Here is a 52,741-nt window from a genome sequence, read left to right on the forward strand (position 1 = left end):
TGCCTTGCTCTTGTAACAGCCGTATACAGAAGATTCCTGTGGTACAGCTGCCTAGGTCCCTGCAGAAGTGGTATGACCACCGCAGGATATTCACTCCCCTGTGATTTATGTATGGTAATGGCATATGCCAGTTCCAGCTCATCCAGTAAAGCATAGGGATACTTTACCATTCTTTTTTCATCATATTCCACAATCACCGTCTCTTCATAGGTATTGATCTCCCGGATGATTCCCATATCCCCGTTAAAGATTCCCATGCCTTTGTCAATGGTCATGCCATATTTGGTGGCTACTTCCCATTCCAGCTGGTAATTGTTCTTAATCTGCATGACCTTATCCCCTTCTCTGAACAGGCGGTCTCCATATTCTTTTTCTGTCTTCCCCGCCTCCGCTGGATTGAGATACTCCTGCAGGATACGGTTCATCCGCTCCACTCCCAGCAGGCCTTTGCGCATTGGGGTCAGCACCTGGATATCGTATGGCTGGGCATTGACATACTTGGGCAGTTTCTTCTGAATTAGAGTGATAACCACGCTGATGATGACATTGGCATCCTGCCGCTTCAGGAAAAAGAAATCCCTGCTCTTATTATCCAGCACGACTTCTTCCCCACGGTTGATCTTATGGGCATTCACCACGATGTCGCTTTCTCCTGCCTGGCGAAAGATCTTGGTCAGCATCACCACCGGAAAGCATTGAGAATCAATAATGTCTTTCAGCACGCTTCCCGGCCCCACGCTTGGAAGCTGGTTCCTGTCCCCCACCAGAATCAGCCGCGTTCCCGGGGCGATGGCTCCCAGCAGGGCATGCATAAGCGGAAGATCCACCATGGACATCTCGTCGATAATGATCACATCCGCTTCCAGCGGATTCTCTTCATTGCGCCCGAATCCATTGACCGTCTCATCTTCTGGATTTCCGCTGACTTCCAGAAGACGGTGGATGGTCTGGGACTCATATCCGGTGGCCTCGGTCATCCGCTTGGCTGCCCGGCCCGTGGGAGCCGCAAGACGGATATCCAGCCCCTCGCTCTCAAAAAAATGTATCATGGCATTGATGGTTGTAGTCTTTCCCGTTCCCGGGCCTCCAGTAAGTACCACGATGCCTCTTCTGGCAGCCTCCATTACCGCTGTGCGCTGCATGTCGTCCAGGTATAGGCCGGTGTTCTCTTCAATAGCCTGAAGCCTTTTCATCATGCTGGCCTCCGCCACTTCGCAGGCGACATCCAGATCATGGAGCATCTTCGCCACATTCATTTCCATATAATAATAGTGAGAAGCATAGACTCTCATGCCTTCTTTGGATTCCTGCATCACAATCTTTTTCTCGATGGCCAGATCCATCAGATACTTCTCGATATCCTTTATTTCCACTTCCAGAAGCTGGCTGGCGCGGTAGGTCAGCGCTTCTTTTCTCAGATATACATGACCTTCGTTCACACTCTGTAAAAGGGTATAGAAAATACCGCTGCGGATGCGATAGTCGGAATCGGTATGGATTCCGACCTTGGATGCAATCTCATCAGCGGTTTTAAACCCCACGCCAGGCACATGGTCGGCTATCTGGTAAGGATTCTGTTCTATGACACGGTACACGCTCCGCCCGTAATGCTGGTATATCCTTGCTGCCAGAGTCGTCGATATTCCGTATTTCTGCAAATAGATCATTGCCTGGCGCATGTCCTTCTTTTCTTCTACTTGAGTGGCAATCTCCCGGGCCTTGCGCTCGCTGATTCCTTTGATCTCAGCCAGGCGTTCCGGCTCTTCCTCGATGATGCGGAAAGTATCCTGCTTAAACTTTTTTACAATCCTTCCAGCCAGGGCTGCGCCAATCCCTTTCACCGCTCCGGATCCCAGGTACCGCTCAATGGAAACCAAGTCCTCCGGCTCGCAGACTTCGGATGCCTCTGCCTTAAACTGCAGTCCGTACAGTTTATGGGTCGTATACTCTCCCTGTAATTTTAAGAGTTCGCCTTCCTCAATATAGTGGAAGTTTCCGACGCAGGTCATCTCGCCGTCATCATTATTCAAATTAAATACCGTATACCCATTATCTTCATTACGGTATACGATGTGTTCTACATATCCTTTTATACTATCCATTAAAAATCTTTTCGCCCACCCATGAATTCTACAAACTGGCCGGTTCCGATGGCTACCACCTTCATCGGATCTTCGGCAGTCATTGTATTGATTCCGGTCTTCTCTTCGATTAGTTCTTCCAGACCTCTTAACATCGCTCCTCCGCCGGTCAGCATGATTCCACGGTCAAGGATATCGGCAGACAGTTCCGGCGGCGTCCGCTCCAGCACGCTGATCACAGCTTCCACGATCTGTCCCGTGGTCTCCCTAAGCGCTTCTTCCGTCTCGGATGAAGTAACTGTAACGGTCTTTGGAAGTCCCGTGACCAGATTCCTGCCTCTTACTTCCATGGCTTCATCCTCGATCAGGGGATAGGTCGTGCCGATCTTAATCTTGATATCTTCAGCCGTACGCTCTCCAATCAGAAGATTATGCTTCTTACGCATATAGCGCACGATGGCCTCGTCAAAATCATCCCCCGCCAGCTTGATGGAAGTATTTACCACCGTTCCTCCAAGGGAAATGACTGCGATATCGGAAGTTCCTCCGCCAACGTCAACGATCATATTTCCACAGGGCTTAGAGATGTCGATTCCCGCACCGATCGCGGCAGCCACCGGCTCCTCGATCAGATTGACTTCCCTGGCTCCGGCTGCATAGGTCGCCTCTTCCACCGCTTTCTTCTCCACTTCCGTCACGCCGCTTGGCACACAGATGCTGATCCGCGGCTTCTTGAATGTACGCTTGCCCATGGCTTTCTGCACAAAGTACTTTATCATTTTCTCCGTAACCGTATAATCTGAGATCACGCCCTGGCGCAGCGGCCGGATGGCCACGATGTTGCCCGGCGTCCTTCCAAGCATCAGGCGTGCTTCCTCGCCGATTGCCTTAATTGCATTGGTATCCCTGTCAAATGCTACCACGGACGGCTCTTTTAAGATCACGCCCTTGCCCTTGACATATACCAGAACGCTGGCGGTACCCAAATCAATTCCAATATCTATTGACATCCTTATTCCCCTTTCATTATGCTATCTATTTGATTATCATTTGTTTCTCCAATTAAACGCATCTTATGTGCACGTTTCATTATAATCAAATTTCCGAAAAATGGAAACCCCCTTTTTCCTTAATTCTTTGTGAACCGCCTTTATCGCCGCAGCATAGCGTCGATATATTTTCCTGTATAGGATGCAGGATTTGCAGCCACTTCTTCTGGTGTTCCCTGGGCAATAACGGTGCCTCCCTTATCTCCGCCTTCCGGACCGATGTCGATGATATAGTCCGCGGTCTTAATTACATCCAGATTGTGCTCGATGACGATGACTGTGTTGCCGTCGGAAGACAGCCTGCGCAGAATCTCCGTCAATTTATGCACATCTGCAAAATGCAGTCCTGTCGTAGGTTCATCCAGGATGTATATAGTCTTTCCCGTGCTTCTCTTGCTCAACTCTGTTGCCAGCTTGATCCGCTGCGCCTCCCCTCCCGACAGGGTTGTGGACGGCTGCCCCAGGCGGATGTATGACAGCCCCACATCATTGAGCGTCTCCATCTTCCTGCGAATGCTGGGAACATTCTCAAAGAAATGGAGCGCTTCCTCCACCGTCATATTTAGCACGTCATAGATGCTTTTTCCTTTATACTTGACCTCCAGCGTCTCCCTGTTATAACGCTTGCCTTTGCAGACTTCGCAAGGGACATAGACATCCGGCAGGAAATGCATCTCGATCTTCAGAATCCCGTCTCCGCTGCAGGCTTCGCACCTGCCGCCTTTGACATTAAAGCTGAAGCGTCCCTTCTTATAGCCTCTCGCCTTGGCATCTGCCGTAGCGGCGAACAGGTCCCGAATCAAGTCAAATACCCCGGTATACGTGGCCGGATTCGAGCGGGGCGTGCGCCCGATGGGAGACTGGTCGATGTCAATGACTTTATCCAGCTGCTCGATTCCTTTGATATCCTTGTGCTTGCCAGGAATGGTCCTGGCCCTGTTCAGTTCTTTTGCCAGACGCTTGTACAGGATTTCGTTGACCAGCGAACTTTTCCCGGAGCCGGAAACGCCTGTCACGCAAGTCATCACTCCCAGCGGGAACTGCACATCTATATTCTTCAGATTGTTCTGCCTGGCTCCGATCACCTTCAGCCATCCGGTAGGTTTTGCCCGCTCCTTGGGCACCGGTATCTGAATTCTCCCACTTAGGTATGCGCCAGTTATGGAATTCTTATTCGCCATAATCTCTTCTGCATTCCCTTGGGCGACGACTTCTCCTCCGTGTTCTCCGGCTCCTGGTCCGATATCCACAATATAATCGGCTTCGCGCATAGTGTCCTCGTCGTGTTCCACGACTACCACCGTATTGCCCAGATCCCTCAGATGCTTCAATGTTCCCAGCAGCTTGTCATTATCCCTCTGGTGCAGGCCGATGCTTGGCTCATCCAGAATATATGCCACTCCCACCAGGCCGGAGCCGATCTGGGTAGCGAGACGGATCCTCTGCGCTTCTCCGCCCGACAGGCTTCCGGTTGCCCGTGACAGCGTCAGATAGTTCAGGCCCACATCCATCAGGAATTGGATCCTCGCATTAATCTCCTTCAGTATCTGCCCTCCGATCATCATCTGATGCTTGTTCAGCTTCAGGCGGTTCAGGAACTTCTGGAGACGCTCGATCGAAAGCGCCGTAACCTCCGCAATATTCTTCCCGCCCACCGTAACTGCCAGCGCTCCCGGCTTCAGCCTCTGGCCGCCGCACTCATGGCAGGGCGTGATACGCATGAATTCTTCGTATTCTGTCTTGGACGTCACGGAAGACGTCTCCCGGTATCTGCGCTCCACATTACGGATTAAGCCTTCAAAGGCAACGTCATAGACGCCTTCTCCCCGCTGGCCCCGGTAATGCACCTTCACTTCCTTGCCGCCGGTTCCGTTGATGATAATGTCATGAATTTTCTTCGGATACTTTTTAAAAGGAGTGTCCAGAGAGAACTTATACTCTTTGCTGAGCGCGTCCAGGATTGCATAGGTAAAACTCTTCTTATCCGTGCAGGACTGCCATCCCATGACGGTGATAGCGCCCTCGCTGATGCTCAGATTCTTATCCGGGATGATCAAGTCCTCATCAAACTCCATCTTATAGCCCAGTCCGAAACATTCTGGGCAGGCGCCAAAGGGATTGTTAAAAGAGAAACTTCTCGGCTCGATCTCATCAATGCTGATCCCGCAGTCCGGGCAGGCAAAACTCTGGCTGAAGTTAATCGGCTCCCCGCCAATGACATCCACAATCAATAGCCCTTCTGCCAAGGCCAGCACATCCTCGATGGAATCCGTCAGCCTCTGCTCAATGCCCTCCTTAACCACCAGACGGTCTACGATGATCTCTATGTTATGCTTGATATTTTTATCCAGCGCGATCTCTTCTGATAATTCGTACAAGTTCCCATCCACCCGCACACGGACATAACCGCTCTTTTTAGCCCGTTCAAACAACTTTGCATGGGTTCCCTTCCTTCCCCGCACTACCGGGGCAAGGAGCTGGATCTTCGTCTTCTCTGGAAGTTCCATGATCTGATCCACCATCTGGTCCACCGTCTGTTTCTTGATCTCTTTCCCACACTGCGGACAGTGAGGAATTCCGATTCTTGCATAGAGCAGCCGGAAATAGTCATAGATCTCCGTCACCGTCCCTACCGTGGAGCGGGGATTCCGGTTGGTGGACTTCTGGTCAATAGATATGGCCGGTGAAAGTCCCTCGATGCTCTCCACGTCCGGCTTCTCCATCTGTCCCAGGAACTGTCTTGCATAGGATGACAAGGACTCCATGTACCTTCTCTGCCCCTCCGCATAGATCGTATCAAAGGCCAGGGAGGACTTGCCTGAACCGCTTAGGCCCGTCAATACCACTAATTCATTTCTGGGGATATCCAGATCAATATTCTTCAGGTTGTGTTCGTTGGCTCCCCTGATCTTAATAAACTGTCTATTTGAATTCTTTTCGGTCATTACTTTATCCTTTCAATAGTTTCTTCAATTCTACTAATTTATCACGCAATTCTGCAGCTGCCTCGAAGTTCAATTCCGCGGCTGCCTTCTTCATCTGTTTCGTCAGTTCTTTTGTCAGTTTCTCCAGTTCCTTCTCGCTCATGGATTCCGGATCCTTCTCCAGACGCAGTTCTTCAGCTGCCACCTTCTTAGATACGGCGATCAGGTCACGGACACTCTTTTGTATGGTCTGCGGCGTGATTCCATGGGCTTCATTATATTCCATCTGTACCTTCCTGCGCCGCTCGGTCTCATCTAAAGCAAGCCGCATGGAATCTGTGATCGTGTCTGCATACATGATGACATGGCCCTCGGCATTACGCGCCGCTCGGCCAATCGTCTGTATCAGAGATGTCTCAGAACGCAGGAACCCTTCTTTGTCCGCATCCAGGATTGCTACCAAAGTAATCTCTGGAATATCCAGTCCCTCTCTTAAAAGGTTGATACCTACCAGCACGTCGAACACGTCCAGGCGCATATCCCGTACAATCTCGGTACGTTCAAGGGTATCAATATCCGAGTGAAGGTATCTGACCCGGATGCCCAGTTCCCTCATGTAATCTGTCAGATCTTCCGCCATCCGCTTTGTCAAAGTGGTAATCAATATCTTATTCTTCTTCGCGATTTCCTTATTCACTTCTCCAACAAGGTCATCAATCTGGCCTTCCACCGGACGAACCTCTACTTCCGGATCAAGCAGGCCGGTTGGACGGATGACTTGTTCCGCCCGCAGCAGTTCGTGCTGTTCTTCATAGGGACCCGGAGTCGCGGATACGAACATGACCTGATCAATCTTGCTCTCGAATTCCTCAAAACTTAACGGCCGGTTATCCTTGGCAGATGGCAGACGGAATCCATATTCCACCAGCGTGGACTTTCTGGACTGATCCCCATGATACATGCCGCCAATCTGGGGCACCGTCTTATGGGACTCGTCAATCATCATAATAAAGTCATCCGGGAAATAATCGATCAAAGTATGCGGCGGCTGTCCTGGCTCCAGGCCGGTCAGATGCCGGGAATAGTTTTCGATTCCAGAACAGAAGCCAGTCTCCCGCATCATCTCAATGTCAAAATTGGTACGCTCGGAGATTCTCTGGGCCTCCAGAAGTTTCCCCTCGCTCTTAAAGTAGTGGATCTGATCCTCCAATTCCTCCTCAATACCACGGATCGCCCGCTCCATGCTCTCTTTTGACACCACATAATGGGATGCCGGGAAGATGGCCACATGGTTCAGCTCGTTCTTAATCTCCCCTGTCAGCACGTCCACCTCCGTGATCCGGTCCACCTCGTCCCCAAAGAACTCGATCCGGTAGGCCATCCCTTCTGTAAGCGCAGGGATGATTTCCAACACATCGCCCCGCACCCGGAAGGTTCCTCTTTTAAAGTCCATCTCATTGCGTTCGTACTGAATCTCGATCAATTTATGGATGACCTCGTCCCGGTCCTTTTCCATGCCAGGGCGAAGGGAGATGACCATATTCTGGTAATCGATTGGAGAGCCGAGTCCATAGATGCAGGACACGCTGGCCACGATAATGACATCCCTGCGCTCAGACAGCGCCGCCGTAGCGGAATGGCGGAGCTTGTCTATCTCGTCATTGATGGAAGAATCTTTAGCTATATAGGTATCGGAAGACGGTACATAGGCCTCCGGCTGGTAATAATCATAGTAACTAACGAAATATTCCACTGAATTCGATGGAAAGAACTCCTTAAACTCGCCATAAAGCTGTGCTGCCAAGGTTTTATTGTGTGCGATGATCAGTGTCGGCTTGTTTAATTGTGCGATGATATTCGCCATTGTAAACGTCTTCCCGGAGCCTGTAACCCCTAGTAAAGTCTGGCATTGGTTGCCTTCCCTGAAACCTTTTACGAGCTGTTCGATTGCCTGTGGCTGGTCGCCGGTAGGCTTATAGGGGGACTCTAATTTAAAGATTTTTTCTTCACTCATATCTGCTTCTCCCTTTATTATTTTTGAATACTTGATTAGTGATTACACGAATTTTTCGTGTAATCAGGATATTATTTTTCTTATATAAATCGTAAAACACGAATTTTGTTGTTTTTCGGTATCAATTTTATTACTTTCCAAAGAACAAACGTTCTTATTTCATTCTATATGATGTACTATTTAGTGTCAACTTTTCTTTTTAGTAATTTCTTGTATTGCCTTGTCAGGGTTTTTATTGTACGAAAACAGAAGGCAAAGCAATGGATATTTCAAGAAAATTCTATTATGCTTTTACGTTTTTCATTAACCCCGCGCATAAATATACAAAATGTGTAATATTTACAACATTCCCATGATTGCTTTACCTTTGTCAGTTTCCTATCTATTATATCACTTTTCCATTCACCTTACTAATTTAACGTTTGATTTCCTTTTTTCGTCTGAAACGATTTGTTTAGCATCTTCCCTTTACTCTGTCTTCTGTAGCAGTAAGTCTGAATATCTTTCATAAGTCTCTTCTACAGATCCGTATCCCATAAGTGCTGTCAGCATCGAAAATGAAACCTGCTCTGACTTTAACATCCTTTCCGCATACATATCCCTTAAGTCCTGCGTCGTCACAGTAGAAATGTCTGCTTTTTTGCAGATTCTTTTCAATGCGGCATTCATAGAGGACAAACTTCTGTATCCTCCATTGTTTTGGCAAGATACTAAATCATTGTCTTTATAATCATTCCCAAATAAAACCTTTTCCCCCTCATTCCGAATTTTTCGTTTTTCCAACTCTTCTATGATAATTGACGGAACCTTTAATATCCTTTTTGCACTTTCTGTTTCAACCTCTTTTTCGACCGGAATACAGGTGTACTTTCCATTTTCTTTCTTGACATATTCTGCCACCACCTGCCGGCTAATAGTTACTGTCCGTTCTTCGATATTAAAATCCTTAAATTTTAACGCATAGATTTCTCCCCTTTTCAACCCACAAAACATACTTAAAAGCACTTCTAAATACCACGCACTATACTTTACATATTTTATAAACATCACTTTCTCCTGTTCATTCAAAATATAAAGTTCCACCTTTTTCCTCTTGGGTCTTTTACAATCTTTTAACGGGTTGTATTCTATCAGACTATCTGAAAACGCATCTGCTAATGCCATACTAAATAGTTCATACAATTTCAGCCCATAGGATTCTGTTCTGGCTGATACTTTATGGATAACTGTCTCAAGATAAATCTGTTTTTTGCAAGCACTTTTTGGAGAAAAATGCAAAATATTTTTGGAGAATGTTGCATCTCCAAATTGGAGAAAGTTGCAAGGCCTCGGCTGGCAGCTATTCTGCCAGCTACATAGCCATTGCAGACCATATTTAGTTGTTATAGCGTGAGATATGGAAACGGAAGTTCCGAGTTTTCATCTTCATGTGCATGTTCCCTGAAATAGCGGAACTCCTCATCCAGCTCTTTATAATGGATAAAATCATTTAGATATCTCAGATCTTCTTCTGCGCATCGGTGATCTTCTATGAGATCAAGAAGATAATCATTCATCTCCTCATAGCGTTCCTGAAGGTTTTGATATTTTTTCTGTTCTTTGATAACTTTTTTATTTTTAGCCATTGTTACCTGCCTCCTGACTGCTGATTCTTGAAAGAGTTGCATTGATGCTTGATTCACGTAACCGATTATTGATCCCCGGGAACAGAATCAGTTCCACATGGTGGGTGAGCCTGCCAATCAGTGCTGTTGTCATCCGTTGGTCATAAAGAACGTTCACCCACTGTGAGAATTCAAGATTCGTGTTTAAAATCACCGATTTCTGCTCGTGTATCTCAGAAAGATAATCAAACAGAAGCTGTGAACCGGTGCGGTCATACGGAACATATCCGAATTCATCCAGAATCAGTATCCGGGCACTGTTAAGCTTCTTTTTCAGTGCAGTAAGCTTTCCGCTGCTCTGACTCTCGGAAAAGAGATTGATAAGTCCGGCAGTGCGGTAGAATCTTACCGGAATTTCCTGATTACATGCAGACATTCCAATCAGAATGGAAAGCATTGTTTTACCGGTTCCTGTTCCTCCATACATGATGACATTTTTTCCTGTATGATAAAACTCCAGGTCTAACAGGCTTTGGAAGCTGACGTCTTCCGGGAAATCTATCTCATCTGCCCTGAATTCCTCCACGCGGTATCTACGTGGGAAGCCGGCGGTATTGAGGAACTTGCTCTTCCTTTTTGCTGTACGGTATTCAATTTCGTTTGTCAGGAGGTTTAAAAGGTATTCCTGCGGTGTGTCTCCTTTCTGCTCGAAAGCCTGTCCTGCAAAGTTCGTGGACAGCTTGAGCTGTTTGCAGCATGCTGCAATGGATTTTTCTATATCAGCCATTTGAGACACCTCCCTTCTTAAGGGCGGCATCCAGCATTTTCAGATCATTTCTGAACGGAATGACCTTCTGCTGTGGCAGTAAAACTTTGTTTTCAAGCGGAGGCAGAAGCGGTACATCTGCATAGGTTCGCCTGTAAAGGCTCTGCAGACTGTCCGGATCTGTGGCATTCAGCCGGACTGCTTCGTCAACTGTTCTGACAGCACTAGCAAACCCGGTTCTTTCCGTAAGTTCTGCAAGCACCTTCAGGACACGTCCGCGTTCCTTGCTTTCGCAGTTATCCATGTATATCTGCATGGTTTGTGGCATCATGTCATATATGCCGCTGTTTCGAAGAGAACGGGGTTTCCTGGCGATATATGTAAGGTATGGCAGCCAGTCCATTCTTTCATGTTCATTGCCGTAAAGGCGCTTATGACGCACCACTTCGTGCATATCTTTGTCCATGACAATCACATCAGAGGATGTAATCTTGAGATTTACAATGGACTCACAGAAAGCCGGTGAAGCAGAATAACGGTGCTTTCCTGCGTCAAGAGTAAACTTTCCATATTTATCCGTTGTTGCCGTTGTGTAAAGTGCCGTATCAAACGGAACGGAAGGAAGCGGCAGTAAACGAGCCTTATCTTCTTCAAACAGTTTACTGATAAAGCGGTCATCATCGTCATCATAGTGCTCACGCTGCATATCGATTTCACAACGATCCAGAAGATGCTTGTTTTCTTTCACAAGATCATCAAAGCGGGGTACCGGTACAAGTTCGTTGCGGCGCAGGTAGCCAACCTTGTTTTCCACGTTTCCTTTTTCCCATCCGGATTCAGGATTCATAAAAACCGGCTTAATGCGGTAGTGTTCACAAAAGCGTTGAAACCGCTCTGTTACATTACGCCCGCCACCTTTGATGATTTCGGTAACAATGGTTCTGGTATTGTCAAACCAGATTTCCGTGGGAACACCACCGATGTGCTCAAATATGGCAACCAGTCCTTCCAGAAGACATTCCATGTTTTCGCCATAATTAAGCTGGAGGAAACCTCCGTTACTGTAGGGAAAACTGAGCACAAGGTACTTAGCCTCGTGATGAAGCCTGTCATTTTCATAAAAATCGGCTGTTCCAAAGTCTGACTGGGCTTCGCCGGGATGATGATTAAGAGGGATATAGCCATCGGTTCTTTTTAGCCGTAGTTCCTCTTTCTTCTGTTTGACGTATAAGGCAACAAGCCGATAACTGCAGCCGAAACCATCTGCTTCATCCTTGAGGCGTTTAAATACTCTTTTGGCTGTATGCCGTTGCTTTCTTGGTGCAAGCTTGTCTGCCTGCAGCCATTCATCAATCAAAGGTTTGAATGGGTCAAGCTTGGATTCGTGAACCTCTGATGATGCAGGTTTGGGAGATGGATTGTTAAAGTCCTCCATATCCACATATTTTTTGACCGTTTTCCAGTTAAGGCCGGTCTCAGATGCGATTTCAGAAATGTTCTTATCTTGCCGGTAGAACATATCTCTGATATGATGTATCTGATCCATTGTAGTTGACATTCTCCTTTCCTCCTTGTCTTTATTGTTTGGACTACAATAAAGATAAGGTTAATGGTTTTTGGATATACCTGCAATGGATCTTTTCATGGGAATGCTCATACTTGGTGGCTGCCACTCAAGCGCTACACCGTTCCTGAGCGCTTCTAGCGAATGCCTTGCAACTTTCTCCAATTTGGAGATGCAACATTCTCCAATTCCCGTTTGCAACTTTCGGTAATTCTATTTTACAATAAACAGATAAATCTCGTTGACAGCACACATCTTGATTTTTGGCATATATGGTAAGGCCTGCCCCAATACATATTGATATACCTTTTTGGTATTCGATTGAAAATAGTTTTGCTGCTGAAGCCATTTTTGCAAATAATATGTAAATTCTATACTTGCATCCTTTTTTCTCATCAGATTTCTTTTCTGTTCTTCAAATTCTTCAAGATATTTCATATAGCTTTTTTCAGCTTCCTCTTCTGTTTTAAACCCGCCTTTTTTACCATATCTCACAAGATACTCTTCATCATACCAACGCATTCTGTGATACCATGATCCTCTTTCAAAAAACGCAAATCCATTTTTGCTTTTCTGTGCCATAAGCCTCCTCCTTTTTTATAAAATTTCTTTGTTTTTAGGCATAGAAAAAGGACAGCCTTTTCGACTGTCCTCTATACCTGCATATATTATGTTGAAAGATTTCTTTGTTACACATAAATACTACTCTATCATTTTATAAAGTTTAAAAGCCTATGTCAAGACCAAATCTGGTGCATTTTTGATGCATTTCTGATTCATTTTTGTTTCATTTCTGCTTCATTTCTGATTCATTTCGTAAACGCAAAATAGCGAGTACCTTGACATTTTTAGGCGGCTGCTTTGCAGCCACCAGTATTTAAGCTTTACGGATTTCCGCTGGAAGTTTTTCTGACCATGGAAGAAGCTCTTCCATAAAGAAACAATTCCTGTCATCCATGTATTACCATAATCATAACCAGTGATTTCAGCAGCAACAAGTTTACCTATTTCATTCCAATCATGCATAGAGCGTCCGGCAGGAATATCAGCATTCTTTGAAAATCCTGCTCCTACAAAAGGAATCACTCTATTATTCACAAAATCATTTAACAACGGCTTTGGTATAGATGATAGATATTTATATTCCATAGACAATCCCTCTCTCATTTTCTTCCCTAGAATCCATTCAGTAGAATAAAAAGCAAACTTGTAAAAAGACTAATATTTATCATCAACATTAAAAATATTAACTCAACATACCTATATCTTCAATTTGAATGCAATTTAATATTGCTGGTGCTGCATCCCAACTCCCAGGGTACTTCATTCCACTATCAAATGTACATCTACTGATAACCGTCTTTAAGTCCTCTAAACTGTCCACACCAAACAACACCATCATCTTATCACAGTATCTTCGAGATTTCATTTTTTCCCATTCAATAGGCATGTTCTTAACATAAACATAACAAGTTGGAAACCAATACACTTTATGCCAGCTCTGTTCCTTTTCTGATAATTCATAAGCATTGCATACTTGATAAAGGAATAAATCCGCTTCAGCAATGGCTTCTCCTGTGTAAATTGGAAGTTTTTCTCTCTGATTACAAATAACATCACCCATAAGAGTATATTTATTTTTCATCTCTGTTTTTGGCTTATAATACTCCTCAATGACACAACTATGATGTCTAAAAGCTGTATAATTGTTTGGCTTAATAGATCCTCCAAATATGCTTGTTTCTAAAAAATATGTATATGTAAGCATTTCGTTTATTGCTGCATAATCTTTAATATGACGCATGAATGCAATAACACATATAAATAATTCCCATATATAGATTTTAAATATATCCAAGTCATTTTGAGAAACTGAATTCGCATTTGGCACAAATGCTTTGATACAAGTCAGCTGGTTATACATTGTTTCAAAACCCTCAGCTATTATCTCTGCATAATCTGTTTCTGTCTCTGCAATGGTTTCTACAAACTTTAAATAGAAATCTCTCACTGGCTTGGTATTTAAAAATATTTCGTATACTCGTTCTGGACTAGCATTCTTTTCAATATATCCCTTTAAAACTTCGATGTGTGTTATTTGGAATCGGGATATACAGCTTTTTCTTTTGTTATCTGTATTACTTCCATGGATTTGACGAATTAAATCCTTTAGTTGAAAAAAATCTGTTTTCTCTTCGTCAAGCCATTCAGGCATTTTTCCTAACTTCGGTTTTGTAAATTGCGGTTTTTCATAAATATTACGAAGAAGTTTCTCGTACTCTATCTCATATGTCTCCGGATCAGACAAATCAATATATATTCGTGTTTTTATATATGTAGGAACATATGCTTTCCCATCTTCGCTTTTTTCTGCTATAACAGGAATGAATTTTTCTTGTTTCGTATTTCCATAGATTTCACTGGAAATAATCACAGTTTCATCTCCTACTCCTCCAGTACGATCATTCGCCTTCTGTGCATATACTTTATCACAAACAATTAGAACTTTTGTTATCTCAGTATCATTAACACAACGTTCCATAAACGCATATTTATCCTGACCTTCTTTCAAATCCCACTTATCAAGGACAACATCAACCCCATGCGAAACCAGTCTCTGTGCCAATTCTAGCACTATCGCATCACTACTCCAAGAATATGATATAAATATCTTTGGTATCCTATCTTCTTTCAATGTATAGTTCCTCCTACTTACTTACTATTTTTATTTTATATCCATCCGACAGCACAAATGTCTGCTCATATATAAGAAAACACTATCTCTCTAAAGAATATCGGCTATAACAAGCAGTAGACGTAATATATATCTAGCTAAAACGGACTATTAAATTCCATTTTTCCACATCAAAATTTACTTTTTCAATTCAGCTTATTCTTTAACGGTTGATTTTCGTATTCTATTAAACAGAGCCGTTTGCACTTAAGTTCTCTTAAAAACCAAAATATTTTTTTCTTACTTTTGTATTTGCCATAACGCTCAGATACCTTTTCAACCGTAAACGGGCTATATTCTGTGTCACGTTTTTGCTGACCATATCCCAACTCCCTCTTGCGTATTCGATAATTTTCCCTTCCTCTTTATTTTCCTCGTAAAGCATTTTAAGCAGCACTACAGCAACCCTGTACTCTTTCTTTTCTGAATTTTGATAAAAATCATAAAACATTGTTTTGAAAGGATAAATACGCTTATAATAGCTACATATTTTTTCCAGAAGAATCATAAAATTCTCTATAAAATTACTGCTGTCAAATATATCCCCACAACCTGCATCCGGTAGTTCCATTAGTTTACGATGTCTATCAGCAAGTTCTTTCAACCATGTGATCATCTCTTCTGATATAACAACTTCGTCCGTACCGTCCCACCAGAAAATCCGGTCATCATCCGTCAGATAATAATTACTTTTTCCTTCTAATTCTTCTGGTGTATCATAAAATGTGAACCAATTATCCTGCCGAAGAAATTCAGCTGTTTTTATCTCCGGAATTATCTCTTCTTTCCATTTTCTCCGCTGTTCCTGCAGCTTTCCAGAAGCGTACTGTTTCATCTGCTCGTCATAATATACTTTATCTTTCCATTCTTCCCACAATTTCCAAAATGACTCCTGTTTTATTTCTGCTGCAAGATAAACAAATACTCGTGCCGGAAGGAACAACGATAATTCTGCAAGTGCCTTTAAATTTTCGTTCCTACTTTTCTCTCTCCTCTTCCTGTCCAATTGAAGAAATCGTAAAAGATGGTCATAAAACTTATCTCCATAACACTCCTGTAAATGCAATAAGGCCATTTTGCACCTGTATATATCCTCCGGATAGGATGCTGGTACTATATTATCTAAGTTTAAACTTTCAGTACCATATATGATATATAACAGATCTGATAGTTCTGTTCCTCCAGCAGCTTTAAGTAATTTATCAGGGACCAACTGTCTTAACTCATCTCTCGAAAACGGCTTATCGTAATCACTTCTAAAAGAAGCAATATGTTCTGCTGCTTCCCATAGATTATATCTCTTTTTCATAGAAAATGTTGTTCCGAGAATATGATTGAGCCATCCACCATAAAATTGAGGATCAATTATTTCTCCATTGCAATCTACAAACCCAGGACTTCTATCATACATTTCATATAACACATATGCAGCAAGAATAACGTCACAAAACTCACAGCTTCCTATCTTATTAGAATAGAAAATGGAATCATTCACATAAAATCCTGCATTTTCCCAGCTGCTTTCTTCAAAATAATTATACCAGAAATCCACCTTACCTTCACTCGACAATTCCACTGGGCTTATAAGAAGCAGCTCGTGACCAAACAATGAAACCTTTTCAAACTGCATCATTCCGCCATAGTTCAGAATTTTCATCATTTGCTTGCCAAAGCATTCCCTCTTTTCTTCTGGTATATCCATTTTTCCTGTATATCCTGCAAATGTACCCATACTACACCATCCTAAAATCCAAATATAATATTTCTTTGTTTCTTGTTTGTCATCAAAGACACCAATGCGCTTATCTCAATATAATCAAAGTTATCCCTGGAATCTTTAATGATCCACTCTTCTGCCTGCTCACCCGTCAATTCTGGAAAATACTCCTGCTCCTTGTCCAAAAGCCGCTGAATAAGTATAAGTGCCTTTTGGTAATTTATTTCACTTCCATGCTCCATAAACTCTGCAACAAACTTCTCATCCACATACCTGCAATAACTACGTTCCAATCTAGTTATAATATTTGTCAAAAGATTTTCTACTGAAATAACAGAGGGTACGCAAATATCATTCATTTGCTCTTCCCAATATCGGATACACTCCTTCATATTTTGTGATAAAAGCAGATTACCTCCATCCCAAAACTCTAAAAATTCATCTTCATTTTTTCTCTGTATTGCCTTATAAAAAGGAAACTTCTGGAAATCACTTTCGTCATCTTTTGAATCAGCTTCCCATGTGATATCAGAATATCCTTTTGTCCCCAGAGAGTCCCATGTTTCCCAGAAATCCAAGTCGACATCCTGCGTATAGGCAAACACAAGACGCACAGGCAAAACATATAAGGAGAGTTCTGCAATAATCCCCTTTTCATCCTGACGTGCGGACAGTTCTTTTCTTTTGGCGAAATCAGCATTTAGCAGTTCTGCAAGGAAACTTTTCATTGCTGTTTTTTCAGTCTCTTTTATACCTCGAAAAACTCTGTATGCATATTCTATCCGGCTGCATGAATTTGCAGATTTTATTTCGTTTCTACAAGATATCTTTCCCTCTTCAGGGATAATTATTTTTTTATTTTCGATTTCAAAAACCGCCAGCAACTGCTCTATATCCAATCTGCCATACTTGTCCGAATAATCCTCTAATAAATCTGTATATGTAATATCCTTATATTCTTCAGAATTTCTGAAAAAAAGATACACTTCCGACATTCTAATTCGCCCAGGCAACGTTACCTTCTCTCCTAATACCCCCTGAATCAAAAGCAGGTATATTTCTACATCATACAGCTTGCCAGATTTTATAAAATAGCAGCCGCCATTCGTAAATGCTTCCTGCAAGACCATTATCATATTCATTACAACACCAAATTCATTATAGCCCGGATCTTCCACATACAGTTCGCAAGTATTCAGGTCGTATTGGGAAATTTTTCTCTTTTTCTTTTCAAAAATTGAATAATCAAATAAAACAATCCCATCTGTATTTGGTCGTGCAGGGGCAGCCACAGTCACTTTCTTTCCTGCAACCGTCATTTCTACTGTCTTTCTTATACCACATTTGTCCATGATTTCAAGGACATATTTATTCATCTCATTCCTTTTTTCTACTGGAATACTTACCTTTCCTGCAAGACAAAACATATTATCTTTCATATACAGTCCTCCCGATTCATTTTCATATGCAGTAAGTAAATTATAATTTCTATATAGTCTGTCCATTCCTTTTAGCCGACAGTTGAAACTCCTTAATTGACTTCTCATACTGAATAATATCAAATTCTTCACAATCAACGCTAATAAGATAGTTTACGATAGTCTGTTCTGGCTTCTTCATAGTATAAATTTTTATATATAGATCAAAGCTCTTTTTATTCACTTGCAACTGCGAGAAATGAAGAATAGACAATATAACCCAAGCTTGCATCATTACTCTTTGTCATGATGATTACTTTATCACATACTATCCGTCTCTCGCAAAGTCAGCGTGTTTCCCTCTATCGCATTGGAATTGTAAGTGTATTCAACTACATTTTCCTGTCAATTGCCGCCAGCAAACTCTCTGCTGTTTTATACCTATCGTCTTCCGGTTTCTTCGCATCTACAGAAATTTTCCAACTGCGCCCTTCGTGGGTAACACCCGAAATTTTCCCCTCTGAACATAATATACGAACTCTCCTATCTGAAACGCCCCATTTCTCTGTAGCCTGCTTCACTGTCATGTACATAAATCTACACCTCTCTTCAAACAGTAGTATCCCCTGTTATCGGAACAATACTTTTCACTTATCGGAATAATACAAAAGTCCGAAAGATACCAATCTCCTATCATTTGTCTCTTATCCCCTTTGGAGAATACAAAAAGTGACCTCTATGTACGAATCAGGTTACCTGTCCGTCTATTTTCATCTAGTGATATTCTGCCCGCACAGTCCACAAAAACAGCATAAAATCAATCGTATTTTTTTACAATTGATTTTATGCGTGCTTTTAATCATATAATTTAAAATCCCTGTCATAACAGGTATGTTTCTGCAATGATATACGTCAAATAGCTATATAACAACAGACTATTCTTCAATCATAATTCCTAATTTTTCAAAAAACAAAGACACGTTACAATAGCGCTTTAAAGAATTTCCATTTTCCATGATAAATTTCCATGTCTCCGCATAAGTTCCCGGTACATGAAATGAAATATCATATAATGATTTCAAAAACTCCATAGGTCTATCGCTATATCGGTCCGCTATTTCAAATGCCAAATCTTCTTTTTCATCATCTGACAAATCTTCAGAAATACCATGCAATACATGTTCCATATTCCTGGAGAAAAAATATATTTCATATGGAAATCCGGCTATATTGTCTGCTTTTACTAAGTAATATACAATCTTTCTTTTACTGATATTTCTTCTGATAAGACGATCTTTATTCTTTGCTGCTATATACGTTTCAAAATATTCCGTTTTTCCGGTTTCTGATTGCTGTATCATGGTACTGGGAATAAAAGCTCCGTCTGTATCAATCATTTGAACCACTTTCAAGATATCTTCTCGTTCAATAAATGGATTTTTCTTCAAATAATAATTAATTTCATCTTCAATCCTATTTTCAATATATTTTACCGTCATAGCTTCATCTGCAGTAATGTCTGTATGCAAAACTTCAAACTCAATATCATGGTCATTCACAAGATTAGAAAACACCAGTGCCAATGCGTCCTCATCTGTTGGTCCTTCTACAAGAAGCAGGATAATCTTTTTAGTCATGTAATCCCACCTTCCCCGCGCGCTTCATAGCCAGTTCCATTTTATAAATGTTTGTTTCATTATAAAGTTTTTCTTTCTGTCCGCCCAGCTTAATACTACGCAGATAAGATAACCGTTTATTTTGTGTATTTTTAATATTTACAGATTTGATATAACGGTTCTGAGGATTAACCGTTGTATAAATCAAAGATTCATTTTTTAGGACTTCCAATGGCCGCAGATTATGAGAAGTAAAGATCAACTGTCCTTTTGCTTTTTCCTGCATGACCTCTATACACTCTCCAAGCAGATACTCATAAATTCCGGAATCCAGTTCATCTACTACAAGACAGTAAGATCTCCTGTTATAGCAGGCTACCAAATTACTGCATATGGAAATCAGTTTTTTTATTCCGGCCGACTCATATAGTAAAGGAACACGTGCCCCCGCACGTATGGTTATAATTTCAAATTGAACGCCATCTTTTCCATTTTCCATCAACTTATCAAAAGCGTTATAGATTTCAATCTGAATTTCTGGAATCAATGCTGCCATCACTACATTAATCTGCTGTATCGTACTAGATACATACGGGTAAATTTCTTTTGGAACTACATTAATATCTGTCAAATGCAGCATAACTCCAGGTCCTTTCGCTTTCATAGGATTTGGCCAGTCTATATTAACTGGTATGGTATCCAAATTTAGTGCCAAGAGACCATAATGTGCATTCTCAATAACTGCCAGATCATACAATCCATAATTTTGCAGGATACTGCATAGATTCGCAAGTTTCTCAATCTCTCCTTTTTCCTTACTGAATGTCTCCTGTGCTTTTTTCGAGAACAGGAAAGAACCAACCTGCGGCATCTGCCGTTCCTCATCAAATCCCTCGGTAATCTGTTGAGCCATTCCCAAAGCAACCATACTTTCCAGGTTTTTCCGAAAATGTTCCAGATTTTTTAATGGTCGGAACAGTTCCTGGCTCCCCTTACGATATTCAAAAACAGGTGTCAGCCGTTTCCCTTCTATGCATTCTTTCATACTCAGTTTTTCATAACTGATACAAAAACTGGATCGCCCGTTTTTTAACAGTTCAACTTCGTATTCTGCTTCTACTTTACCCGCATCTGTCTGGACCATAAATCCATATTTCACATGTGCTGTATCTGATAAACAATTGATATAGTAATAAAAATGAGGAGGAATTTCTCTTCCGCTAAACAAGCACTTTAATAATACCATGCAGTCTATTACAACTGTTTTGCCAGATCCATTCTGTCCATAGATTCCAAGGACACCACCTTTATTATCACCTTGTGCAAATTCAAGTTCCCCATGCTGCACATTTTTTATATTATCAATTGTTAATCTTGTCAACCTTACTATCTGCTGCATAATAAACTGCCCTCCTTTTTTATATTATATGTTATGTTTCCCTTTGAGTCAATTCTTATCCAATATTCGTTATTATTTTTAACATTTTTAATTTTTCATGTTCTAAAACCGTCTTTATAACTGTATTCGTCAGTTGGACAATAAACTCTGTCTATTCTCTACCTCATGATAAAATTTATGAATATAGCCCTGATTTACTTTACATACGGACGCTTCTACGTTGTTAATCATATCCCTTAACGTAGTTCCTCACCTTCCACAAACACCATTTTTTTCAATAGTCCGGCTGCAGTTTTCTCCCCTCCTGTGAGGCACTCTTTATCTCCAAAAACTAAAAATGAATCTTTTGCCCGAGACACCGCAACATTCATAAGATTCGGTGCTCTGTTGATAAAATAGCACCCATCTTCGCTTCCATACACACAGGAAAACAAAATGACCTTTCGCTCCGCCCCTTGAAACGTATGTACCGTCCCAACATCAATAAACTTTGAATACTCCGGAAGTCTATGTTTTATAAGATTCTTTATCAAAAAACTTTGGCTCTTAAAAGGTGTGATAATCCCCAATACCCCTCTCTCATCAAATCCATCTTTGTCTCTGTAGCATGACAAAATTGTTTCATATTTTTTCTGCAGCCACATTATAATAGCTTCCGCTTCTTCTATATTTCGTCTGCTTCCTCCGTATTTCTGTGATTTTGCAGTGGTAACCTGTCTGAATCCCATTACCGGAAGAACCCCTCTTACTTCATTGCGCTCAGCTGCATAAAAGGAGCCCCTCTTAGGTTCCAATTTCCCCTCATATACCAGTTTGTTACAATATGCGATTATTTCATTATAACACCGGCGATGTTCACTTAAAAATAACCCTCTTTTATATTTATTAAATGCACAGGATACTGCGGCTAATTTCATAATACTGGATTGAGAACAATTTAAACCATTTTCTTCAAGCATACTGTATTCGCTTTTATTTGCAATTACCTCATTACTAATTGCCATTGCAATATCAAGAGTTCTTGCAGTTCCCCATACGGGCGGTATTTGTTCCTCATCCCCTACAACAATTGCTTTTTTCGCTAAGGAAAACGATGCGGCAGCAATCTCCGGAGATGTCTGTCCTGCTTCATCTACAACCAATACATCTATATAGTTATACATAAAATGATTTTTTTTCTCATTTCCATCATATGCCAAAAACTGTTTCGGAAGCATAAAAAATGTCATAACCATACACGGTGATATCATAGCAATCCGATGATACATATCATCCAGTATATTTTTAAACGTTTTCCCTTTTTGCTTCTCACTAATCGGATTCTCTTTCTTCAGCCATCGGCTCTCATAATAATGTACTGCCAACCAAAATTCCGCATATCTTACCCGATCCAATACATCGTTCAATTTGCATAAGTCGAATTCATTCAACACACTATCTTCCGGAACTGCAACATTATATTTTTCGAAGCTTCGATACCCCTCTTTTAAATGATCCATTCTTATATCTATTTCTTTTTTTTGACTTTTTAATTTTTCTATTTTATCGTCTATACAAAGTTTCTGTTCCTGCAATTGACTCTTTTTCAAATCATTATCACATATTTTCTGCATATAAACTTTTTCTATCTCATCTATTGACATATCACGTCTTAAAAATAATAATTCCGCTTCATTTACAAAGGAAAATGACCATCTTTGTATCCTGCTTTTAAAACAGAAAAGCTTTTTTAATAATCGTACATACCATGGCAATTGCTGATAAGCTGTTCGCCATTCCTGCATTCTATTTAAAAAACATTGTATAGTTTCCTGAATATTTTCTATTTGATTTTGCAAATCATTTCTAATTGCTTCTTCTTCCCATATATTTCGCATTATCCTTTCTACATATTCTCCATACGATTCCTTGCCGAGAACACTTTTCATATTGTCCAACATAGAGAGACAGTTTATTCTATCTTTATTTACTTTCTTCAATTCCTTCCACAATATTTCTTCGCATACTGCAAAATCGATATTTTCTATTTCGCTTCGAAAATATTGATGAAATTCTTGTTTAAATAATCTTCCTGAGGAACGTCTGTTTTCTGCTGACTCAAGTTCCTCTGCAAATCCACCTCCACGTACCGTCGTATATTGATATCGTTTTTTTATAGCTTCCTTTACTTTCCCATTGGAAGGAAAATAAACTGCAAAGCTATTCGTTCCGGTAATCCACTTATGTTCTAAATTAGAAATTCCAATCTCTGAAATCTGTCCAAAAGAATCAATAATATTTGTAACCGCTTGATTATTAGTGGATACTGCAACAATAATTGGCGCCTTTTCCTTCTGCAAAGCAGATTTTACATACATGTCTGCCACTACAGACTGCAAAAAAGTAGTCTTTCCTGTTCCCGGAGGTCCGCTGACTGCCAAAAGATTTCCTTCATTTATTTCTCCAAAATGATTCATCGCCTCACGCTGAGATGGCGACAGTGGATATGCCCCTCCCATTTGTCCAGCGTGAGCTTTCATTTTACTTATATCAGTATTTTTTATCAATGGTTTTGACGGCTCTATCTTTCCATTCGTTATTCTATCGTACAAGGAATTAGCTCTTTCCTTTACCAAAGCATTATACAACTGCAGAATATAAAAAGAAGCATTGACTGTCGAATCCTGAAACAAGTAATATCTGCCATCTAATTTAAATAATTCATTTCCATTTCTAATATAGTTATTTTCGAATGGCGTCTGTGTAACAAATTCATAGAGTTTTATCGCATATGCTAAATAATCCTGCCACGAATTCAATTGATATCTTTCGTTCGTAGTATCCTCCAAAAATTCATCATATTTTTCGACATCTCCTACAGCAAGCAAAGGCTCCTCCATAGGTCTTAAATACTCACGTGGTATCCAAGGTATTTTTCCCTCATTCGGCTTACATAACTCTCCGTCGCGGTTTACACATAACGGCAAAAAGAAAAATGATGTCATCTCTTCTATATTATCTTCAGTCTTTCCACCATCTTGGAATTCCGTTGCTAATGTCTTCAATGCAATAATTACATTTTTTATCTTTAACTTTTCTTCATCAATATTGCCCTCTGAATCATAGTCCATCTTCCATATATTAAAATTATTCTCTTCACTTAACTTTCCAGATAGTAATTCCTCTTCTGCAACTACAAAAAAATGCTCTTTTTTATAGTCTATTGTCCCTTGCATATTTGCTGCCACAGCATTTCTGAAATATCTTGTAACACTTTTCACTTTGAATCTTCTCCTACTATAATAATTGTTTTCATAATTTTAGCAAAACAATTATCTCTTATCATTTGATTACTTGCTTCTGTATCATCTGCAGTTATTCCCTGTTCATAAGCATATTGTATAAATCCTCCACGTTCTTGCTGACCTCCCAATCGCACTCGACTGGTTAAAGCTAGAAAGTCAAAACAGGCGACAAAGCATCGCCCATTCTCAGAAATTCGATTCTACTTTTTACAGTTTTTCTGGATTTTCACGCATAAATACACCACTTAGTATATTCATGTGATTACTTCTCCTTTATCATCATCCTCCAAAATACGATTTACTAACTTTTCCAGTTCTTTCCGATTCGGTAAATACAACTCATATTTAGAAACAAACAAATTACTATCCATTCCATAAGTAGCATATTCAACTAATAATTCATCTTTATTCTTACTCAAAATAATCCCTATTGGAGGGTTATCATCTTCCATATTTTCTTCAGTTGCAAAATATCCCATGTACATATTCATTTGACCAATGTCTTCATGTTGTACGGAGTTTTTCTTCAAATCAATCAGCACAAAACATTTTAAAATCCGATGATAAAAAACTAAATCTACACGGTAATGGACATTATTGATAGTAATACCATACTGTCTTCCTACATAAGTAAAACCCTTTCCTAATTCTAATAAAAATTTCTGAAGGTTATCAATAATTCGCTGTTCAAGATCACTTTCACTATATTGTTCCAACTCTGGTATATTCAAAAATTCCAATGTATAGGTATCTTTTATAACATCTTCTGGCTTGTTGATTTCAACGCCTTTATTTGCCAGCTCCAAAATCCCCTCCTTGTCCCGACTCGCTGCAAGTCTGAGAAACAGAGCTGAATCCATCTGTCTTTTTAAAGTCCGAATCCCCCATCTTTCTTTCACACATTGTTTTTCGTAAAAACTACGCTCTAAATCATCGTCAATCTTAATCAACTCACAAATATGTGACCAGCTCAATTTGTCAGACACTGTCTGACAATTTGGATACTTCAAATAGAACTTCCTCATATTATTCAAATTTGGTCTGCTATAACCTTTCCCTAAACGCAATGTCAATTCTTTCGAAAGTGTTGACAACAAATTTTTTCCATAAATTGCCTTTTCATTTCCAAACTGCTCAAATTCAACAATATATCGTCCTATTCTCCAATATGTTTCTGTCATTGTCTGATTAACAGCACCTGTGAGGTGTTCTTTGGCAACCGCTACCGTTTTTTCAATTTCAGAGATCAAATAATCCATCTTATCATTTCTTGTAATTTCTTGCATATATTTCCTTTCCTGAATTTGTCAGGCAGTGTCTGACAAATTCCAAAATCTTATCTCTTCGTTCTACTTATTTTCTCTAGTCTTTCGCTAATTATATCATTTTTCCCATGACGCTACTACTCTATTCTTGATTCCTTTTTTCTACAATATCTACTCTAATAATCTCTCCATTTCTTCCGTCAAACTCCATTCCCACATAGTTTTCTCCTCATTTCCTGTTGTCATTTCAACAGAAGGCTGAAAATCCCGAATCAGTTCTTTCATATCTACATAATGATCCGCAGTAAATTCTTTTTTTGTATGTCCTAGAGTTTTTGAAACTGCTTTTAAGGAATATCCCGCTTTTAAAATCGTTGTTGCATATGTATATCTTAGGATTCTCCAATTTATATATGGTACATCATGGTTCAAAATAAAATCGTGTAACTGCTTTCCTAAATAATTGCCCGTTCTGGGGCGGCCGTAGGTAGAACAATAAATAAAATCCAAGTCCTGAAATTCTCCTTTTCTTCTATTTTTATGGCGTTCATATCTGGTTCTCTCTTCCATGATCATTTCAAATACCATATCCGGTATCTTTATCTTTCTTCTACTTGCAGGTGTTTTTAAATCAATTTCCTGTTTTGTATAAGTTTTTAATTTCATATTTGTTTCTTTCATATTAGGATTCCTTCCCAATTGTCGCTGAATATAGATGGTTTTCAATTCGTAATTTATATCTGTATATTTTAGTCCTACAATTTCTCCTCTCCTCATTCCCATCAAAACAGCAAACATGATCGGCAGACCAATTGGGGTATCTCTTGATTCACTAAGCAGATGCTGTATTTCCTGTATTGTCAGCGCTTTCTTCTGTCCGCTTTTTGATGATTTCTTTATAACTCTGTTCCATTTTAATCCTGTTACATAATCTTCTTCCACATATCCATAGCGCAATGCATACTTGAAAGAAGTTGTAAGCACAGTCTTCACAATCTTCGCTACTGATGGAGATGTCTCATATGTTTTTTTATAAATTCTCTTTACATGATTTTTCCGCAGTTTCCCCATAGATAAGCGCCCATACAACGGCAAAATATAATTTTGAACCGTTTTTTTAAAAGAATAATATGAATTATAAGAAAGCGACTTCTTTTTGACTTCCTCTAGCCAAAACTCATAAAAGTCCTGAACACTTGTATTTGCATAAACCGCATAATGATTACTATACAAAGCTCCTATTACTCTTTCCCTCTCCTCTTTTGCCTCACTTTCCTTTAAGTAACCACCTTTTTGCTGTTTTATAACAGAATCACACAATTCTATCTCTACAGAAAAGCAGAATTTTCCTCGATTTAATTGGATATCCCCTACACTCCATTCTATAATTCCAAACATCAAAACATACCTTCCTCCCCCAAAATCTGGTTGATATATTTATTTTGATCTTCATTCCGTACTAACAAATCCGAATATCTTTCATATGTTTCTTCTATCGTTCCATATCCCATAAGCGCAGTTAACTTTAAAAAAGAAACATTTTCTGATTTCAACATCATTTCTGCATACATATCTCTCAAATCTTGTGTGGTCATATTGGGAATCCCTGCTTGTTTGCATAATCTCTTCAAAGCCGCATTCATAGATCCCAGGCTCCTGTAATCCCCATTTTTTTGACAAGATATCAGATGATGTTCTTTATATCTATTCCCATATAAAATTCTTTTATCTTCATTCTTCGTTCTTCTTTTTTCTAACTCTTCCATAATAATTTCCGGAACTCTTAATATTCTTCTGGCATTTTCCATCTCAATTTCTTTTTCTGTCGGAACACAAATATAATTTCCATCTTCCTTTTTCACGTATTCCGCACTGACCTGATGGGTTATGGTTACAGTCCGTTCTTCCACATGAAAATCATCAAATCTCAACGCATAGATTTCTCCCCTCTTCATTCCGCAAAACATACACAGGAGAATTTCCAGATACCATGAGCTACATTTTGCTGATCTCATAAAAAGTGATTTCTGCTGCTCATTCAAAATATGAAGTTCTATCTTTTTTCTTTTTGGTCTTTTGCACTCTTGCATGGGATTGTATTCAATCAGGCTCTCTGAAAATGCGTCTGATAAGGCCATACTAAATAATTCATAGAGTTTCAAACCATATGATTCTGTTCTTTCTGAAACCTTTTGAATCGCCGTCTCAAGATATCTTTCATTAACTGCACATAACTTCATTGTATGCATATACGGCAAAGCTTGTCCCAATACATATTGATATACTTTTTTCGTCGTTGATTGAAAACAGGTTTGACATTGCAGCCACTCCTGCAAATACTGCTTAAATTCTAATCTTGTATCTTTTCTTCGCATTAGAGTTCTTTTCTGATCCTCAAATGCTTTAAGATATTTTCTATAACTCTTCTCTGCTTCCTCTTCTGTTTTAAATCCCCCTTTTTTCCCATATCTCACAAGATAATCTTCATCATACCATTTTATCCTATGATACCATGATCCCCTTTCAAAAAATGCATTCCCATTCTTACTCTTCTGCACCATAAGTTCCCTCCTTGGTCGTGAATAGTTACTATTTTGTAAATTTAGGTATAGAAAAAAGACAGCCTTTCTGACTGTCCTGCTATCCCTGTATGCACTATAACGAAAATATCTTACCAACTGCTAATTTCCACAGCATTTTTAAATTCATCAGTCACTTCCTGGTTAGGAATAAAAACTTCTTCTCTTTCTCCATCATAGGCAAGATATCCCAAATGAATTAGTAATGTAAGCACGTCATCTTTACTCTTCATTTCCAGCATATCGTTTTGGAAGGTCTTTATACTGATTTTGCTTCTGTTGCCATTCAGCAGCGAAAGAATTGCTTCTTTAAGCCCCTCTTTATCCATATTGATATAGTATTTTAAACCCTCATAAGTTTCTGTTTCTATCCAATAATCTCCAAATTCTTTATTCCGTATTGCCTGTATAATAGAATTGGGATTGTATATCGAAAAAGTCTTACTAAATGAATATCCGTCATACCTTTTTTTAACTTCCGCATACTCCAAACCATACTCCCGACACAGTTCATGTACTTCTTTATTTGTAAATCCCACATACTCTGCCTGAAACTGTGGCTGTATCATAGTGTACTCACGAAAATCTGGCAATGCAGATGGAGTACCATATTTTTTGATTGGAAGGATTCCTGTGATATATGCCGCTTCTATCATTTTATCTGTACTGTTACTCTCAAACAACGCTTGAAGTAATCTTAAATATTCTTTCTGAATCTTCTTATCTTGTTTTACTTCCCGAAACAAAACGTCCCACTCATCAATAATAATGATAAATTTCTCACCAATTGTGCTGCTGATATCTCGCAAAGCAACTGGAAGATTTTCTTCTTCTATGGTAGCAAATGGATATGTCTCACGTAATTCACGGATTACTTCTCTTTGAAGATACCTGACACACTCTCTTATTTCTTTTACTGTAGATATAAACCATACCATATCCAGATAAATGACAGGATATTTATTTAAGTACATAGAAAAATTTTTTGATTTTGTTATAGAAAGGTTCTCAAACAATAGTCTCGAGTCACAACTTTTATCATAATAAGCACAAAGCATTTGGGCAGCATAAGATTTTCCAAACCGTCTCGGACGAATGACACAAGTAAATTTATCTTTTGTTCCTAATGTATCATTAATGTAACCAATCAGCTTACTCTTATCAACATACAGCCCTTTTCTCATAGATTGAAAACTTGCATTTCCTAGATTTAAATAGCGCCCCATTCTCCTCTTCCTTTCAACCACATTTTCTGCAACCTTCTTTGGAGAATACAAAACAGTGACCTCTATGTACGAATTTGTTCGCCTAAACCACTATTTCCTAATTCACGATACACGTATGACGCGTAATTTTATACTTCAGTATAGCATAAAATATTCCTTTTCAAAACTGTACAAAACCATTCCGCAAATTTATATACTCCTTGGTTTTCTTCTCTAAATTAATATTGTTTCTATTTCATTTATCATAGTTCCATAAAATACTAAGATTTATGTTGATATTTTAATTTTTTTATATATAATAACAGTAAGCAAAATGTTTGCTAGTCATGACAGTTAGAATATCATGAACGTGTATGTTTAGCTTCCGCAAGCGACGGGGTGCTGAAAAGTGTAGAATATCGATTACATGTTTAGGGCTTGCCGCAAGGTGAGCCCTTTTTACGATAGAAAATCGAAATAATATGCGACTTGTTGCAATCAGCACAGCTCTTTTTGATTAATCCACTATGCTGCACTCCCTTCCTCATTCACATTTTTATAAAATGGGATTACCTTTTCCCACTTTCTGAACATTTCATAATCAATGTCAATAACGGAAAGGACTGTATCATATTTTAAATTCAAATCTACTACTAAATCAGATAATCTATCTTCTATTTCTTTGCTCAGACCGCCATTCAAAAGTAAAGCAATATCTGATTCCACCGTATTCGTCCCTCTTGCAACAGAACCATATAAGACAATACGGATAACCTGATATCCAAATATAGATAAAATCCCGCCCACAAGTTCTTTAAATAGCATTTGTTTCATATGATGTACCTCCTTCCCCTTTCATTATATCCATGAATCCCCAAATACAGATAATTATTTTCAATATTTCTAGGAAACTATCTACATACTTTCTTTGATAACCAACACTTCTTCCTCTGTTACACCTGAAATTTTATAAATCTCAGAAAGCAGATATTTATTCTGTAACATTACACGCACAACTTCTCTTCCTTTTAATTCTAAGCACATACAGCATACCATCAATATTCTCTGAATTAAACGTCACCATCTCAAATCTTATATTCCTGTTCCGATTTATTATCCAATTAAATATATACCGATCCCCATTAGTGCCAGTGCATAATCCACCCTCATTTGCTTTTCTCTCTGCTTGATTTCCTTGATTTGTACTGGTGACAAAGAAGAAGTATTAAAATCATATTCCTCCTGAAAATAGTGTTCAAATGATTCTTTATAATCAATGTTTGAAATAGCTACTCCTTTTTTCTAGGTATTCGTATTTTTCTTTAATACGGATACGCTCAGCCATTTCTTCAATTTTAACCTTATCGGCATCTTCAAGACTTCCCTTCAAATACACCAAAGAATCTTCTTCTGTCGTTTCTTTAAAATATTCCTCTGTACTTTTGGGCACTAAATTACACACTTTATTAAAAAGTTCAAGTGCCGGAGTCTGTTTGCCATTTTCCAGCAAAGACAATGTTGATCTGTTAATCCCTAATTTTTCTGCAAATGCAGATTGTGAATCTGTTCCTCTTAATTCAATAAGATCCTTACAAAATTTTTCTCCATTAAATTCTTTCATGTTCTCTCCTAAATTATGTTTATAATTTAACAAACAGCATACCTTTCATCAATAACTCTGTCAAGTAATCTGGATTAGCTACATCTTTTGCTTTTAAAATATTTTTTCTCTTTATCATGAAAATCTATCTTTTTAACTTTGAAAAAAGCTTATTTCAAGAACTATATACTCTAAAAGAATTATATTTTTATACTATCCATGTCAATTTTTCTTTGTATAAATATACTCACTTCTTAAAATCAGCTCTTTTGACTCTAATTTTCAACAACGCATTCATGAAATGCCCCATCATTTATCTCTTATCCCCTCTGGAGAATACAAAAAAAGCAACCTCTATGTACGAATTAGGTCACCTGTCCGTCTATTTTCATCTAGTGATATTCTGTCCGTACAGTCCGCGCAAACAGCATAAAATCGTCCCAAAAAGCGTATAATTCCATTATTTTTCCAACTTGTCATTAGTAGGATACAAAATACTCCACTGCGTTGTTAGGGAACATCTCCTTGAATTCTCCGTACAACTGAGCAGCAAGTGTTTTATTGTGTGCGATAACGAGCGTCGGTTTTTGCAGTTCCTGAATCACGTTCGCCATCGTGAATGTCTTACCGGAACCCGTAACCCCTAGTAAAGTCTGGCATTGGTTGCCTTCCTTGAATCCTTTTACCAGTTCTGCGATAGCCTGCGGCTGATCTCCGGTAGGCTGATATGGGGCTTGTAATTTAAATTCTGGCATATTAAAACCTCCATTTGTGACTTTTGATACGTTCAATATCAGCCACATTTTAAAAACCATTCGTAATGAAATTCGTAACGAAAACTTAAAATCCCCGACTTATAAATCACTTTTACGAATTTTAGAAAGCAAAAGTCACAAAACCGATTTTCGGGGATTAAACATCATTAAATAACACTAAATCAAATATATAGGCAGAGTACCTCGCAAAACCTGCGGTTTTCCTCAGTCGCCTCGCTCGTCAGATGTCTGAAATAATATTTACCCATGCAAGCATGGCAAATATTTTCCAGCCGCCTGACTCTGCCTTAACGCACATTATATCAAACATCTTTCTAAAAGTATATATCCCAAAGCAAAGAAAAGTACAAATGTTCGATTTTTCATTTGTACTTTCCATATTTCCATATTCAACACTTAAATGCATTTTTAAATTCCAGTTGGCAAGAGTAAATTCCAGCGTCATGGAAGTTACTCTTGCACATATATTTGTCCTATTGCCCTTGATATTCATAACTCCGTATAATGTACTCGCAGCTGATTGCCTGCCTGTGCAGATCGGAGATAATTATGAATAATAAAGGCAATCAAAAACATTTAACATTTGAACAGCGTATTGATATCGAGAAAGGACTCACCGAGAATAAGAGTTTCGCAGAAATTGGAAGAATTATCGGAAAGGACCCCTCTACTATATCAAAAGAAATAAGACTTCATGCACATACAAAAGAACGTCCCGATGCAGGATATACAAACCCGCCGTGTATTCATCGTAAAACTTGTAAAATAGTTTGCCTTTGTGATGAACAGTGTGGTATTCTCTGTAAACTCTGCAGGTGGAATTGTCAAGAAAAGTGTAGTCGTATAAACTCACTAAATTCCATTTGCTCCTACGCTGCAAGAAGTGTCTCTTCCTGCAACAATCTATATACGGCCGGAGGATAACCTCCTGGATTAGCCGTATAGATTCTTTTTTGATTGTAATAAGTGAAGACATATCGGAAAATTATTGACTTCACGTTTTCTCTTTTCATCCTATATGTAGGTATTCGATAGAGTAATTCCTTTTTCAATGTGGCAAAGAAACTCTCCATCCGAGAGTTATCATAGCAGTGATCTACTCCACTTAAACTTTGATCAACGCCTGCCTTGGATAATGTTTCGCGGAAAGATTCACTTGTGTACTGGCTGCCTCTGTCAGAATGAAGAATACAGCCATCAAGCTGATATCTCTTCGTTACGGCATTAAAAGTATCTATACATAATTCTTTCTTCATGTTATCTCTCATAACAAGGGAAAGTATTTCACCATTATATCATTTTGGGATAATAACAACAAGAAAGTATTCCTATTTTATACTCTCCCATGAATTGAATTAACATATTGAGATATTAAAATAGCCGACTAGTTTTTTACATTTTCAAACCAATCAGCCATGTTAATTCTTACCACATTTTTACTTCTCTCCAGATAATTGCTGTGCTTCTCTTTCAAATACATGAGAGATGTCATAGAGTTCCGGAACATCAGAAATCGTACAAACACTTACACAATAATTCAACCACGGAATTTCTTTTGTCATTTGATAGATGACCGCCATTGCTTTTGCTTCTGACACTACTTCAATAGAATGGTAGCCTGATCCTTGAATATGTTCAAAACCATTCTTTTCAAAATATGTCCTCACATCATAATAAGCGTTATGCCAATCACCTTTCGGATAGTGTTCTTTCAGTGCCTCTGTATCTAAATCAAAATTGATACCTTTTCTCTGTGTACTATCCATTGATTAGTTCCTCATAAATTCTGTAATCAAATTTTCTTTTTCACTGCCATTATACCAAAAGCATTCCTGTAAATGCATTGAAATTCCTGCTGCACTTTTCAATGCGAATATAGCTGCCCAAAATCTTCCGTAGTCTTGCTTGCGTCCTCTATCAAGGTACACTCTACGTCCCGGCTGTCTATCTGCACAGTTCAAATCCTCTTTTTCAAAAATCTGGTCTGTCTGCTCACAAATTCTATCCATATCACTTTGTGTCAGCTTACTAGAATCAAATTTTATCTCTACTTTATACATTACATTCACCCTTTCAATTCACTGAAACGATAACTCATTTACTTCTTCTCTTATCATTCTAACATTAAACCTTTAAAAAATCATTTCTTTTTTCATATTCAAATTTTATTTACCCTTACACATTTATTATGCTTTATTATTGTGTGAAAGTAAACCTTTATTTCACCACAACAGCGGTGAGGAATAAATTTATTGGTTTCTTCACCAAATCCTTGATTTTTCAATTTCTAAACTTTATCCACATTCATATTGTTCGTATCGCCTGTTATTCACTTCGGATAAGCCCAGTAAACCAATTTTAGAAAAAATGCTTCTCCCGCTATCATATCAGAATATAAAAATAAAGTACAGAGCCAAATCGAATGTTTGTTCTGTACTTTATTTTTGTTGCCATTTGCTGTACTTCTGCTGTTCCAGTTCGTATGACAAATCCTCGTTCTGTTGCCTTTTTTCCAAGTTCAGTTCTGTTGTATTCTGTCATTAGAAACTCCTCCATTTATCAAACCGTACCTATTAGCAGGAATAACTAATTTCCATATACCATCATAGCGTCCACTTGTATCTTCCTTTGTTAAATATCTGTTACTCAACCCTATTTTTTCTTTACATAGTTCAAAAAACGCATCACTTAATCCTAATTTTTTCTGATATGGTAATAGCATAATCCAATTTTCTTTTTCTCTCCAGCGCCGACTGCCATTGCTCTTCTGTCAGAAAATCAGGGCGCCGCATATCTTCCAGCCCGTTCAAATCAAGTCTAAGTTCAGACTGAGCCAGACAGGCAGCCTCGAATAAAGTCATCTCAGTCTCTGTGGTCTGGGATACTACATCTGGATTGCTAGAAAAAGCATGATCATGATCGAAAAGCGGACAGTATCCGATAAGCCTTCCGCTTGCATTCTCCATTAAAAATCCCCAATTCTGCTCATGCCTGTCATTATTATTCAAAATGTAATCTGCAATCTGCATTTTTAAATAAGCCGTTCTGTCTATTTTTATTGCCTCTACATATGGATTCAAACCATAGGCTTCGCAAAATACACGAAATTCTTCAAAGGTCACCATGGCAATATCTTCGGTCGTAAACAGTCTGGAATTAACGATAACTTCTCCTACTCCCTCTATCCATTCCATTCTTTCTTTAGATAAGTAAGAATGAATCTCAGACTCTTCGGATCTTTTATATGGTATATGTTCAATATCTATCACATTTAAAATTTCATCTGCCGGAATCTCATACTTTCCAACTTTATGAAGATACAAGCCATCCGCCTGCCGGATCCAGCCTTTCGCGCTTGCCCCCAGCGTCGTTAATTCTGGAGTATGAATCGCATTTTTTATTTGCGCATCAGCCGTATAGGTAACATTTCTTCCTGATAAAGAAATCTCTGTGATAAATAAAGAAAACGGATTCTCAAACAAATTAACCTCTGCCCACTTCTTATCATCACCCTCTTGCAGGATCCAGTAAGAATCCTCTAGACTCAGTCCCCTGCATGCCTTGCATACAGCATATCGGTTCTTTTGAGACAGCCTTAAGCTGTTTAATATTTCTTTTGCATAACTTCTGCCAATCGAAAGCGTTCTGCCGGATGCCCATTCAACAAAATCCACCAGAGTGATCCTCTGTTTTCTGAGCGCAAACGGAAGACGTTCAAAATCTAAGATTTGGCATGCTCCATTTTCATCGATTTCCAGTAAAGGGCTATCTTTCAACATTAACCGCATCCGTTTTTCTCCATTCTCTCTTAATCCATATCTCCGATAGACAATTTCGGGAACAAATGTTCTTTTTCATTTTATCCTATTATATGGCTGGTGTCAATCACAAGAAAAGTCGCCCACCATAAATTTGATGTTCTCCATTGCGGTCATTTTCCCGCTATGCTAGAATGGATTTTACAAGTTTATTGCACATTCCCAAAACGCAAAACTACCAGTACCAAGGGGCTATTTCCATTCCTTTCCCAGGTTAAGCGATGCTACTTCGCAATTGCCCACATGCGGACCGGGAGCCCTGTGGCTCCTTCAATTGGAAGAAACGCTGCAAATACGATGGCGCCTGCCGGAGGCACCTGATCCAGATTGCACATGACCTCGACCTGCAATTTTCCCTTCCCCAGCAGGTATCTTTCGCATGCCAGATCCCCCGCCTTCTCTGCCAGAGCGGAGGCATCCGTATCCAGCGTCTCATGCCCGTTGGCCGCCGCATTCCTGACTTCATAGATATACTGCAGCGCTTCCATGGACCAGCCCGGGAAATGTTCCCCGCCATTCTCATCCACATTGGAGATCGCATCCATATCCGGCCACCGCTCGCTCCATCCTGTGCGCAGCGCTACAAACGCCCCATCCGGAATATCTCCATACGCTTCTTCATACGCCTTAATATCCTCCACGGTAACTGCATAGTGCACATCTTCCTTCACCTTCTCGGACACATCGATCACCACGAGAGGATATGCCATGTTCCGCACGGTATACTGCTCGCTGAGCGGCTCCCCCTTCACAAAGTGTCCCGGAAAATCAATATGTGTTCCAAACTGCCCCGGAAACTTGAAGGTCTGGATCAGGCATTCCAGTTCATTTCCCCAGTCATAGACCGTTTTCCCAAGTTCTACCGCGCCTTCCGGTATCCCCGCCCAATAGGGGCTGTGATTGTTCAGTGGATGTGATAATTCTATCCAGCGATACTTCTTCAATTCTTCCAACTTTTCCCATAATTCATACATAATCTGGTCCTCCTCTAATAAAATTCACAAAACTACTCTTCGTCTAAAAGACATTATACATTTTCAACTGTCTTAAATTATATCCCCATCATCAAATGGATCTCCACATTCCGGGCAGAACTTAGGCGGATTCTTCATATCTTTCGGTTCCCAGCCGCATTTATCGCAGCGGTATTGGGGAACTCCCGCCGGCTTCTTCGCTCCGCATTCTGTACAGAATTTTCCTTTGTTCACCACCCCGCAGGAACACGTCCAGCCCTCCTCAGGTATTGGCTTGGGCGCGCCGCATTCCTGGCAGAACTTTCCAGTATTTCCTGCCATGCCGCAGGCACAGATCCACCCATCCATCGCGGGGGTTCCGGGCTGATAAGCAGCTGCCTGAGGCCTGACATTCTGCGGTCCTTGCCCCGTCTGCTGCCCCATCTGGTAAAGATTCTGCGCATTCATGCCTCCCAGCGTTCCTGCCATTCCCATGCCCATGAAAGCCATGGCCGGACCTGCATTCTCATTCTTCGCCGCCGCCTGCATGGCCGCTGCCTGCGCCTGCGCCAGGTGGGCCGCTGCCATGGTCGGATCCTTCATCACCGCCGTCCGCTGCAGTTCCTTAATATATGCCTCATCCTCCTCGGATGCGGTCACGCTGTTCACGCCTATGGATACGATCTCAATTCCTCGGATGTCCTCCCATTTATCGGATAGGACTTCCTTCAGGGCATCTGCCAGTTCCATCGTATGGCCCGGCAGTGCGCTGTAGCGGACGCCCATCTCGGATATTTTGGCAAATGCGGGCTGGAGCGCTGTCAAAAGTTCGCTTTTGAGCTGGCTGTCCAGATCCTTTGTTGTAAATTCATCGTCCACATTGCCGCATACATTCTTATAGAATAGGATCGGATTGTTCAGCTGATAGGAATATTGTCCAAAACACCGGATGGCAATATCCATGTCCAGCCCGATATTATAGTCAACGACTCTGAATGGCACCGGATTCGGCGTGCCATACTTATTTCCCATCATTTCCTTTGTGTTAAAGAAATAGACCCTCTGGTCGTTTCCAGTCTCTCCGCCCATCGTAAAACGTTTCTTAAGGGTATTCCAGGAATCCAGAAGCCCTTTTCCGAAACCTCCGTAGAATATGGTAGGCTCTGTAGAACTATCCCAGATGAACTCGCCCGGCTCAGATGAAAATTCTACCACCTTGCCCTGTTCTACGATCATCATGCACTGCCCCTCGTTGACTGCAACGACAGAGCCATTGCTGATAATATTGTCGCTTCCCTTTTTATTGGAGCCCCTTCTAGTCGTACGTTTGACTCCCTTGGTCACGATCACTCCGTCCTCCAGGGAATCGCAATAGAAGTATTCCCTCCACTGGTCTGCCAGCACTCCTCCAACTGATCCTAATGCCGCTTTAATCAATCCCATATCTGTATCCTCCTGCTCTAAAATTTACCGCTGGCGCCGCCATGCATATTCCCATGCTTATCCTTATGCAGCGTTGTCCTGTTATGACTGCCATAATGCTGTCTGTTGTCCTGCTTTTGCTCGATCGGCTTCTTCGTGATGCTGCTGGTAAGAAATATATCCCTCTTGCGTATCTGGGTCGCAGCATCTCCTCTCTGGTAGTCCTGGGCATCTTTCTGCATATTTGCCGTCTTCATCCCGGACTTCAAGGATGCCATATAAAGTATGGTCAGAATCAGTCCGCAGACAAGTGCCGGTATGATATAATCCTCCGGGCCTTTCGGCTCCTTGGGCTTTGCGTCCGTTTCTTCCGCCTTTTCTTCTGCCTTTTCTTCCTCCTTGCTCTCTGCCTCTTTCTGCCCATCGGCAATAGCAGAAGCCAGGGCATTGCCAAGTTCATTTTCTTCTTTTTGTGGATTCAAATTACGCTCCAGCGTCTTGTCCAGTTCCTTCAAATAAGATTGAAACCCCTGATAGTACTGGTCAGAGGAAAAATATCCGGATGCCGCATGATCTCCCAATGCGGACAAGTCGTAATCGGAAAACATGGTCATGGCTGCACCGTTGGTGGAGATTGCCCATTCCCTGCTTCCCATATCCAGCAGAAACAGGATTCCGTCCTTGCCCTCTCCTATCCCATATCCTCTGTTCACATACTGCATGTCAGCCTCTGCCTGGGCTGTGCCTTCCTGCCTCCGATTCTCCGTCATCAGCACAATGTCTATCTGGTATTGCTGGGTCATCTCATCAATCTGGCTTGACAGCCGGGTCTCATCATAATCCGACAGTATCCCTGCATCATCTATGACTTTGGGCAGATCCGTCCCCTCGCTGGCTGCCACCGGAATGACGTTTGCAGCTAGCAGGCATAAGGCCGCCGCAATCAATCGTAATCTCTTCATCATCTTCTACCCTTTCCTACAATTATAAAAATAAACGGACAAGCATGATCAGCATGTAAACCGCAATACTGCTTCCAGCAAAGAAGCCCAAGGCATTCTTCCAGAATAGTCCCGAATCCACCGGCAGCTCGCCTACCAGCTTTCCCGTCTGCCCATTCATGGCAAACCGGTAAATCTTGTCTTTATATTCAACTTTCACCACCCAGACGGGCAGCAGCGCATAATGGACTGATCCATTGGTGCAGCCAATCTGTGAATTCTTCAGCATCAGGATGTCATATTCCTTCTTGTCAACGGACTGCTTTAAAATGTCCTGAAAACTGGTCTTAATCCTCTCCTGCGCCCTGCCGCGGCTCTCATCTTTGGAAACGTCATACTTGATCGCTTCATAGCCGGACAGGTATGCCTCGTCAAACGAAACGGCCTTTGACATGTCATATGGCTCGATAGATTCCATATAGGCGTCATCCATTTCCACAGATCCATCCACCGGCACATAGTCAAAACTTACGCGGCCTTCCCTGGATACCAGATAATAGTCTGTCTGTATGTATTCATACTGCTGGTCCTTCCATTTTTTGATCCTCTGTCCATTATAATTGATGGTTCCCTCTGCCTGACAGCTGAACAGCCAGAATGGGACATAGATTCCCGTGATCTCCTTGATCTTCTGGTCGCTTTGGAAGGATCTTGGAAGCAGGGCCTTCTTTTTGCAGAATCCCTTATATGCTTCTTTTGCGGCTTTCGCATCCAGTTGAAACGGCACGATAAGATCCGGCTTAAATCCCCCTGATACCTGTTTCGGAAGAATGACCGGGCTGTCGCAGTATGGGCACTTGGTTGCAGCCGTCGTCTCCCGGGCTTCAATCTCTCCGCCACAGGACGGGCATTTATATACCCTGCTTCCATCTTCCTTGACCACCCATTCACCTGTTCTTCCAAAGTCGGTGGTTCCCCAGTCGTAGGTGTCTTTTTTCTGCTCCGTGGACTCGACTACCTTTGCATATTCCTGGTAGGTCTCCATATCCATCTCGTTGTCGCAGTTCGGGCAATGAAGCTTCTGGGTGTCGCTGTTGAACACCAGGTTTCCGCCGCAGCAAGGACACTTATACTCTTTTACGCTCATGCTCTCTACCCCTTTACCTTTTGTATGCCTAATTATAGATAGTATATCATAGATTGTTTCTGTTTTGTATAACTGTCAGCATACAAAAAACATTTCCATTATTTTACAAAGGAAGGGGATGTCGGTTAATACCGATTTTTAAACTCTAAATCCTAAAATAAGAATCTCCCATAAAAATCAGTGTTTTTCATACTTGATATTCTTTGGGAGATTCTTATTGTTCTTTTTCTGTATATATTTTAGGGCGCAAAACACCCATAACTGCATTTTTGAACATGCACATTTTTTAAGCCGTCTTTTCCTCGGTTTTTCCTTCGAATTTTTTAATCTCTTCATGAAGAAAACGATGATATTTATTCATGTTCCGACCAATGGCATACAGCATGAATTCTTTATACACCTTCTCTGACGTTCGGTAGTTGAATCTTCGGAAACTATCATTTTCCTTGATATCTCCAAAATGTCCTTCTGTCTGGATGGAACGGATCTGACGATTTAGAATCCCTTTCTCACTTTGGATGTTTGCATGGGATTCCTCTTTCAATGTTTCCCATTGTTCATTGATCTTCATAACTTTGTTTTTCTCAGCATCTTTTTCTGCGTTATATTTATATAAGCATTTCGCTTTGTGTTCACAACCACTACAGTCTGCACATCCGTATACCTCAAAAGTCTGGGTATAACCCGGCTGTTTTTTGGTCTCTGTGCGGATATGATGCAATCCTCTTCCGTCATGACAAACATAATACCGTTCATCCTCAAATATCTGTGTTTTCATGTTGTAATATTTTCCAATATCTTCTCTGTAAGCGCGTGTTTTCCGTTTTTCATGATCCTGCAGCTTGATGTAACTGGATATCTTATTTTTCTTTAAATACAGAAGATTTTTCTCGCTACAATAACCGCTATCTGCGGTTACTTCTTCCAAAATCTCCCCAAATGCATTTTTATGCTTTTCTAAAACCGGAATCAGTGTGTTATAGTCTGTCCGGTCATTGCTTACATAAGCATGGACAATGAAATAATTCTCTACTGCGATCTGAACATTATATGCGGCTTTTAACTGTCCGTTCAGCATGTGATCTTCTTTCATTCTCATAAAGGTGGCTTCTAAATCTGTTTTGGAATAGCTGTTCCTGTCCTTTCCCATGATCTCAAAACATTCTTTGTATCCCATAAGGCGTTCGCCGCAGGTTTCTAATTCCTCATAAAGCTGCTGGAGCTCCGATTTCCTCTTCCCTTTTCCGTAAACAAACGCAATCTGTTCCTTCTCTGCGATCTGAGTCAGATTTTTCTGAAGTTTCAAAATCTCCAATGGGGAACAGTTGTCAATCTCGATGATCGTATTATTGGACAACTTTTTATGTTTTGTCAGTTTTCGCTTCCGGTTCTTTTCAATGACATCTCTTACCTTATCCATTCCTTCGATCACAAACATATGTGCATGGGGAATGTCATATTTTATGCCATACTCATTTTCATCTATCCATGCATTATACTTCTGATACAGTGAATCAATCATATCGAGTAAGCCTGCGAGATGATAATTGATCGTCCCTCTCCACACAAATGTATAGCGGTTTGCATTGGCCTCTATTTTTGTTCCATCAATAAAAAGGGATTTCAATGTGATCAGTCCTTCTTTTTGCAGGCGGCGGAGAAACTGGTAATTCAACTCATCCAATACATCTGCAGTCAGTCTTTTATTCTTGAACTCATAAAAAGCATCCCTTTTTGGTTTCTGACCTTTGGTAAGCCAGATAAATGCAAGGTCTCTTTCGCATAATTCCACAATACGGTCAACAGCTCTAATCCCACGCATGTTTGCGTAAGTAACTACGGCATACATCATAATTGGGTTATACCCGGTTCTTCCCTTATCTGAACAATTGGCCAACAAGCCAGAAAAATCTAATTCCTCCATCACTTTTTTCAGGGTATAGACTGGATCGTCGTCAGGTAAACACAATTCGAAGAAACTGAAGTTAATTTTCTGTTGCCCTAATTCAAAAAATTCGTTATAATACTTATTGTTTAGCATAGTTACATTATAACATGTAACGGAGAAGAGATGGTTGTCGTTAGCCATCTTTTTCTCTTTTATGGAAAAATTTCAGGGGCAGATGTGACCTGGTATGAGTCACATCTGCCCCTATTTGGAACTATCTATTTCCCGATAGCCCCTTCCTTTTATTCCCGCAGGCTTAAGATCCCTTCCATAAGAATCTTCACATCTTCCAAAATATAGTCGAATGCGCCTGCCTTATACAGATTTATTACGATCATCCCGATCGGGACCGCGAAGATCATTCCAAAAATACCGCCTGCCTTGTATCCAATATATAAGAACAGAAGGGTAGGAAGCGGCTGCATTCCCATGCTGTCCCCCACCAGTTTCGGCTGGATCAGCTGCCGTACCAGCTGGGTGACTCCATAGAGGATGATCAGGCCCACCGACATCCTGTAGTCTTTCACCAGAAGTTTATAAAGCGCCCACGGTATCAGCGCGGTTCCTGTCCCGAAAAAAGGGAGAAAATCCAGGAATGCGATGAGCAGCGCCAGTAAAAAATAGAAGTGTACCTTCAGAATTACAAAGCCAATCACCAGAATCAGGCATACGACCCCCATAATCTTAAATTGGGCTTTAAAATATCCGCCTACCGCAAACTTCAGATTGTCGATCACCATGCTCATGCGGCGCACTATCGGTTCCGGCGATACCTTCTTCGCCCACTCTATCACCTCATCCCTCTCCGCAATGAAGAAATAGGCTGAGATGAATGTAACGATAGTTGCTATCAGGACGGATGGAATCCGTTTTGCGACATTTCCGGCAGCCGCCACCGTAGGCTCGCTGATCCTTCCCATCCAGTCGCCCATAGTCTTATCCAGATTGCTGGTCATGGTATGCCATGCATCCTGAAGGCTCGCCGGAAGCACTTTGAACACGCCGTTTAAACTGCTTCCAATCTCTCCAAATCCGGACTCCAGGTCCTGATACATCTTTGGCATGTTCTGGATCAAAGATGCGATCTCTTTCCAGAGCTTACTTCCGATAAAATAGATCAGGATCCCGACTGCCCCTAATACTGCGATGATAATTAATGCGGAGCCCAGTTTCTTAACGATTTTAACACGCTTTTCCAGCCAATTGACGATTGGGCTGGCAATATAGGAGATAAACCATCCGATCACGAATGGCATAAAGAAGCCCAGCAGCCGAAAGCCTACATAGATGAACAGGATCGTCGCTATCAGGCTGAAAGTCAGGCTCACGATCACCTTCCAATAGGGACGGGTATCATGCAACTGTTCCTTAAAGTTCGTCTCCATATGGCTACTCCACCTCTTCTTTGCCCAGCAATTCCGTCTCTACAAACGCCCAGATATCGTCTTTTCCCTGCTTGGTCACAGAGGAAAATGGGAGGACCTTGGTTCCCCGAACAAGATTAAGCCCTTGCCTTACTGCCTTCAGATGCTTGTCAACCTGGCTTCTTTTAATCTTATCCAGCTTCGTAGCTATGATGATCGGATTGTACCCTTGTGCCACGATCCAGTCGTACATCATCTTGTCATTGGCAGAAGGATCATGGCGGATATCAATCAGCAGGAATACCGCTTTTAACTGGGCTGATCCGTGCAGATACCGTTCGATCAACTTCCCCCATTTTGCCTTCTCCTGTTCGGAAACCTTCGCGTATCCATACCCGGGAAGATCCACCAGATACAGTTCTTCATTGATATTGTAAAAATTGATGGTCTGGGTCTTTCCCGGCGTAGCCGATATCCTGGCATAGGACTTGCGGTTCATCAGCGCATTGATCAGTGATGACTTCCCTACATTTGATTTCCCCGCAAAAGCAATTTCCGGCAGCTGATTGTCCGGCAGCTGGCTGGTTAGCCCGCACACGGTTTCCAGATTTATATTTCTGATAATCATTCTATTTCCCTTTCCTATTCTGCCAAAGCGATTTTCAATACAGCATCCATATGGGATACTGGAATAATCTCCAGCCCCCTGGTAATCTCCGAAGAGATCTCCTCCACATCCGGCTCATTCTCCTGCGGAACGATCACCGTGCGGATGCCCGCGTTCTTTGCTGCCAGCAGTTTTTCCTTCAGTCCGCCGATAGGAAGCACGCGGCCTCTTAAGGTGATCTCCCCGGTCATGGCAACATCTGCCCGTACTTTTCTTCCGGTGATCGCCGACATCATGGCCGTAGCCATGGTGATTCCGGCAGATGGGCCGTCTTTCGGAACGGCACCCTCCGGTATATGGATATGTACGTCATGCTCCTTGAAGAAATTTTCCTCTATCTTATGCTCCCTGCTGACAGAGCGGATGTAACTGATGCCGGTCCTTGCGGATTCCTTCATCACATCTCCCAATTGCCCGGTCAGCAGGATCTCTCCCTCGCCTGGCATAACATTCACTTCAATCTGAAGCGTGTCCCCGCCTACGCTGGTCCACGCCAGCCCGCGGACGATCCCTATCTCATCCGCCTTATTGGCCATCTGGTAGATATACAGTTCCTTGCCAAGATAGAGATGGAGGTTGCGCTCGGTCACATGAACCGCCTTCTTCTTTGTCTCCAGGATCTCTCTGGCTGCCTTCCTGCAGATGTCCCCGATCTTACGCTCCAGCTGCCTGACTCCGGCTTCCTTCGTATAGTTGCGGGCCATCTTCCACAGCGCGTTCCGGCTTATGGTCAGCTGATCCGGCGCAAGGCCGTGCCGCTCCAGCTGCTTTGGTATCAGATGCTCGATGGCAATATGCATCTTCTCATTCTCCGTATAGCTGCTGACTTCGATGACTTCCATCCGGTCCAGAAGCGGACGCGGGATGGTCTGAAGCGTGTTAGCCGTGGTGACAAAAAGCACTTCGGAAAGATCCATCGGCACTTCCAGATAATGATCCCGGAACTTGCTGTTCTGCTCACTGTCCAGCACTTCCAAAAGCGCGGAGAAGGTGTCTCCTTTATAATCATTGCTCACCTTGTCAATCTCATCCAGCAGCATCAGAGGATTCTTGACACCCGCTTGCTTCAGCGCGCTGGCAATTCTTCCTGGCATGGCGCCCACATAGGTCTTCCTGTGCCCCCGGATCTCCGCCTCGTCCCGCACGCCTCCCAGGGAAATACGCACATAAGGCTTTTTCAGCGCCCTGGCCAAAGACTTGGCAATGGAAGTCTTACCGGTACCCGGAGGTCCGACCAGGCACAGGATGGGGGAATCTCCCTTTTTCGTCAGCGCCCTGACCGCCAGAAATTCCAGCACCGTTCCTTGACTTTCTCCAGGCCATAGTGATCCTCGTCCAATACCTTCTTGGCATAGGCGATATCCTTGTGATCCCTGCATACTTTATCCCAGGGCATTTCCAGCATTGTCTCAATGTAAGTGCGGATCACTCCCACCTCCGCAGGACTGTTCATGGAGTTCTTAAACCGCTTGATCTCCTTGCCAAGCTTCTCCTTGACTTCCTTGGGGGCTTTTAAGGCATCTGCTTCCTGCTGGAATTCTTCCGCGTCTGAAAGCGTATTGTCATCTCCCAATTCCTCGCGGATCAGCTTCATCTCTTCTCGGAGAATGTACTCCCGCTGGTTCTTGTCCACTCGCTCCTTGACTTTCTTCTGAAGTTCTTCCTTTACATTGAGGATCTGTATCTCGCTCACCAGCTTATAAGCCAGAAGTTCATAGCGCCGCATCAGATCCGGCTCCTCCAGCAGCTGCTGGGCATCCGTATAGGAAAATGGCATGTTGGCGGCTATGACGTCTACCAGTTTTTTCAGTTCGTTGATATTTTCAATTTGAACCGCCAGTTCCTTGGACAGTTTCGGATCTTTTAAAAGATATTCCTTGAAAATGTCCTTCATCCCCCGGATCATGGCGTCCAGATTCATAGGATTCTTCTCAGCGCCCGTATCTTCAATGGATGTATCCGTATCTGGAATCACCGTTATATTTGCCCTCATATAAGGCTCTTCGAATTCCATCACATTGATGCAGGCCCTTGATTCTCCGGATATCAGCACCCGAAGCATTTTCTTAGGTAATTTGACTACCTGCCTGATGGCAGCGACGCAGCCGGTCTGGTACACATCCGTAACCCCGGGCTCTCCGTCTCTACATCTTTTTGGGCTGTCAGGAATATCTTCTGGTCTCCCAGCATGGCTTCCTCTATTGCCTGGATAGACTTGGGCCTGCTTACGTCAAAATGACGCACCATCTCCGGCAATATGGACAGTCCTCTTAATGCTACCATAGGAAGGCTTAATGTTTCTCTGTTCATATACTATTCTCCCAGTTATAAAAACTGGCGGGCACAAATGTCTTTCTTGCACCCCGCATACTATTTTATGCACTCTCAGATCTGACGGATGCGTGCTCGCATTCCGGTTCTCCGATTCCTTTTACAACATCTTCTGTAATTCGGCATGATTTTAAGGTCTCATCAGATGGAGCCTTGTACATGATATCCATCATGATATTCTCCATGATGGCTCGAAGCCCTCTTGCACCAGTCTTCCGCTTAAGGGAAGTCTCCGCAATCGCTTCCAGCGCTTTTTGATCAAAGATCAGATCCACGCCGTCTAGTTCCAACAGTTTCTGGTACTGCTTTACAATCGCGTTCTTTGGCTCTGACAGAATCTGCATCAGCGCTTTCTTATCCAACATCTCCAATGCGACCGTCACCGGCATACGGCCTACCAACTCAGGGATCAGTCCGAATTTCACCAGATCCTGAGGCAGTACCTGCGCAAGCAGCCTGTCTACATCATTCTCATGCTTCTTTGCAATATCGGCATTAAATCCAATGGATTTCTGGTCAATACGCTTTTCAACAATCTTATCGATACCTTCAAACGCTCCACCGCATATGAACAGGATGTTGGTCGTATCAATCTGGATCAGTTCCTGATGAGGATGCTTCCTTCCTCCCTGCGGAGGAACATTGGCAACCGTGCCCTCCACGATCTTAAGCAGGGCCTGCTGCACGCCTTCGCCGGAAACGTCCCTAGTAATCGAGGGATTCTCGGACTTTCTGGTTATCTTATCAATCTCATCAATATAGATGATGCCGTATTCCGCGCGCTCGATATCGCCGTCCGCAGCCTGGATGATCTTAAGAAGGATATTCTCCACATCTTCTCCTACATACCCTGCCTCCGTCAGCGCAGTCGCGTCTGCAATGGCAAACGGAACATTCAGGATCTTGGCCAGGGACTGGGCAAGCAGCGTCTTCCCGCAGCCAGTAGGCCCCAGCATCAGGATGTTGCTCTTATTCAGTTCTACCCCCATATCCTTCTGGGCCATAATCCGTTTATAATGATTATAGACAGCCACAGAGAGCACTTTCTTTGCCTCTTCCTGGCCGATCACATACTCATCCAGAAATTCTTTGATTTCTTCTGGCTTCAGGAGATTGATGTCAGCGAATGGATTCCAATGCCTTCCATCATCATATTCGAATTCCTCTTCTATAATCTCTGCGCAGACATCGATGCACTCGTCACAGATATAAGCCCCGTTGGGGCCTGCAATCAGTTTTCTCACTTGGTTCTGCGTCTTATTGCAGAACGAGCATCTCACCTGATCGTCGTTCTTTCCTACCATACTCTCACCTCATAATAATAAGGACCGATGCGCAAGACTAACGGCTCTTGATTACTTCGTCAATTAAACCATATGCTTTCGCTTCTTCCGCAGACATGAAATTATCCCTCTCTGTACCGATCCGGATAACGTCAAGCGGCTGTCCTGTATTCTCTGCTAATATCTGATTTAATTTTTGACGGGTCTTTAATATATGTTCAGCGGCAATCTGAATCTCCGTTGCCTGTCCCTGTGCGCCGCCTGATGGCTGATGGATCATGATCTCTGCATTCGGAAGAGCCAACCTCTTGCCTTTGGTTCCCCCTGCCAGCAGGAAAGATCCCATGCTTGCAGCCATTCCGATACAGATTGTCTCAATATCGCACTTGATATACTGCATGGTATCATAAATTGCCAGACCGGCTGTCACAGATCCTCCCGGGCTGTTGATATACAGATGGATATCCTTTTCCGGATCCTCTGCCTCAAGAAACAGCAGCTGTGCTACAATCACGCTTGCAGACACATCCGTCACTTCCTCGCCCAGAAATGATTCTGTCTTTTAATAATCTTGAATAGATGTCGTAGGAGCGCTCTCCGCGGCTTGTCTGTTCAATGACATAAGGTACTAAACTCATGTATATGCCTCCTAACTACATGTTACTTGTATAGACTTATTTTTCAACAGCATTCTCTATCAGGAAAGTTATGGCCTCCTGTACTGCCATATCTTCCTTCATCTGCTTCTTTTCATTCTCATCCATGAATTCTTTCAGTTTGTCTACTTCCATCTTATAACTTTCCGCCATCTTAGCCAGTTCTTCATCCAGTTTTTCGTCGCTGATCTCGATATTCTCTGCCTTTGCGATCGCTTCCAGCACAAGGCGGGTCTCAATGCGCTTGATCGCCTGCGGACGCAGTTCATCCATCATCTTGTCGGCAGTCATACCCGTAAACTGGAAGTACTGCTCCAGGGAAATGCCCTGCGACTGGATTCTCTGTGCGAAATCATCGGCCATCTGCATAACCTGAGTCTCGATCATCGGCTGAGGGATCTCATACTGCGCATTCTTGACTACAGCATCTACAGCCTGGTCTTCCTGCTTTCTCTTTCCTTCGGAAGCCTTCTGATCTTTAATCTTTGCCTTAATATCAGCCTTATATTCCTCTAATGTATCAAATTCAGAAACTTCTGCTGCGAATTCATCATCAATTTCCGGAAGTTCCTTTGCCTTAATCTCATGAATCGTGCATTTGAATACTGCTTCTTTGCCTTTCAGATCCTCGGCATGGTAATCTTCCGGGAAGGTAACCTTGACTTCCATCTCCTTCTCGGCCTCTGCGCCTACCAGCTGTTCCTCGAATCCAGGAATGAAAGAGCCTGATCCGATGGTCAGAGGATAGTTCTCCCCTTTCCCGCCTTCGAAGGCTACTCCGTCGACAAAGCCTTCGAAGTCCAGGATCACTTCGTCCCCATCCTGTACCGGACGGTCTGTTACGGTGATTGTCCTTGCATTCTTCTCTGCTTCTTCCTGAATCTTGGCATCCACTTCCTTCTGCGTCACGCGCGTAGATACCTTTTCTATCTCCAGTCCTTTATACTCGCCAAGTGTCACTTCCGGCTTTGTCGCAACATCGGCCGTGAAGATGAATGGCTTTCCTTTTTCGATCTGTACCACATTGATCTGCGGTCTTGATACGATGTCAAGTTCCGCTTCATCATAAGCTTCTGCATATGCCTTTGGAATCAATTCATTTGCAGCGTCATCATAAAAGATCTCTGCGCCATACATCTTCTCGATCATCTGGCGCGGAACCTTTCCTTTGCGGAAGCCTGGCAATGAAATCTTATTCTTTTGCTTCATATATGCACTCTGAAGCGCTTTCTCTAAATCATCGGCAGGAACTTCGATGGTAAGTTTTGCCATGTTTTTCTCTAACTTTTCTACCTGTAAACTCATTTACTATTTCCTCCTGTTTCTATCCCGCCCTTCGGTAGTCGAAAAGATGGGCATACTACATTACATTCACCTCAGAAGTATAACACAAACATCTGTAAATATCTAGCCTTGAATTTCATCTAAGCGAAGTATTTTTAAGACCAGGCTGTTCATATCATCCTCATCAACGGAATATTCATGATTCTTATCTGCCTGCACATGCAGGATGACCGTTTTTCCTCTCCATATGCAGTGTCCTGATAGGCGGCGTCCAGCAGTTCGTAAGCATGGTTGACAATATCATTCAATACCTGCTGCGTCACCTCTTCCGTGGTTCCCTCATAGCCTCCCTCTTTGATCTTCTGGGTAATCTTGATGGAATCTTGCGAAAGAGACTGCTGGAAGTTAACGAATACATCCGAAGGCTGTATGGATACCGGCACTTCGTACTCCCTTTTTCCGGTTTTTTCCGCCTTTCCTACATCATAACGCATGGTAGCGAATATCTTGGACACCAGATCCGCAAACTGCGCCGTCTTGGTCTCGTTCATCTCAATCTCATTGGTGATATTGGCTGCCACAAAGTTATCGATGGACTGCTGATACTGACGCATCAGAGAATTTTCCGTGGCATCCTCCATGTAAGTCCTGGCCCTTGACGTATCACCCTGAAAAGTCAGATCCAGCAAAGCCTGCGTATATCCGGAGGCATCAAAATCCTTGCCGCAGCCCGTGACAAAGAGCGCCAGCATAAGAACCAGCGCCATAATCCGGAATATCTTTTTATATCTTTTCATACGCAATCATCTCGCCAATCTCTTTTTGCCTTGTCGCTTCCCGCCAGTACCTCAATCAGCTTAAGGGCAAAATCGACTGCCGCGCCTGCACCTCGTCCGGTGATAACATTGTTATCCACCGTCACCGGAACCTTTGTAATGACCGCGCCCTGGATATCCTGCTCCACAGTAGGATGGCATGTGATACGCTTGCCCTTCAAAAGGCCAAGGTTCGCCAGCACCGTAGGACCCGCACAGATCGCGCCGATATACTTTCCTTCTTCAAAGAAGTCTTTTACGACCCTGCGCACGCCTGAGTGGGCATCCAGATTCAGCGTTCCCGGCATGCCGCCCGGAAGAACGATCATGTCTGACTCCACAAAATTCACCTCTTCAAACAGGTCTTCTGTCTGAACATTGATTCCATGCGCCCCATGGACCGTGTATTCTTCGGTAATCGAAACAGTATCTACATAGATCTGGGCTCTTCTGAGCAGATCTACCGCTGTCAAGGCTTCAATTTCTTCAAATCCGTCTGCTAAAATCACACTTACTTTTTTCATTGAAATCATCCTCCTTAATTTTACATATTAACACCGTTTACATTTTGTGTAAAACTATATTATGATTGCTATAAATATGGTACGATTATCCAGACTGGAGTTGGAAGCTTATGGAAATAGAACGCAAGTATCTTGTACCAATACTGCCCGACAAACTAGAGGATTACCCCTGCCGCGTCATAGAGCAGGGATATCTGAATACAGAACCCGTCATTCGTATCCGGCGGGATAACGACAAGTATGAAATCACTTACAAATCCAAAGGCTCCATGGCAAGGCAGGAATATAATCTCCCTTTGACCCGGGAAGCCTATTACCACCTTTTGCCCAAAATAGACGGACATCTGATTCAAAAGAAGCGTTACATGATCCCTCTTTCCGGCGGATTGACCGCTGAACTGGATATATTTGGCGGGCGGCTTGCGCATCTGGTCCTTCTGGAAGTTGAATTTCCTACGGAAGAAGATGCCAATACCTTTATCCCTCCCGCCTGGTTCGGGGAAGACGTAACCTTTTCCGGAAAGTTCCACAAACAGTTATCTCAGCACGCTGTAAAAGCAACGATTTGTTTCTTTTTCTTAAAAAGAAACGTTTCGGTGCATAGATATCTATTTATTAGGTAAATTGCTATACTAACAAGTGAAATGACTTGTGGGGGTTAACGATTATGCCTAATATACAGCTGGCCAATAACTTAAGATATCTAAGAAAACAACATAATCTGACACAAACGACCTTAAGCAATATGCTGAACATTTCCAGACAGGCTTACTCTAACTATGAGACAAGCAAGCGTACCCCGGATCTGGATTCTCTGCTTCACCTGGCCGGATTTTACCACGTCAGTCTCAACGATCTTGTCCTTGGAAGCCTGAAAGACAAGCATGTCACCACGTCAGGCATATCCGAGGATACGATTCCCTATGCTCTCGCAACAGATAAAAAGACCGGCAATTCCATCTATCTCACGGATGAAGAAGTAGATATGATTCTAAATTTCCGCACCCTTTCCAACGAGAATAAACAGATTATTACCGGCTTTCTACATTCCAATTCCAAACATCCAGATTAATCAGCCAACGCAAATCCATCATGAACAGCTATCATGGCCTGCTCGATGTCATCCTCTGCAACCAGTACGGTAATCCGGATCTCGGAAGTAGAGATCATGTTGATGTTGACCCTTGAGTTGTACAGAGAATCAAACATCTTTGCCGCCACGCCAGGATTGCTCATCATTCCGGCGCCTACGATGGAAAGTTTTGCCACCTTCTCATTCCATGTAATATCCTGGATCGTAAGTCTCTTTTTATTTTCCTCCAGAATCCTGATCGCATTCTCCAGGTCATCGGATGCCACCGTAAAGGAGATGTCTTTCGTCCCTTCTCTTCCCACTGACTGAAGAATAATATCCACATTGATATTGTTGCCAGCAAGGGTATCAAAGATACGGAATGCGATTCCTGGCTTGTCTTCCACTCCTATGACTGAGATTCTGGCAGTATTCTTATCGGCCGCCACGCCTGTCACTAATAGTTTTCCATTTCGCTTGCCTCCTTGACTACGGTTCCCTCTGAGCGGTTCAGGCTGGACCGTACCACTAATTCTACGTTATATTTCTTCGCCATTTCCACAGATCGGTTGTGAAGCACCTTTGCGCCAAGGCTAGCCAGTTCCAGCATCTCATCATAGGTTATCACGTCTATCTTCTTTGCATCCTTCACAATTCTTGGGTCTGCCGTATATACGCCGTCCACGTCTGTATAGATCTCGCATTTATCCGCGTGCAGCACCGCTGCCAGCGCTACCGCCGTCGTATCGGAGCCGCCCCTTCCAAGCGTCGTGATATCGTCATATTTATTAACGCCCTGGCCCGTTACACAATTCAATCTTCTGGAATCCAGCTCGTGGAGGCCTCCTCTCCGTATCTCACGCGCTTAAAACGCGCATTTCCGTAGCGGATGTGAATGCATCATTACCTGGAACGCATTCA

The 52,741-nt window shown here is 41.9% G+C and carries 44 protein-coding genes and 4 pseudogenes (1 of these 48 only partly in view); 3 read left to right on the forward strand and 45 right to left on the reverse strand.

Annotated features, from left to right (window positions below):
• From recD2 to HDCHBGLK_RS18580, 25 genes and pseudogenes are all read right to left on the reverse strand, one after another.
• On the reverse strand, positions 1–2,102 hold the 5' portion of the coding sequence (gene recD2, locus HDCHBGLK_RS18460; RefSeq protein WP_004605424.1) for an SF1B family DNA helicase RecD2. It extends 109 nt beyond the left edge of the window; only the first 2,102 of its 2,211 coding nucleotides appear in the window; the start codon lies at positions 2,100–2,102; its stop codon lies off the left edge, out of view.
• Positions 2,102–3,091, reverse strand: a complete 990-nt coding sequence (gene mreB, locus HDCHBGLK_RS18465) for a rod shape-determining protein (protein WP_004605423.1) — start codon at positions 3,089–3,091, stop codon at positions 2,102–2,104. The genes recD2 and mreB overlap by 1 nt, the downstream gene beginning before the upstream one ends.
• 140 nt (positions 3,092–3,231) lie before the next feature.
• Positions 3,232–6,075, reverse strand: coding sequence for an excinuclease ABC subunit UvrA (uvrA, locus tag HDCHBGLK_RS18470; RefSeq protein ID WP_004605422.1), 2,844 nt, complete (start codon positions 6,073–6,075; stop codon positions 3,232–3,234).
• Positions 6,076–6,079: 4 nt separating this feature from the next.
• Entirely contained in the window at positions 6,080–8,068 is a 1,989-nt protein-coding gene (gene uvrB / locus HDCHBGLK_RS18475; RefSeq protein WP_004605421.1) for an excinuclease ABC subunit UvrB, read from the reverse strand.
• Positions 8,069–8,536: 468 nt separating this feature from the next.
• Entirely contained in the window at positions 8,537–9,250 is a 714-nt protein-coding gene (locus HDCHBGLK_RS18480) for a tyrosine-type recombinase/integrase (RefSeq protein ID WP_233440713.1), read from the reverse strand.
• Between the two features lie 200 nt (positions 9,251–9,450).
• Positions 9,451–9,693, reverse strand: coding sequence for a hypothetical protein (locus tag HDCHBGLK_RS18485; protein ID WP_004604852.1), 243 nt, complete (start codon positions 9,691–9,693; stop codon positions 9,451–9,453).
• A complete protein-coding gene (locus HDCHBGLK_RS18490) occupies positions 9,686–10,459 on the reverse strand; it encodes an ATP-binding protein (protein WP_004605482.1) in 774 nt (257 codons plus the stop codon). Before HDCHBGLK_RS18490 ends, HDCHBGLK_RS18485 begins: the two co-directional genes overlap by 8 nt.
• Positions 10,452–11,984, reverse strand: coding sequence for an IS21 family transposase (gene istA / locus HDCHBGLK_RS18495; RefSeq protein ID WP_004605483.1), 1,533 nt, complete (start codon positions 11,982–11,984; stop codon positions 10,452–10,454). The genes HDCHBGLK_RS18490 and istA overlap by 8 nt, the downstream gene beginning before the upstream one ends.
• A 231-nt stretch (positions 11,985–12,215) precedes the next feature.
• Positions 12,216–12,584 carry a hypothetical protein gene (locus HDCHBGLK_RS18500; protein ID WP_004605418.1) on the reverse strand — a complete coding sequence of 123 codons (369 nt, stop codon included), beginning with the start codon at positions 12,582–12,584 and terminating at the stop codon, positions 12,216–12,218.
• A 216-nt stretch (positions 12,585–12,800) separates the two neighbouring features.
• Entirely contained in the window at positions 12,801–13,151 is a 351-nt protein-coding gene (locus tag HDCHBGLK_RS18505) for a hypothetical protein (RefSeq protein ID WP_039909337.1), read from the reverse strand.
• A 97-nt stretch (positions 13,152–13,248) separates the two neighbouring features.
• Positions 13,249–14,697, reverse strand: a complete 1,449-nt coding sequence (locus HDCHBGLK_RS18510) for a toll/interleukin-1 receptor domain-containing protein (protein ID WP_004605416.1) — start codon at positions 14,695–14,697, stop codon at positions 13,249–13,251.
• 256 nt (positions 14,698–14,953) lie between these two features.
• The gene (locus tag HDCHBGLK_RS18515; RefSeq protein WP_004605415.1) at positions 14,954–16,468 is read right to left on the reverse strand and encodes a hypothetical protein; all 1,515 of its coding nucleotides are present in this window, start codon (positions 16,466–16,468) and stop codon (positions 14,954–14,956) included.
• 11 nt (positions 16,469–16,479) lie between these two features.
• A complete protein-coding gene (locus tag HDCHBGLK_RS18520) occupies positions 16,480–17,892 on the reverse strand; it encodes a hypothetical protein (RefSeq protein ID WP_039909335.1) in 1,413 nt (470 codons plus the stop codon).
• 371 nt (positions 17,893–18,263) lie between these two features.
• Positions 18,264–18,464, reverse strand: a complete 201-nt coding sequence (locus HDCHBGLK_RS18525; protein ID WP_004605412.1) for a helix-turn-helix domain-containing protein — start codon at positions 18,462–18,464, stop codon at positions 18,264–18,266.
• A gap of 342 nt (positions 18,465–18,806) precedes the next feature.
• Positions 18,807–19,508 carry a hypothetical protein gene (locus HDCHBGLK_RS18530; protein WP_004605411.1) on the reverse strand — a complete coding sequence of 234 codons (702 nt, stop codon included), beginning with the start codon at positions 19,506–19,508 and terminating at the stop codon, positions 18,807–18,809.
• On the reverse strand, positions 19,501–20,886 hold the full coding sequence (locus HDCHBGLK_RS18535) for an AAA family ATPase (protein WP_004605410.1): 1,386 nt from the start codon (positions 20,884–20,886) through the stop codon (positions 19,501–19,503). The genes HDCHBGLK_RS18530 and HDCHBGLK_RS18535 overlap by 8 nt, the downstream gene beginning before the upstream one ends.
• 236 nt (positions 20,887–21,122) lie before the next feature.
• A complete protein-coding gene (locus tag HDCHBGLK_RS18540) occupies positions 21,123–24,146 on the reverse strand; it encodes a DEAD/DEAH box helicase (protein ID WP_004605409.1) in 3,024 nt (1,007 codons plus the stop codon).
• A gap of 278 nt (positions 24,147–24,424) precedes the next feature.
• Positions 24,425–25,456 (reverse strand): PDDEXK nuclease domain-containing protein, encoded by a 1,032-nt coding sequence (locus HDCHBGLK_RS18545; protein WP_004605407.1) that lies wholly within the window; start codon positions 25,454–25,456, stop codon positions 24,425–24,427.
• Positions 25,457–25,606: 150 nt separating this feature from the next.
• Positions 25,607–26,833 (reverse strand): site-specific integrase, encoded by a 1,227-nt coding sequence (locus HDCHBGLK_RS18550; protein ID WP_004605406.1) that lies wholly within the window; start codon positions 26,831–26,833, stop codon positions 25,607–25,609.
• On the reverse strand, positions 26,833–27,996 hold the full coding sequence (locus HDCHBGLK_RS18555; protein ID WP_004605405.1) for a tyrosine-type recombinase/integrase: 1,164 nt from the start codon (positions 27,994–27,996) through the stop codon (positions 26,833–26,835). Before HDCHBGLK_RS18555 ends, HDCHBGLK_RS18550 begins: the two co-directional genes overlap by 1 nt.
• A 110-nt stretch (positions 27,997–28,106) precedes the next feature.
• Entirely contained in the window at positions 28,107–29,240 is a 1,134-nt protein-coding gene (locus tag HDCHBGLK_RS18560; RefSeq protein ID WP_004605404.1) for an AAA family ATPase, read from the reverse strand.
• Positions 29,241–29,744: 504 nt separating this feature from the next.
• Positions 29,745–30,053 (reverse strand): nucleotidyltransferase domain-containing protein, encoded by a 309-nt coding sequence (locus tag HDCHBGLK_RS18565; RefSeq protein WP_004605403.1) that lies wholly within the window; start codon positions 30,051–30,053, stop codon positions 29,745–29,747.
• A 439-nt stretch (positions 30,054–30,492) separates the two neighbouring features.
• Positions 30,493–30,840, reverse strand: coding sequence for a helix-turn-helix transcriptional regulator (locus HDCHBGLK_RS18570; RefSeq protein WP_004605401.1), 348 nt, complete (start codon positions 30,838–30,840; stop codon positions 30,493–30,495).
• A gap of 461 nt (positions 30,841–31,301) precedes the next feature.
• A pseudogene (locus HDCHBGLK_RS18575) lies at positions 31,302–31,574 on the reverse strand (DEAD/DEAH box helicase family protein); the annotation flags it as partial.
• A gap of 241 nt (positions 31,575–31,815) precedes the next feature.
• A complete protein-coding gene (locus tag HDCHBGLK_RS18580; protein WP_039909332.1) occupies positions 31,816–32,040 on the reverse strand; it encodes a hypothetical protein in 225 nt (74 codons plus the stop codon).
• Positions 32,041–32,144: 104 nt separating this feature from the next.
• Between HDCHBGLK_RS18580 and HDCHBGLK_RS20145 the strand changes: the two are divergent.
• Positions 32,145–32,411, forward strand: a pseudogene (locus HDCHBGLK_RS20145) (helix-turn-helix domain-containing protein); the annotation flags it as partial.
• Positions 32,412–32,464: 53 nt separating this feature from the next.
• On the opposite strand, the gene HDCHBGLK_RS18590 reads toward HDCHBGLK_RS20145, so the two are convergent.
• From HDCHBGLK_RS18590 to HDCHBGLK_RS18670, 18 genes and pseudogenes are all read right to left on the reverse strand, one after another.
• Positions 32,465–32,851 (reverse strand): IS3 family transposase, encoded by a 387-nt coding sequence (locus tag HDCHBGLK_RS18590; protein WP_009249193.1) that lies wholly within the window; start codon positions 32,849–32,851, stop codon positions 32,465–32,467.
• 180 nt (positions 32,852–33,031) lie between these two features.
• Positions 33,032–33,361 carry a hypothetical protein gene (locus tag HDCHBGLK_RS18595; RefSeq protein WP_004605395.1) on the reverse strand — a complete coding sequence of 110 codons (330 nt, stop codon included), beginning with the start codon at positions 33,359–33,361 and terminating at the stop codon, positions 33,032–33,034.
• 3 nt (positions 33,362–33,364) lie between these two features.
• Positions 33,365–33,655, reverse strand: a complete 291-nt coding sequence (locus HDCHBGLK_RS18600; protein WP_004605394.1) for a hypothetical protein — start codon at positions 33,653–33,655, stop codon at positions 33,365–33,367.
• Between the two features lie 322 nt (positions 33,656–33,977).
• Entirely contained in the window at positions 33,978–34,136 is a 159-nt protein-coding gene (locus HDCHBGLK_RS18855; protein ID WP_009249194.1) for a hypothetical protein, read from the reverse strand.
• A 143-nt stretch (positions 34,137–34,279) separates the two neighbouring features.
• The gene (locus HDCHBGLK_RS18605; protein WP_004605392.1) at positions 34,280–35,374 is read right to left on the reverse strand and encodes a hypothetical protein; all 1,095 of its coding nucleotides are present in this window, start codon (positions 35,372–35,374) and stop codon (positions 34,280–34,282) included.
• A gap of 263 nt (positions 35,375–35,637) precedes the next feature.
• Positions 35,638–36,387: a cyclase family protein gene (locus HDCHBGLK_RS18610; RefSeq protein ID WP_004605391.1), complete on the reverse strand. Its 750-nt coding sequence runs from the start codon at positions 36,385–36,387 to the stop codon at positions 35,638–35,640.
• Positions 36,388–36,459: 72 nt separating this feature from the next.
• Positions 36,460–37,809 (reverse strand): SPFH domain-containing protein, encoded by a 1,350-nt coding sequence (locus HDCHBGLK_RS18615; RefSeq protein WP_004605390.1) that lies wholly within the window; start codon positions 37,807–37,809, stop codon positions 36,460–36,462.
• Between the two features lie 17 nt (positions 37,810–37,826).
• Positions 37,827–38,753, reverse strand: coding sequence for a TPM domain-containing protein (locus HDCHBGLK_RS18620; protein ID WP_004605389.1), 927 nt, complete (start codon positions 38,751–38,753; stop codon positions 37,827–37,829).
• A gap of 19 nt (positions 38,754–38,772) precedes the next feature.
• Positions 38,773–39,876 (reverse strand): hypothetical protein, encoded by a 1,104-nt coding sequence (locus tag HDCHBGLK_RS18625; RefSeq protein ID WP_004605388.1) that lies wholly within the window; start codon positions 39,874–39,876, stop codon positions 38,773–38,775.
• Positions 39,877–40,162: 286 nt separating this feature from the next.
• A complete protein-coding gene (locus HDCHBGLK_RS18630; RefSeq protein ID WP_330578474.1) occupies positions 40,163–41,917 on the reverse strand; it encodes an IS1182 family transposase in 1,755 nt (584 codons plus the stop codon).
• A 149-nt stretch (positions 41,918–42,066) separates the two neighbouring features.
• Positions 42,067–43,209 carry a sporulation integral membrane protein YtvI gene (ytvI, locus tag HDCHBGLK_RS18635; RefSeq protein WP_004608358.1) on the reverse strand — a complete coding sequence of 381 codons (1,143 nt, stop codon included), beginning with the start codon at positions 43,207–43,209 and terminating at the stop codon, positions 42,067–42,069.
• 4 nt (positions 43,210–43,213) lie between these two features.
• Entirely contained in the window at positions 43,214–43,816 is a 603-nt protein-coding gene (yihA, locus tag HDCHBGLK_RS18640) for a ribosome biogenesis GTP-binding protein YihA/YsxC (RefSeq protein ID WP_004608357.1), read from the reverse strand.
• Positions 43,817–43,830: 14 nt separating this feature from the next.
• Positions 43,831–46,165 (reverse strand): annotated as a pseudogene (gene lon, locus HDCHBGLK_RS20150) (endopeptidase La).
• 65 nt (positions 46,166–46,230) lie between these two features.
• Positions 46,231–47,490: an ATP-dependent Clp protease ATP-binding subunit ClpX gene (clpX, locus tag HDCHBGLK_RS18650; RefSeq protein WP_004608355.1), complete on the reverse strand. Its 1,260-nt coding sequence runs from the start codon at positions 47,488–47,490 to the stop codon at positions 46,231–46,233.
• A gap of 37 nt (positions 47,491–47,527) precedes the next feature.
• Positions 47,528–48,107: pseudogene (gene clpP / locus HDCHBGLK_RS18655) on the reverse strand (ATP-dependent Clp endopeptidase proteolytic subunit ClpP).
• 36 nt (positions 48,108–48,143) lie between these two features.
• The gene (gene tig, locus HDCHBGLK_RS18660; RefSeq protein ID WP_004608353.1) at positions 48,144–49,430 is read right to left on the reverse strand and encodes a trigger factor; all 1,287 of its coding nucleotides are present in this window, start codon (positions 49,428–49,430) and stop codon (positions 48,144–48,146) included.
• A gap of 149 nt (positions 49,431–49,579) precedes the next feature.
• Positions 49,580–50,206 carry a hypothetical protein gene (locus tag HDCHBGLK_RS18665; protein WP_233440716.1) on the reverse strand — a complete coding sequence of 209 codons (627 nt, stop codon included), beginning with the start codon at positions 50,204–50,206 and terminating at the stop codon, positions 49,580–49,582.
• Entirely contained in the window at positions 50,203–50,748 is a 546-nt protein-coding gene (locus HDCHBGLK_RS18670) for a DJ-1 family glyoxalase III (protein ID WP_130574634.1), read from the reverse strand. Before HDCHBGLK_RS18670 ends, HDCHBGLK_RS18665 begins: the two co-directional genes overlap by 4 nt.
• A gap of 110 nt (positions 50,749–50,858) precedes the next feature.
• Here HDCHBGLK_RS18670 and HDCHBGLK_RS18675 point away from each other — a divergent pair, with 110 nt between their 5' ends.
• Complete coding sequence (locus HDCHBGLK_RS18675; protein ID WP_130574635.1) at positions 50,859–51,371, forward strand: CYTH domain-containing protein; 513 nt, start codon at positions 50,859–50,861, stop codon at positions 51,369–51,371.
• 44 nt (positions 51,372–51,415) lie between these two features.
• On the forward strand, positions 51,416–51,820 hold the full coding sequence (locus tag HDCHBGLK_RS18680) for a helix-turn-helix domain-containing protein (RefSeq protein ID WP_004608349.1): 405 nt from the start codon (positions 51,416–51,418) through the stop codon (positions 51,818–51,820).
• On the opposite strand, the gene HDCHBGLK_RS20235 is transcribed toward HDCHBGLK_RS18680, so the two are convergent.
• Together HDCHBGLK_RS20235 and HDCHBGLK_RS20240 are read right to left on the reverse strand one after the other, a co-directional pair.
• On the reverse strand, positions 51,817–52,278 hold the full coding sequence (locus HDCHBGLK_RS20235; protein WP_330490007.1) for an ACT domain-containing protein: 462 nt from the start codon (positions 52,276–52,278) through the stop codon (positions 51,817–51,819). The genes HDCHBGLK_RS18680 and HDCHBGLK_RS20235 overlap by 4 nt on opposite strands.
• Positions 52,278–52,637, reverse strand: coding sequence for an amino acid kinase family protein (locus tag HDCHBGLK_RS20240; RefSeq protein WP_408646140.1), 360 nt, complete (start codon positions 52,635–52,637; stop codon positions 52,278–52,280). The genes HDCHBGLK_RS20235 and HDCHBGLK_RS20240 overlap by 1 nt, the downstream gene beginning before the upstream one ends.
• Positions 52,638–52,741: the final 104 nt, after the last annotated feature.

Origin of the sequence: [Clostridium] scindens ATCC 35704 (genome assembly GCF_004295125.1) — a bacterium.
Classification (GTDB): Bacteria; Bacillota; Clostridia; order Lachnospirales; family Lachnospiraceae; genus Clostridium_AP; species Clostridium_AP scindens.

Excerpts from the sequence above, each read along its gene's own strand:
- HDCHBGLK_RS18665 (WP_233440716.1), bottom strand. The coding sequence starts at position 50,206 with ATGAAAAGATATAAAAAGATATTCCGGATTATGGCGCTGGTTCTTATG.
- HDCHBGLK_RS18610 (WP_004605391.1), bottom strand. The coding sequence starts at position 36,387 with ATGTATGAATTATGGGAAAAGTTGGAAGAATTGAAGAAGTATCGCTGG.
- HDCHBGLK_RS18620 (WP_004605389.1), bottom strand. The coding sequence starts at position 38,753 with ATGATGAAGAGATTACGATTGATTGCGGCGGCCTTATGCCTGCTAGCT.
- HDCHBGLK_RS18550 (WP_004605406.1), bottom strand. The coding sequence starts at position 26,833 with ATGTTTGGAATTATAGAATGGAGTGTAGGGGATATCCAATTAAATCGA.
- HDCHBGLK_RS18490 (WP_004605482.1), bottom strand. The coding sequence starts at position 10,459 with ATGGCTGATATAGAAAAATCCATTGCAGCATGCTGCAAACAGCTCAAG.
- HDCHBGLK_RS18630 (WP_330578474.1), bottom strand. The coding sequence starts at position 41,917 with ATGCTAAACAATAAGTATTATAACGAATTTTTTGAATTAGGGCAACAG.
- clpX (WP_004608355.1), bottom strand. The coding sequence starts at position 47,490 with ATGGTAGGAAAGAACGACGATCAGGTGAGATGCTCGTTCTGCAATAAG.
- HDCHBGLK_RS18670 (WP_130574634.1), bottom strand. The coding sequence starts at position 50,748 with ATGAAAAAAGTAAGTGTGATTTTAGCAGACGGATTTGAAGAAATTGAA.
- istA (WP_004605483.1), bottom strand. The coding sequence starts at position 11,984 with ATGGATCAGATACATCATATCAGAGATATGTTCTACCGGCAAGATAAG.
- HDCHBGLK_RS18530 (WP_004605411.1), bottom strand. The coding sequence starts at position 19,508 with ATGACTAAAAAGATTATCCTGCTTCTTGTAGAAGGACCAACAGATGAG.
- HDCHBGLK_RS18485 (WP_004604852.1), bottom strand. The coding sequence starts at position 9,693 with ATGGCTAAAAATAAAAAAGTTATCAAAGAACAGAAAAAATATCAAAAC.
- HDCHBGLK_RS18605 (WP_004605392.1), bottom strand. The coding sequence starts at position 35,374 with ATGTTGAAAGATAGCCCTTTACTGGAAATCGATGAAAATGGAGCATGC.
- HDCHBGLK_RS18560 (WP_004605404.1), bottom strand. The coding sequence starts at position 29,240 with ATGGGGCGCTATTTAAATCTAGGAAATGCAAGTTTTCAATCTATGAGA.
- HDCHBGLK_RS18500 (WP_004605418.1), bottom strand. The coding sequence starts at position 12,584 with ATGGCACAGAAAAGCAAAAATGGATTTGCGTTTTTTGAAAGAGGATCA.
- uvrB (WP_004605421.1), bottom strand. The coding sequence starts at position 8,068 with ATGAGTGAAGAAAAAATCTTTAAATTAGAGTCCCCCTATAAGCCTACC.
- HDCHBGLK_RS18525 (WP_004605412.1), bottom strand. The coding sequence starts at position 18,464 with ATGTACATGACAGTGAAGCAGGCTACAGAGAAATGGGGCGTTTCAGAT.
- HDCHBGLK_RS18520 (WP_039909335.1), bottom strand. The coding sequence starts at position 17,892 with ATGAAAGATAATATGTTTTGTCTTGCAGGAAAGGTAAGTATTCCAGTA.
- HDCHBGLK_RS18595 (WP_004605395.1), bottom strand. The coding sequence starts at position 33,361 with ATGGATAGTACACAGAGAAAAGGTATCAATTTTGATTTAGATACAGAG.
- HDCHBGLK_RS18515 (WP_004605415.1), bottom strand. The coding sequence starts at position 16,468 with ATGGGTACATTTGCAGGATATACAGGAAAAATGGATATACCAGAAGAA.
- HDCHBGLK_RS18565 (WP_004605403.1), bottom strand. The coding sequence starts at position 30,053 with ATGAAACAAATGCTATTTAAAGAACTTGTGGGCGGGATTTTATCTATA.
- HDCHBGLK_RS18545 (WP_004605407.1), bottom strand. The coding sequence starts at position 25,456 with ATGCAAGAAATTACAAGAAATGATAAGATGGATTATTTGATCTCTGAA.
- mreB (WP_004605423.1), bottom strand. The coding sequence starts at position 3,091 with ATGTCAATAGATATTGGAATTGATTTGGGTACCGCCAGCGTTCTGGTA.
- HDCHBGLK_RS18675 (WP_130574635.1), top strand. The coding sequence starts at position 50,859 with ATGGAAATAGAACGCAAGTATCTTGTACCAATACTGCCCGACAAACTA.
- ytvI (WP_004608358.1), bottom strand. The coding sequence starts at position 43,209 with ATGGAGACGAACTTTAAGGAACAGTTGCATGATACCCGTCCCTATTGG.
- tig (WP_004608353.1), bottom strand. The coding sequence starts at position 49,430 with ATGAGTTTACAGGTAGAAAAGTTAGAGAAAAACATGGCAAAACTTACC.
- HDCHBGLK_RS18680 (WP_004608349.1), top strand. The coding sequence starts at position 51,416 with ATGCCTAATATACAGCTGGCCAATAACTTAAGATATCTAAGAAAACAA.
- HDCHBGLK_RS18570 (WP_004605401.1), bottom strand. The coding sequence starts at position 30,840 with ATGAAAGAATTTAATGGAGAAAAATTTTGTAAGGATCTTATTGAATTA.
- HDCHBGLK_RS18555 (WP_004605405.1), bottom strand. The coding sequence starts at position 27,996 with ATGGTGCAGAAGAGTAAGAATGGGAATGCATTTTTTGAAAGGGGATCA.
- HDCHBGLK_RS18855 (WP_009249194.1), bottom strand. The coding sequence starts at position 34,136 with ATGACAGAATACAACAGAACTGAACTTGGAAAAAAGGCAACAGAACGA.
- HDCHBGLK_RS18505 (WP_039909337.1), bottom strand. The coding sequence starts at position 13,151 with ATGGAATATAAATATCTATCATCTATACCAAAGCCGTTGTTAAATGAT.
- HDCHBGLK_RS18535 (WP_004605410.1), bottom strand. The coding sequence starts at position 20,886 with ATGCAGCAGATAGTAAGGTTGACAAGATTAACAATTGATAATATAAAA.
- HDCHBGLK_RS18600 (WP_004605394.1), bottom strand. The coding sequence starts at position 33,655 with ATGTATAAAGTAGAGATAAAATTTGATTCTAGTAAGCTGACACAAAGT.
- uvrA (WP_004605422.1), bottom strand. The coding sequence starts at position 6,075 with ATGACCGAAAAGAATTCAAATAGACAGTTTATTAAGATCAGGGGAGCC.
- HDCHBGLK_RS18625 (WP_004605388.1), bottom strand. The coding sequence starts at position 39,876 with ATGAGCGTAAAAGAGTATAAGTGTCCTTGCTGCGGCGGAAACCTGGTG.
- HDCHBGLK_RS18615 (WP_004605390.1), bottom strand. The coding sequence starts at position 37,809 with ATGGGATTGATTAAAGCGGCATTAGGATCAGTTGGAGGAGTGCTGGCA.
- HDCHBGLK_RS18580 (WP_039909332.1), bottom strand. The coding sequence starts at position 32,040 with ATGACGCTGGAATTTACTCTTGCCAACTGGAATTTAAAAATGCATTTA.
- yihA (WP_004608357.1), bottom strand. The coding sequence starts at position 43,816 with ATGATTATCAGAAATATAAATCTGGAAACCGTGTGCGGGCTAACCAGC.
- HDCHBGLK_RS18590 (WP_009249193.1), bottom strand. The coding sequence starts at position 32,851 with ATGAAGAAAGAATTATGTATAGATACTTTTAATGCCGTAACGAAGAGA.